The sequence below is a fragment of the Qipengyuania oceanensis genome, assembly GCF_009827535.1.
Taxonomy (GTDB): Bacteria; Pseudomonadota; Alphaproteobacteria; order Sphingomonadales; family Sphingomonadaceae; genus Qipengyuania_C; species Qipengyuania_C oceanensis.
In genome coordinates this window covers 1-56,503 of record NZ_WTYN01000006.1, presented here as the reverse complement: position 1 = coordinate 56,503, position 56,503 = coordinate 1, and the positions used below count along the sequence as shown (strand labels likewise).

The window sequence follows — 56,503 nt, the reverse complement described above, 5'->3', positions numbered from 1 at the left end:
CCCAGGCGAAGACGCCTTCGGCTGGTGCCGGACGCAGCTGGTCCCGCAGCATTTCCGCGGTTTCGACCATGGCGCCCAGATAGGCCGGGTAGGCTTCACCCGTGAGCGTCTCGAAGGCTGGCGAAACTTCGGCTGCCGTCAGCAGGAGCGCCTCGTTGTAGAGTACGCTGCCCACCGCCAGGTCCTCGATCAGGCCACCCACCGCCGACTGGTTGCCGGTCGCGCCGAAATCCGAGAAGGCGATATCGTTGCGGCGCAGGACCAGCGAGACTTCCGTCGCATCGTAGGCGAACTGCGGCGTCAGGAACGCGTAGTTCGTCGTGATGTCGCCGAAGGTACCCACCACGCTTCCCGCGGTCAGCACCGTGTATTCGGTGAACGGCGCGTAAGCGCCCTCTTCCGCCAGGATCGAAGCGGTGGCTCCGCCCAGCGTGGCGGTCCCTGTGACATTCACGAGGTCCGCTTCGCCCGCCGCGTTGACTTCGATCTCGAAGATCGAGGCCGCAGAGAGCGTAAGGTCGCCGACGACGGTCAGCGTGCCGATCGAATTGCCGGCACCGATCGTGCCGCCATCGACCACCACCGGTCCGACTTCGCCGTTCCCGCCGAGCGTACCGCCGGTGTTCACGAAGAAGTCGGCTTCGGTCATCGAGCCGTTCACCGACAGGGTGCCGCCGTTGATGATCGCATCGCCGGTGAAGGAGATGTCTCCTTCGAGCTTCAGGTCGCCCGTACCCTCGACGATGAACTCGCCCGAGCCGGTAATATCACCGAAGTAGCTGGTCGTGCCGGTCTGATCGACCGTCAGGCTGATGTCGCCCAGGATCAGCGTGCCACCCGTGCCGCTGAGCGAGGCAATCGTCTGCGCTCCGCCCTGGACCGAGGACAGGTCGAACACACCGCCCGAAACCTGCAGCTGCGTGTCCGCTGCGAGCGCGCCGGACAGCGCGACCGAGCCTGCATAGATCGTGGTCAGGCCGTCGAAGGCATACAGACCGTCGAACAGTATCCGGCCCTCGCCCAGCTTCTCGAACGAACCCGTCCCGCTGAAATCGCCGCTGAAGGTATAGTCGTCGCTGCGAGCGAAGACGAAGGTTCCGTCGTTGACGAGCGAGCCGGTGAAGTCGCCGGCCGTGTCGCCGTCGCCCAGCTGGAAGGTACCGTCGCCCGACGTGTACACATTGTAGCCGTACTCGTCGGTCAGAAGCAGCGTGCCGTTCTCGACATAGGTGCCACCGGTGTAGGTGAGGCCGGAAGTGTCGTCGAACAAGATTGTCGCCGTGCCGGTCACGTGGACCGAGCCGTCGCCTTCGATCGAGATTCCGGTAAGGTCGCCAGCCTCGGTATCGGTGTTGAAGTTGAGCGCCAGCTCACCATCAACGACGACGTTAGGCGCTACGACCGCGGCGTATCCGTCGACCTGCTGGATCTCGAGCCCTGCCCCTTGGTCAATGGCAATCCGCTGGTAGACCGAGTTGCCGGTGTTTGCGATCCAATAGCCGTCGTTGACCGAGAGGTACTCGGTATTGATCGTCTGCGCGACGCTGCCGATGGCATCCGCCGCCGCGCCGTCGGTGAAGCCGACTGAGAGAATGTCAGCATCGCCGCCACCCAGGTCCACGATGCCGTTGACGATCGCATTCTCGGTCAGTTCTAGGGAGTCGTCGGCGTTGCCGGTGATGACGGCGAACCCGGTCGTCGTACCGGTGATCGTGCCGTCGTTGTAGATGTAGACGCTGGGCGAGATGCCCTGGCCATTCGGGTTCACGTAGACGCCAACGCTGCCGCTGATCGTGCCGTGGTTGTCGAGATACATGATCCCGGCATCGACTGGCGATAGGTTGGTGAACACCACGGCCGCGCGTGCAGCCTCGATGCTCGCGCCGTCCGCTACGTTGACCTCACCATACTGCGCGAACGTGCTGACGCCGATATCGAGGGCCGATACGACTGACCCGTTGACGTTCACGACCGACGTTCCGCCGAAGCTCTGCGAGTTGACCGCCATGCCTCCCGAGACGAGCTCGCCGTTGACGTCGATGCTGGTCGAAGCGCCGCGAGCGAACAAACCGTATGCGGTATTGCTCTCCACGTTCGAGGTGACATCACCCACGGTGACATCGACATTGCCACCGTTGCTAGAAGCGTAAAGGGCTCGCTGACCGGTTCCGCTTGCGACGATTGTGTCCGCATTGATCGACACCGATCCGCCAGCCATTTGCGCGGCGCCATAAACGGCGATGCCGCCATCGCCCGCAGTCTCCGCCATGATCGAATCGATACTAACGTTCGCCCCAATGCCGACGACCGCGGAGCCGCCGTATGCGGCTGAGTAGGCGTTGTCGCTGGTGATTGTGACTGATCCGCTGTCCGACGAACCGACTACCGCATCGCCAGTGAAGTCGCCCTGCAGTCCCTCGTTTTCGACCCGGGTCGTACCCGCGTCGATCGTGACGTTGCCCGACGTCGCATTGCCAAACACTCCGACGCCGCTGGCGCCCGTGGTGGTCACGGATCCGGTAGTGATAGAGACATCTCCGACCCCGCCGCGCCCTACGACTGCAACGCTGTCTGCACTGGCGAGGGTGACCGTATTCGCGGTGATCGAGATCGGACCATTTCCGCGCGCCGAGATACCATATCGGTACTCGCCTGCGACATCAACCGTACCGCTGTCGATCATTATAGGGCCCTCTGCACCCTCGACGATGATGCCGCCTTGCTCGATGCGATAAGTATCGTTGGGACGAACTCCCGGATCGGCGCCGGCGCCCGTGACGACCGCCGTATCGGACGTGACCGATAGAGCACCGTTACCGGTCACCCGGATGGCACTGCCCAGATCGCCGGTCGCGAGCGCGGTTCCGCCGTTGACGACGGTGGCGGTGTCGGCCGCCTGGGCCCAGATGCCGTCGGTGCCGCCCTGGGTCAGCGTGTCAGCAGCCGTCGTGATGTTTACGTCGGCACCAATACCCCGAATACTCCATCGCAGATCGGCAGTGGTGTCGCCGGTAGTGGACACGGTTGCCGCGCCGTTGTCGGCAATTGCTACGATCCCGTAGTTTTGGACGGCGACGCTTCCACTATTGATTGTCGCGTTGTTGAGCGCATAAGCATATGCCCCGTTCGCGAGTGTGCCTTCACTGTTGATCTGTCCGATCGAGAGCATGGCATTGCCCCCGTCGGCGATGACGTTGACAGCGCCTTGCCTGTCGCCGGTAAGCGTGACTGATCCGACGTTCGCTGAGGCATCGCCATTGTTGCTTTGCGCGTAGGCTGCGGCGGAATACTGGCCCGCGACTGTCAGATTGCCAGCGGTCAAGGTCGCACCGGCTCCACCGATCGCGATCGCGCCGCTCGAGGCGTAGCCGCCGATCGTCGCCTCGTTCACGGCGACGCTGGCAAAACCGTTGTCCGACTGCGCGAACGCGCCTTCCGCCGCTTCGCCAGTGTTGAAATCGATCCCGCCCTCTGTGCTGACCAAGTCGACCGAAACGCTCACATTGCCGTCGACGCTGTGGCCATAAGCACCCATCGCACCATCGGCGGTCGTCGAGACGGTGTCGGCGGCGATGGTCACATCGCCCGTCTGCGCATCGCCGCGAATGCCCTTCAGGGTGGCCCCAGTCATGCTCACGACACCAGCCGTAATGCTCACATCGCCGTCACCGCTCGCAACGCTGTTGATGCCATATCGACCCGGCGCGTCGACCGTGACCGATTGAGCGGCGATGTCGACGCTGCCGCCGGTCGATTCGGCATTGATGGCCGAAGCCGTAAACGGGGAATTCGGCGCCTGATCGGTGGATACGACAACGGTATTACTGTCGATGGCGATGTTGCCGCTCGTCGAGACGCCGATGCCGCTGGCGGCCGCATCGTAGGCGGCGATCGTCCCAGCGTTGGCGATCGAAATGTTCCCGTCCCGTCCGCCTATGGCAACGGAGGCGTTGCCTGCGTGCGAAATCACTTCGGCGCCTTCTGTGATGGCAAGGATCACGCCATTACCAACGAGGCTCACGGCGTTGCTACCACTCGATTCCACCGTGCCGTTCACGGTCACATTCACCGGGCCAGCCGCCAGTGTCGTTGCGCGGATCGCTTGGCCGACCGAGGCGATGTCCTGAGCGACCACAGTGGCGGCGGTCTGCCCGTTGGCCGTGACGCCGGAGCCTTCTGCAGTAATGCTGGAATCCGCGCTCATTATTACGGTGACGGTTTCGCCCAGCGCGACGACGCCATATCCGTTGGTCGTGGTGACGGCGCCTTCGACGCTCACGCTCGTTTCGGCCGTCGTGCCGCCATCGGCCAGGATGCCGCGCGCCGCGTCCAACGTTCCCGAGGTAACCGCAATACTCTCGCCGCCTTGGGCCAGAATGCCCAGCCCCCCCGAAGAGACAGTATCGGCGGAAATCGTGACGCTGCCGTCCGACGCGCCTTCGATCGCGTTCCCGTCACCCGTCATCGTCACGGTTCCGGCCGTGATCGTGGTGGAATCGCCCCCTCGGGCAGAGACTGCGACGGCGCCGTCCGAATGAGCGGTAGCGGAATCGACCTGGATCGTCGCGTCGGTACCGGCGAGCGCGATCACGGCCGAACCAAACAGGCCGAACGTTTCTGCATGGCCAACGATTACAGTGGCCGAACCTTCGCCAGATTGGGCGAAAACAGCCTCGGGGAAGACTTCGTAATTGGGATCGATGCCCGTTCCCAGCACGCGCACGTCCTGCGCGTTGATCGTCACGTCTCCGCTGGCGCTCAGGGCATGCACACCGGCATTGGCCTCGCCGTCCATGGTCACCGACCCGACCGTCACGTCAATCGCGCCTGATTCGGTTTCGATCAGGGCAGCCCGCAGATTGCCGCCGGTCGCGGTGATCGAGCCGAAGTTGGCAGTCACGGTACCCGAGCCGCCGGCCCCGACGTAAACGACGTCTGCACGTGCATCGTCGGGTGCGGTCGCAGTGACCGTATCGACGGAAATATCGACCGAGCCACCGCTCGAATAGACATCGACGGCAGTCGGATCGCCGCTCGCGCTGGCTTCATCGACGACGATGTCGCCATCGTCAAACACGATGATCGGGGTCGCGTGCACCGCGGTCGCCATGAGCAACGGCATGGCGGTTCCGGCCTGCAGCAACAACGCGGCGCGGCGCAGGTTACGTGAAGTCTTGATCATCTCGATTTTGCCTCCTGATGCATTCGAGGCGACAGGCGGCAGGACCACGTTCAGACGATCCTGCGCCAACCGCCGAAAATTCGCGAAAACCAGATGAGACCGCCGCTAAGCGAAGAAATATCTGGAAATCGCCGATAATCTTGGCAATATCTGGGCCGTCTCGAAGGGCGCTACTACAAGATTGCACATACCCGAAGATAATCCGGAGATCTCAACTTCGGTCGAGTAAGTGCACCGGATTGGGGCAGTGGTCGTTGTATCTCACAGATGGTTCCGTGCTGGCGGCGGCTGGGAATTTCAATCGCGCAGCAATAGGGGAAATCGGGTGGTCGGATGCCCTGAACGGCATGACTGATCTTCTTGGTATGCGTTCAGGGCAGCTTGTCGCTTTTGGCCGAGATTCGCTTGTTCCGCTCAACATGATGACTCGCGTCGGAGAGGACGCCGCAGCCGAGTTTGTTGCCATCGACGGAGGGAATCCGGCGGTCAATTCCAAGGTCCATGTCGGTTTGCAGCGACCGGAACTCATGACCTTGGATGAGGCGGACTTCGATACCGCCGGCGATCGTCGCCGGTCCCCGGAATTCGCGGGATGGATGGATCGTCACGATATCGGTTATTGCTGCGTCAGCACGTTGATCCGCACTGATGCCACCCTCGTCGGACTGGCCGCCATCCAATCAGCGAACGGGCCCGGTCTGAACGACGAGGGCAAGAGGGCGTTCGAGCATATTGCCGGTGCAGCCCGTTCGGCCGTTCTCCTGCGCGAGGCTATAGAAGGACAGGGCCTCAAGCTACTGACCCCAGCGCTCGACAGCGTGGGATTGGCAGTTGCGATCTGCGACATTACTGGGCGTATTCGCGCGATGACGCCGTCTGCCGAGAATCTGGTGGCGAGCCAAAGTTTCGGGCGGATGGTCGATGGACGTTTCGCTCCTCATGATCGGATTGCTCGCACCGCTTTCGAAAACGGGTTGTCGCGGACGATCCAATCCTGGGCGATTCCCTTTCCGGCCGGATTGGAACGATGTGTCTTGAAATCTCCCGACTTGAACTCGGTTGCCGTCGAATTTTTGCGCATGCCCGCGGAGCACGCTTTCAGTTTCTCTGCAGCCGCCATGGTAGTCTTTAAATTGCCCGACAAGAACCGAGCCCGCCGCAAAGCGGAACTTGCGACGGTGCTGCTGGGCCTGACGAAAACCGAGCGCGAAGTCGCGGAAAAGTTGTTGTGTGGTTGGTCGCCCGGAAAAATATCCACCGCGATGGGCACCTCGGTCGGCACGGTAAGAAATCATGTTCACCGAATACTTCAAAAAGCGGACTGTCGCAGCCAAGTCGAGCTCCTCGCCCTCATGAGTACCATGGACTGATCAGACTGGGGTGTGGCAGCTTGGCCATTCTTACTAAGCGAATGGCGGTTTTCGGGAAAAGCTCGCGACCACTTGAATAACCGGGATTGGGGCGCAAAGCAGTCATTCGCCGCTGTAGGCCCACCAGTCTGGCCAGTTCACTTGATGCGGCGCACGAGTGGCATTCCACACTTCGCTCTGCTCGTCGAGCGAGAGCTGCGTGTCGCCGAACCGTTGGAGAGCAGCTTCAACGATCCATGGATTGAGCTCCCAACGCACACGCGCTTTGTCTGTCGGGAACTTGAGCCGGGCGATCCCGAGCTTGCCGATGATCGCGTCTGCCCCGCTCCCTACCGAAGAGATCACGATCTTTGAGACCCCCGAAGTCACTTCATTGCGCGCGGTACGCGCTGTCTCGATCGCATCGAGCGAAGCGCGGGCTGCGGCGCTGTCACCAGCGAGGCCCTTCTGGGTGAGCTGAAGCAGGAACGCCTCGGCAGCCGTGACCCGGCGCTCTCGCCCGTCCTCGCGGATCGTCACCATCTGCCCGAGCACGGCATCGTAGGGTATCTCGCGGCGACGGTTCTTCGGTCGCCCCCTCGGGTTGCCTGAGCGGCCCTTCTGGAACCGGCTAGCGACCGGCGGCCTCGCGTAACCAACCTGTTCGGCGCTGCTCATTCGATGCGTCCCCGCGGCCAGCGCAACGTGTCGGCATCGAAGGTGAAGAACCTGATGCTCTCGACATCCCTTGGCGCGAACTTTCTGCGACCCGGCCGGCTAAGGGCTGCCTGCGTGGCCCAGGCCTGGACCTTCCACCGCATTGGGTGGTTGAGGTCCGGCCTGGCGATATCCAGGATGCGCATGGCCTCATTGGCATTCTCCGCGCAGTGATGACTTTCGATCGGGATATGGCGCGGCGCCGGCCTGCTCTTCTTCGCCAGTGCCGCCTCGCGCTTCTCGATCATCTTCATCACCTTGCGGATCGCCATGCGGTTGCCCTTGAGTGCGTCCTGGTAGGTTTGCAGCTGCAGGGCCTCGTCGACGGTCAGATCGCGGGTCTTGTCGCCCTGGGTAACGGCGAGAGTCTGGTCGATGATGATGTCGAACGCAGAGTTGTTGGGTCGGCGCGCCTTCGGCCTGCCCTTCGGATTGCCGGACTGGCCGGGCTGGAAGCGGGTGCTGGTCATGCCGCCGCCTCCTTATGGTCATCGCGATGGACAAGCTCCGGCTCCTTGCCGGTGAGCTCGCTCCAGCGGGTCATGGCCAGATCGACATAGGCGGGATCGATATCGAGCCCGCGGAACCTCCTTCCGACCCGTTCGGCAGCAATCAGACTGGTGCCTGAGCCAAGGAAGATATCGAGCACCAGCTCGCCCTGCCGGGTGACGTCGCAGATCGCGTCGGCAACCATGGCCACCGGCTTGACCGTGGGATGCAGCGCCAGGTCTTCACGCCTGCTCCCGCGCATCGAGTTGACGCTGGCATATTCCCACACATTGGTCCGGTTGCGACCGTGCTTGCCGAGCTCGACCGCATTGGTGTGCGAGGCACTGCCTACCCGGTAGACGAACACCATCTCGTGCTTGGAGCGATAGAGCGATCCCATCCCGGCATTGCTCTTGTTCCACACGCAGATGTTGAGCAGCTCGTCGTAGATGCCGGTGACCGACGCGGTCACATCGTCCATGTGCCGCCAGTCCATGCACACGAAGTGCACCGCCCCATCGCGCGATACTGCCGCACAGGCGCCCAGCGTATCGGCAAGGAAGGTGCGGAACTCGTTCTCGCTCATCTCGCCCGAGGCCATGGCGAACTCGCGGTGACGCCCCTTGGCGTTGGCATGGCCGTTGATCTTCACATTGTAGGGCGGATCGAGGAAGGCGCAGTCGATCGCCGCACCCTCGCCAACCAGGCGCTGGAGGAAGGCCACATCGCGCCCGTCGCCGCAGGCGATCCGGTGCTCGCCCAGCTGCCAGATATCACCTGGGCGCACGCGGGGGGATTGCGGCACTTCCGGGATCACCTCGTCATCAGGGTCGGGGCTCTCGCCCAGCACCACGTCGATCTCGCCCGGACTGAACCCGGTGAGGCCAAGATCGATGTCGAACTCGGGCAGCGACAGGTCAGTCAGTTCAAGCTTGAGGATCTCGACATCCCACCCGGCATTGAGCGCGATCTTGTTGTCGGCAAGGCGCAGAACTTTCTTCTGCGCATCCGAGAGACCGGCGAGTGTAATCACCGGCACCTCGTCCAGGCCCATCTCCCTTGCCGCACGCAACCGGCCGTGGCCAGCGATGAGGTTTCCTTGCGGGTCGGCAAGGATCGGGTTGGTGAACCCGAAGGCGCGGATCGACTGAACGATCTGTGCCACCTGCTTCTTCGAGTGGGTCCTCGCATTGCGCGGATCGGGGGTTAGGCTCTCAAGCGGACGATACACCACTTCAAGCGGGCGGTCGGCAGTCGGGGCTGCTCTCTTGCTGGGCGTGCTCATATCATGAACATATCATGACCACCTGTTCTTCGCGAGTCTGGCAACCGCTTATCCCCTGTGGATAGCAGGGACGATATTTACGACTGGACTGTGCTGCCCAACCGAGCATTGCTGTCGTCACGCCCGGCGGTCCCGGGCTTGCTCCGGTAGCGGCGGCCATTTCCGGCCCCGCCATGAACCGGAACAACACACATGACCACAACGACCACCCAACCTCTCAGCAAGCTCGACCAGCTGCAGAAGCTCCTCCTACGCAAGAACGGCGCCAGCATCGCCGAGATGATGCACGCAAGCGGATGGCAGCAGCACTCGGTGCGCGGCGCCATGGCCGGATCGCTGAAGAAGCGCGGCCTCGTCATCATTTCCACCAAGCTCGACGGCACGCGCCGCTACCATGCCGAGAAGCCGGCATGATCAGCGCGGATATCGATGTCGAAGTCGGCGCACTCGAGGCGATGAGCCTTGAGGCCCTGCGCGAGACCTGGAGGCGGCGCTACGGCGCTCCTCCCCAGCTTCGCTCCGCCCCGATCATGCGCATGCTGATCGCCTGGCGCATCCAGGCACAGGCGTTCGGCGGGCTCGACGAGGCGACCAGACGGCTTCTACAGCGCAGCGGGCCTGTCAAACCGGAAGGTCGTAACCTTGGCATCGGTGCCGCGCTCACCCGTAACTGGAAGGGCCGTGCGGTTACGGTCATGGTCGAGGAGGACGGGTTTCGGTGGGAGGGTCAGCTCTTCCCCAGCCTGTCGGCTGCTGCCAGCGCGATCGCCGGATCGCGCTGGAACGGACCACGATTTTTCGGCCTCAGGAACAGTTGATGGCAGACAAGATCATGCGCTGCGCGATCTATACCCGCAAGAGTTCCGAAGAAGGGCTCGAGCAGTCGTTCAACAGCCTCAATGCCCAGCGCGAGGCCTGCGCCGCCTATATCCTCAGCCAGGCCAGCGAAGGCTGGGTGACGCTGCCGACCTTTTACGACGACGGAGGCTATTCAGGGGGCAGCATGGAGCGCCCCGGCCTAAAGCATCTGCTTGTCGATATTGCGGCCCGCCGCGTCGACATCGTGGTGGTCTACAAGATCGACCGTCTCACCCGCTCCCTCGCCGACTTCGCCCGCATCGTCGAGGTGTTCGAGCAGGCCGATGTCAGTTTCGTCTCTGTCACTCAGTCGTTCAACACCACCAGCTCGATGGGCCGGCTGATGCTCAACGTGCTGCTGTCGTTCGCCCAGTTCGAGCGCGAGGTGACCGGTGAGCGCATTCGCGACAAGATTGCCGCGTCCAAGGCGAAGGGCCTGTGGATGGGCGGCAACCTGTCATTGGGCTACGACCTGCCGAAGTCCGGCTCGCGCGTGCTCGAAGTCAACGAGGGCGAAGCCGCAACCGTGCGCCACATCTTTGTCCGCTATCTCGAGCTTGGTTCGGTCCATGCCCTCGAACGCGACCTTGCACGCGAGAAGATATGTTCGAAGCGCTGGACGACAGCGAAGGGCAAGGAAGTCGGCGGCGCGCCGTTCAGCCGCGGGGCCCTGTTCCACCTGCTGCGTAACCATGTCTATCTCGGCAAGATCCGCCACAAGGATGAGATCCATGAGGGCGAGCATCAGCCGATCGTCGACCAAGACCTGTTCGACCAGGTCCAGCGCCATCTCGATGGCAATGCCCGCCGGCACCGCAGCCGCGCCAGCACCCGCACCGCCAGGGCGCCGCTGACCGGCAAGCTTTTCGATGCAGCAGGCGATCCCATGAGCCCGACCACATCGCGCGGCAAGTCGGGTCGTGCCTATCGTTACTATGTCTCGGCCTCGCTGCAGCAGGGTCGTCGTCCGAATGACGATCGCATCCGCCGGCTTGCTGCTCCTGCTATCGAGCGTGTGATCACCGAGGCACTGGTGCGCTGGTTGCCACAACCCGACGCCCGCCTCGATCATCTGGTCGCCGTTCGACTGCGCGACGATGGTCTCCTTCTAGAACTGACCGGCGTCCGGCCTGCCACGATCGCTACCCATCTCTGCGAAGGTGAGATGATCATGCATGAGACACGCGATGCGGCCACCATCCAGCTGCCGCTTGCCCTTCCCTTGCGCGGCGGCAAGCAATTGGTGGCACGCGGAGCCAGGCGCAGTAACCGACCCGATCCGGTGCTGATCGCGGCCCTGCGCAGGGCGCATGCCATGCTGGATTGGGAGCGCGGCCTGCCGGTGATGCGAGCCGCGCCCACCTCACCTTACGACCGCCTGATCCTGCGCCTCGCCCTCCTCGCGCCTGACATGCAGGCCGACATCTTGCGCGGGGCGCAGCCAGCCGGGTTCAACCTGGAGGCGCTGAAGGCGATCGACATTCCGCTGGCCTGGTCGCAGCAGCGCAAGGCCCTTGGCTGGCACCAATGATGCGCGCCCAGTTATGGGCGAAAAACACGCCTGTTCGGCGCGATAACAGTCCCTGTTCTGTCGATTGAATACCCTGTTCCGTCGAATAACAGGGAAACGGCGATTTCTGCCGCATAAGTAGCAGAAATATCGCGCTATTGTGACACACGATTCCGCGTCCGGTGGCGATTTCGGTCTGTTTTCGCACCCGAACGAAGGTTTTTCCCTGTTAATTCCCTGCTGAACAGGGAAACCGAACCGATCTACACCTCGCCAGAGACAGAGCCGAAAATGCGGCCCTGATAACGCGGAAGAGACGCGCCTTATGATGGCGCCGTTACGGAAGTGCCCTCGCAAGGCCGCCTGTTCCGCCGGCTTGCACCAGTTCCCTGCAACCAGAGACGAGTGCTGGGGGTGGGTGGCGGAGCGGGTGGGATTCGAACCCACGATACGGGGTTACCGTATACACACTTTCCAGGCGTGCGCCTTCGACCACTCGGCCACCGCTCCGCGTACTTGCCTGCACTACCGCTCAGTGGCTTGAGTGCAATGGACCCTGGTGATCCGTCCTCGGCCTCAAGTAGCGCATAGCGCGGTAGGCCAACCAAGAACGCGCGCCTCTAGCGGGCGTTGTCAGGTCGCGCAAGCCGTGGCAGACCTCGTGGCCATGAACAGATCATCGATGGCGGCACTGGCCGCGACCGCGCTCGCAGCCATGCTCCTGCCCTCGCCCCTCATCGCGCAGGAAAAGGCGGAAAAGCCGACACCTGCATCCATCGTACAAGGAGCACCGAAAACGGACTGGGTGGCGATCGATCCGGCGGACCTGCTGGTGATGACCCTGGCCCCGGATGCCGATGGCAAGGACCGCGAAGTCATCATCCAGCTGATGCCCGCGCCGTTCAGCAAGGGATGGGTCGAGAACATCCAGACGCTCGCCAAGGCGCACTGGTGGGACGGGCTTTCGGTCTACCGCTCGGTCGACAACTGGGTCGTCCAGTGGGGCGACGGCGAGGAGGAAGGCGGTACGCCCAAACCTCTGCCAACGGGGCTGAATGTCGTGCCGGAGAGCCAATATGTCGACGAGACGGTCGCCGCAAAGCCGGAAGAGGACGTGATCGTCCTCTGGCATCCTCGGCCAGAACTGGTCGATGCCTACGCCGAAAGCGCGACCTTCAACGATGGCTGGCCCATCGGATTGCAGATTGCAGACGGAACCCGGGTGTTACGCCGCTGGCCCGTCCACTGCTACGGCTCGGTCGGGGTCGCGCGCGACCTCTCGCCCGACACCGGCACCGGGGCCGAACTCTATGCCGTGATCGGCCACGCGCCCCGGCAGCTAGACCGCAACATCGCGGTGGTCGGTCGGGTCATCATGGGCATGCAGCACCTATCCACCCTGCCCCGCGGCACCGGCGATGCAGGAGTCTACGAGACGCTGGCGGAACATACGCCGATAGTGTCGGTGCGGCTGGGCAACGAATTGGCCGAGGCGCCCCGTTTCGAGTATCTGTCGACTTCCAGCGACAGCTTCGCAGCCTATGCCGAGGTCTCGGCCAATCGCGACGATTCATTCTACAAGGTCGGCGCCGGCGGCATCGACGTGTGCAATCTGCGCGTCCCGATCCGCCCGGTGAAGGATGACTGAGCAGGTTCGCGCCCGCGTCCCGCTGAGCTGCTGGCGAGGCGAACGCGGAACGTATCACCTCGTCACGCTGACCGGCAGTCCGGCGAAAGCGATCGCCATGCACGAACGGCTGCGCCGCCTGGAATTCGGCGGCCGGCGTGGCTTCGGATCGGTCAAGGTCATCGCAAGGATCGGCGATACCGGCTGGAAGACGTCGGTGTTTCCGCAGACCCCCTCGCCATCGAGCGGACAAGCAATCGCGCAACAGGAACGCGAGTGGATCCTCCTCGTCTCGAAGAAGGTGATGCGTGCGGAAGATCTGGCCGAGGGCGACGAGGTCGCGGTCGAGCTGAAGCTGCTCTAGGCCTTCTGCATCAGTTCGATGCGGTTACCGAACGGATCCTCGGTGAAGAAGCGGCGATAGCCTGCGACCGGCTTGTCGTCCTTCGTCACGCAGCCGGCGTCCTCGAGCCGGATGCGCAGCCCGTCGAGATCATCGACCAGCAGCGCGGGATGCGCCTTTCTTGCCGGCCGAAAATCAGGATCGACGCCGAGATGCAGGCTCATCGTTCCGCCGGTGAACCAGCACCCGCTAGGCGACAGGTTGGCCGGCTTGGGCACTTCGTTCATGCCCAGCAGGTCGACGAAGAAACGCCGTGCCTCGTCCTCGCCGCCTTCCGGAATTGCCAGCTGGACGTGATCCAGGCCGACGATAGCCATCAGCCGCGTTCTGCCTGGGCAACCGCATCGCTGGCGCGCAGCGCGCTGAGAATCCGGGTCAGATGCGCCAGGTCCTTTACGTCCAGATCGACGCTCCAGACGGCGAACGGCGGATCCTGCTCGGCCTGTTCTAGCGTTTTTACATTGGCGTGGTTCTGCGCGAAGATCGTCGCCATCTCGGCGAGCGTTCCCGGACGATCGTAGAGCGTCACGCGCAGCCTCCCGATCGCGCCGGACGATCGCTTGTCCCAGGAAAGGTCGAGCCAGTCGGTGTCGATCCCGCTGGCAAGTTCGAGGCAATCGATGGTGTGCACCTCGACTCCCTCGCTCGGGCGGCGAAGTCCGACGATCCGGTCGCCCGGTACCGGGTGGCAGCATTCGGCGAGCTTGAAACCGACCCCGGCGGTGAGCCCGCGGATCGAGATCGCGCGTTCCTGGCGGCCCCAGTCCGCATCGTCGCCCAGATCGGCCGTGCTGCCGGGAAGCAGGGCTTCCATCACCTCGCGATCGTCCAGCTTGTGCGCGCCGATTGCGTAGAGGAAGTCCTCCTCGTCCTCCATCTCGAGCCGCTGCACCGCCTCGCGCACGGCCTTCTTGCCGATCTTCGCCGGCAGCCGCCCGGAAATCTCGTCGAGCAGCTTGCGCCCGAGAGAGGCGACCTCGGCGCGTTCCTTCAGGCGCACCGCCCGGCGGATGGCGGCGCGCGCCTTGCCGGTGACGACGAAGCTGAGCCACGAGAGTTGCGGCTCGGCGTTCTTGCCCTTGATGATGTCGACCACGTCGCCGTTGTTGAGCGCTGTGCGCAGCGGCATGTGCCGACCGTTGATCTTCGCGCCGACCGCCTGCGCACCGAGATCGGTGTGGACGGCAAAGGCAAAATCGACCGGTGTCGCGCCCTTTGGCAGCTGGAACAGCGCGCCCTTGGGCGTGAAGGCGAAGATGCGGTCCTGGTAGACCGCCAGCCGCGTGTGCTCGAGCAGTTCTTCCGCGTCGTGGCTGGCATCCACGATCTCGATCAGGTCGCGCAGCCAGCTCACCTGACCGTCCGGGCGATCGCCCTGCTTGTAGGCCCAGTGCGCGGCGAGACCGAACTCGTTGGTCCGGTGCATTTCGCGGGTGCGGATCTGCACCTCCACCCGCATCGAGTTTTCGTAGATCAACGAGGTATGCAACGAACGGTAGCCGTTGTTCTTCGGCGTCGAGATGTAATCCTTGAAGCGGCCGGGAATGAATTGCCAGGTGCGATGGAGCACGCCCATCGCGCGATAGCAGTCCTCCTCGCTTTCGGTGATGACGCGAAAGGCCATGATATCGGTGATCTGTTCGAAGGAAACGTGGCGTTCGGCCATCTTCTTCCAGATCGAATAGGGGTGTTTTTCACGGCCGGAAACCTCGACCTTGAGCCCCGCCTCGGCCAGCGCCTGCTTGATTGCAAGGGCGATCGCATCGACCTGCCCGCCATCGGAATTGCGGATTTGTTCGAGCCGACCGGTGATCGTCTGGTAGGCGTCGGGCTCGATCTGTTCGAAAGCCAGCGCCTGCATCTCGCGCATGTATTCGTACATGCCGACCCGCTCGGCCAGCGGCGCGTAGATATCCATGGTCTCGCGGGAGATCCGCTGGCGCTTTTCGGGCGACTTGATGAAATGCAGCGTGCGCATGTTGTGCAGCCGATCGGCAAGCTTGACCAGCAGGACGCGGATGTCCTCGCTCATCGCGAGCAGGAACTTGCGCAGGTTCTCAGCCGCCCGCTCGTCTTCGGGCATGGCTTCGATCTTGGACAGCTTGGTCACGCCGTCGACCAGCCGCGCGACCTCGCTGCCGAACTTGTCCTCGACGTCCTCGATCGTCGCCAGCGTATCCTCGACCGTGTCGTGGAGCAGCGCGGTGATGATCGTTTCCTGGTCGAGTTTCAGGTCGGTCATCAGGCCGGCAACCTCGACCGGATGGCTGAAGTAGGGATCGCCGCTCGCGCGCTTCTGCGTGCCGTGTTTCTGAACCGTATAGACATAGGCGCGGTTGAGCAGCGCCTCGTCGGCGTTCGGGTCGTATTCCTTGACCCGCTCTACGAGTTCGTACTGGCGCAGCATGGCTCAGTGAGGATGTGGACAATCCGCGCTGCATTGCAACGCAAAAAGCACGGTTGCCACAATCCGTCCTGCCCGCTCGGGCGCGCGCCAGCCTAGCTGACGATCGCGTCCACCTTGCCGCGCGTGTAGGCATGGTAGCCGCCCCGCGTCCCGGCATAGATGCGGCGAGCGATCGGCTGCCCCCACTCGCCCGTGTTCCACAGGGCCTGAAACAGCGGACTGACGAACTTGTTGCGGCCGACCCGCGCGAGGAACTCCTCGGCCTGCGGGACCGCGGGCTGGTAACGATTGCGCAGGGCCGCCTCGAGCCACAGGAAGCGGACCTCGTTGTTGCCCGACGCCGACACGCCGAGCCGCTTGTCGAGCGCGGCAAGATCGCTGGCGCTCAGCGCCTCGGGCAATTCCTCGAGGAACCGGCGCTGTTCCGCGGCGGTCCAGGCGCGCCAGGCGGCAGCTGTCGGCAGGCTCCGGTTGGCAGCATAGGCGGTGACGGCAGCGTCGACGGCGGCAAAGGCCTGCGCATCGGGCTTCAGCGCATTGGCGGGCAGACCGGTGCCGTAGACCCACTGGTCGAGCAACAGGCGCTGCTCGAGCTGCCGGTCCCCGCGCACGAGCTTTTCGCGCAGGTCGGCAAGAAACATCGCCGATGTCGCTGGCTGGAAAGCGTGATTGTCGAACCATTGCGTCAGCCACGCGTCGAAGCGCTGGCGCCCGATGATGTTCTCCACCGTGCGCAGGAATACCGTACCCTTGTCGTAGATCGCCTCGCCGTCGGTATCGAACGGGCTGGTCCCTGCAGGTGTCCGCATGGCGGTGACCGGATTGGTCGCGCCTTGCTGGGCCACCATGGCTTCCAGCGCGGCATAGCTCAGCGCGTATTCCTGCTCGGCCCGCGCCTTGCCGTAGACTTCCTCGCTGATCCGGTTCTCGATGTAGGAGGTCACGCCTTCGTTCAGCCAGCCGTCGCGCCAGCTTGCATAGGTCACGAGATTGCCGGACCAGCTGTGCGCCAGCTCGTGCGCGACCAGGCCGTTGTTCGAACGGTCGCCCGCGATGAAGGTCGGCGTGAGGAAGGTCATCACCGGGTTTTCCATGCCGCCATAGGGGAAGGACGGCGGCAGCACGATCATGTCGTAGCGGCCCCAGCGATATTCGCCGAACAGGCTTTCGGCAGCTTCGACCAGTTGTTCGGTATCGCCGACTTCGGCAGCGGCGCGCGGCAGCACTGACGGTTCCGCCCAGACGCCGGTGCGCGGCCCGGTCGCGGCAAAGTCGATGTCGCCGGCTGCGATCGCGATGAGGTAGGGCGGCACTGGCTTGTCCATGACGAAACGGAAGGCACGGCGGCCATTGCCCAAGTCCTCCGGCTTGCCCTGGCGCACGCCGCTCATGACGACGTCGAGCGGCTTGGGCGCGGTGATGCGCGCTTCCCAAGTCTGGCGGATACCGGGGCTGTCCTGCGTCGGGATCCAGGTGCGGTTGAGTATCGCCTGGCCCTGGCTGAACAGGAACGGGTGCTGACCGCCGGCGGTCTGTTCGGGATCGAGCCATTGCAGCGCGTCGGCCTTGCTTGCCGCGTAGCTGATCTGCACCTTCCTGGCGCCATCTAACCCGATGGTCAGTGGCGCGCCCTTCTCCCCTTCGGCAGCTGCGCCGACGGACCATTCGAGCATCCGCCCAGCGCCATCGGTGATGGAGGAAATCTGCAGGCCCCTGTCGTCGAGCACGATCTCGGACACGCCGGGCTTCGCCATCACGTCGAGCGTGGCGGTTCCCGCCACGCGCTGCCGGGCGAAATCGAGATCGAGGTCGAGGGCAACATGAGTGACCCGCGCCTTTTGCGGCTCGGCCCAGCTCTCCTCGTCGATCGCCTGCGCGCTCGTCAGGATCGGCGCAATGGGGGCTGCCGAACTCGCGAGGTCGCTGCCGTCCGCGACCCGCTGGGTCGTCGTGCAGGCAGTCGTGGCGAGCAGCATGGCGATCGGGACGGCAAAACGCTTCATCGAGATATCTCCGGCAATGTCTGTGCCGGATGCGCGACCCGGCCATTATCTTTCGTGAACGGCCTATCGCGCAATATGGTCCCCGAGACCAGTGCGGGCTTTCAAAGCGTTGCAATCGCTGTATTGATAACGTTATCAGAGATCGGACATCAGGGTTGGGAGACGCCGATGAAAACTGTTTTGACAATCATGGCGGCATCGCTTGCATCGAGCGCCTGCGTTACGGCTCCGGATGGTGCCACGGACATTGCGCAGGCGAACGAGCGGCGGATCATCTTCGCCGACGAATTCTCCGGCACGGCGCTCGACTGCACGAAATGGAACTTCGAAGGCCGCGAGTTCTGGGTCAACGACGAACAGCAGGTCTATGTCGATTCGCCGGACACCATCTTCATCGCGGACGGGCTTCCCGGCGCCGATGGCGGGGCGCTCGTCCTCAAGCCGCTCTATCGGCCCGGCGAAGACCCCCGTTCCGACCGCAAGGCCGACTTCATCTCGGGCCGCATCAATTCCCAGGGCAAGTTCGACTTCACGCACGGCCGCGCCGAAGCACGGATCAAAATGACCGATCACGTCGGCGTCTGGCCCGCATTCTGGCTGCTGGGCAACGACAAGTGGCCGGACACCGGCGAGATCGACATCATGGAATATGTGGGCGAGAAAGACTGGGTCGGCGTGGCCCTTCACGGCCCAGGCTATTCGGGCGAGACGCCGCTGGTCGACAAGTACATCTTCCCCGCCGGAACCGATGTCACCCAGTGGCACGACTATGCCGTGGAATGGACCAGGGACGCGATCGTGTTCGAGATCGACGGACGGCCGACCTATCGGGTCACGCGGCCGATGGTCGAACATTACGGCCGCTGGAGCTTCGACAATCCCAAGTATGTCATCCTGAATTACGCGCTCGGCGGAGCCTATCCGGTCAAGACCAACGGGATCAGGAAACCTTACGCGGGGATGCCGCAAGGCACCGTCGACGCGATCAAGCGCGGCGAAGCAGCCATGTACGTCGACTGGGTCCGCGTCAGCGCACCTCCAGCCGCAAGCGACTGATCCTCAACCGACCGGCTGGACGACCGGACGCGATTCGTAGCGGATGACGATCTGCGGTTCGGGAGCAGGCACAGGTGCCTCGTCGATCGCCGTTTCCTCGCCGACCGCCGTTTCAGTGGTGGTCGCCTCTTCCGGCTTGACCTCGTTGCCGAGGAGGCTGGTGTTGTTCTTGACGAAGTCGTCGCGATCGTCGGGCGTCATTACGCCGGCGGTCAGGATGTCGATGTCGCAATTGAACTCCAGCCGGTCGACCAGTTCGTCGAGCGCCTTCGAGGTCTTCTTGCGCAGTGCATCGATCTCGAGCTGGCGCTGGATGAGATAGATGTCGCGCGTTGCACCGTAGGCATCGCCGCAGCGTTCGCGGATCGCCTCGATCTGGTCGTCGACCAGGATGCGCGATTCGAGCGAATTGAGCGCCCCGACCGGGATCGCATAATACGGCTTGTTGAACGGAGGGCCCGCCAGCGTCGGGATGATCGACAGATCGACGAAGCGTCCGAACAGGTCGCGCACCGTGGTCGAGCCGATGAAGGGCAGGTACAGGTACGGACCCGGACCTATCCCGTAAAAGCCGAGCGTGTTGGCCAGGCCATTGCTGCGATGCTCGATGTTGAACTTGCGCGTGGCCGGGTCGAACAGGCCGCCGACGCCCACGGTCGTGTTGATGAAGAAACGGCCTGCGCTGCGCAGCGCGCTCTTCGGCTTGAACTGCAGGAGGAAGTTCAGGAAGTTGATCGGCTCCCCGAGATTGCGCAGGAAATTGCGCAAACCCGTGCGGATCGGCTTGGGTATGCCCTGGTCGTAGACCTCTGCGACCGGCGCGACGATCGCGTCGTCGATCTTCTGGACGACCTCGTAGGTCGCGGCGTTGAGCTTCTCGGCAGGGTCGCCCTGCGGCGGCCCGATTTCGCCTTCGACCACGATGATGGAAGGATCGTCGACCGGCTGTTCGGCCTGCGGATCGCTCTCTTCAGTGGCGGGCGGAGTCTCGACGACCGGCGGTTCTTCGCCGGCCACGGCGGTCTGCTGCGCCATCGCTCCGGCTGTTTCGGGCAGGCACACCTCGTCGGCTTCGCACACCGGCTGCGCGCCGGCGAGTGCCACCACCATCGCGAGATTGGAAACCATCATATTCCCCGAATTCCTGCGCCTTCGACCGGAGAACCCGGGCGATGCGAATAGCCTATAACAACATGCGGCTGGCTCTAAAGGCTTTTTGCTACCGACGGGCTAACGCGAGCCCGTCATGTGCCCTTTGTGCAAAGGGTCCCTTACGTCCAGACCGCTTCGGGCGGAAGGCTCATGAGGATAGCATCGATGTTTCCGCCGGTCTTGAGGCCGAACAGCGTGCCCCGGTCGTAAACGAGGTTGAATTCGGCGTAGCGCCCGCGCCATTCGAGTTGCCGCAACTTGTCCTCCGGCGTGAAATCGCTGTCCATCCGCCTGCGGACGAGTTGCGGGAATATATCGAGAAACGCTTCGCCCACGTCGCGGGTGAAGGCGAGATTGCGCTCGAAGGCCTGCGCATCGTCGCATTCGAGGTGATCGTAGAATATCCCGCCGACGCCCCGATGGACGCCGCGATGGGGAATGTAGAAATATTCGTCGGCCCACTTGCTGAACCGGTCGTAATAGGTCGGGTTATGCGCCGAACACGCAGCCCGGAAACGAGCGTGGAAATCGCTCGTGTCCTCATCGTAGGGAATCGGCGGATTGAGATCGGCCCCGCCCCCGAACCAGGCCTTGCCGGTGGTCAGGAAACGCGTGTTCATGTGCACTGCCGGGACATGCGGGTTGGCCATGTGCGCCACCAGGCTGATCCCGGTAGCGGTGAAGCCGGGATTGTCCGCGTCCGCTCCGTTGATGCTGGCTGCGAACTCGGGCGCGAAATTGCCGCGCACGGTCGAAACGTTCACGCCGACTTTCTCGAACACCTTGCCCTTCATCAGGCCGCGAGTGCCGCCCCCGGGGTCCGGATTGCCTTCTTCCTCGCGGTCCCACCTCGCGTAATCGAACCGTGCGTCCGATCCCGCCTCGCGCTCGATCGCCTCGAACTCGGCACAGATCCGGTCACGCAGGGTCTCGAACCAGCCGCGCGCCCGATCGCTCTCGTCTTTCCAGTCACTCATCAGGCCCCCTTGCCAAGCGGAATCCGGCAGGGCAATAGCGGCGCATGGTTCCCCTTTCGTTCGCAGGAGACGAATTCGCGCTGACCCGGTCCGGCGCGCTGTACTGGCCGCGCGAGAACGCGCTGCTGGTTGCCGACCTGCATCTTGAAAAGGCGAGTTTCTTCGCGCGCCACGGGCAGATGCTGCCCCCTTACGACAGCCGCGAGACGCTGGAGCGCGTGGCGCTCGCGATCCGCGAAACGGGCGCACGGCGGGTCATCACGCTGGGCGACAATTTCCACGATTCGGATGGTTCGACCCGGCTGGAGCCGCATGCTTGCGGTATGCTGGAGGCGCTCACGCGCGCGGTCGACTGGGTGTGGATCACGGGCAATCACGACCCTTCCATGGAGGCACGCTGCGGCGGCACGCTGGTCGAGGAAATGCAACTCGGCGGGATCGTCCTGCGCCACCAGGCCAGGCGCGGCGAATCCCTGCCCGAGATGTCGGGCCACTATCACCCGCGTCTGCAGCTCAAGCTGCGCCAGCGGCACGTGCGCAGGCCCTGCGCGGTGGTCAGCACCGACGCGACCGGAGGCGGACGGATCATCCTGCCGGCTTTCGGTGCGCTTACCGGGGGAATGAACGCGGCCGATCCCGCCATTCTCAAGGCCTTGCAGCCGGCACAGACGATCGATGCCGTATTGCCCGCCAGCGGAAGGCTGGCGCGAATACCGCTCTGGCGGGCGGCTGCGTGAATTCCTTCTGGCGAATCCGGCGCGTTCACCCTACATAGCGCCGCATACAGAACGGCAATTTCAGGAGAACGCCCCATAGCCCGTCCACCCCGGCGCACATTGCAGCCGCCCGTAAAAAGCGGCCCGCGCTACGATAACATGATCCAGAGCGACAAGGTTCGCGTCATCGACGAGAACGGTGAGAACCTTGGCGTGATGTACACCAATGAAGCAATCGATCAGGCAAACGGGGTCGGTCTGAACCTCGTCGAGGTATCGCCCAACGCCGATCCGCCGGTGTGCAAGTTCCTCGATGTCGGCAAGTTCCGCTACGAAGCGCAGAAGAAGGCGAATGCCGCGCGCAAGACGCAGAAGACGCAGGACATCAAGGAAGTGAAGATGCGTCCCAACATCGACACGCACGATTACGACGTGAAGATGCGCAACGTTAACAAGTTCATCGACAACGGCGACAAGGTCAAGATCACGCTGCGGTTCCGCGGGCGGGAAATGGCCCACCAGGAACTGGGCATGGACTTGCTCAACCGCGTGCGCGACGATGTCGAGGAGACGGCCAAGGTCGAGGCATTCCCGCGGCTCGAAGGCCGCCAGATGCTGATGGTACTCGCGCCGAAGTAATTCGGTCCGACCAAGCCAAGCCGGAATGATGATTGGCCGGGGAACGCCATGTGCGCTTCCCCGGTTTTTCATGCATGAGCCAGCCAAGACCCGATCGCTTTCTCGCCATCACTGTCGCCCTATCGCTGTTGCTCGCAGGCTGCGGCCAGCGCGCCCCGAGCGAAACGCAAGCGCCCGACACGCTACCGGAAGCGCCCGCTCCCGACGACGCGGATCGAGCCACTCCTTCAACCGTTGGCAGCGGCACTGTCGCCGAACAGGGCGCAGAGGTGCCCGACCTTTCGCCGCCGGTGCTGACGCCCGAGGCCGAGCGCGGCAAGAAGGGCGCGCGCAACGTGCTGCTCTCCCTTGCCCGCATGATCGAACTCAAAGCTTACGACCAGGCGTGGGACTTGCTCGCTCGCGTCGACGACAAGCAGCGCAGCGAAAGCGAGTTTGCCGCACTCTTCGCAAGTCTGCAGGATATCTCTGTGCAAATCGGCGACGGCGTCCTCGAGGGGGCGGCCGGTTCGAGCTATTACAACACGCTGGTCGTCGTGACCGCGCGCGATGGCGAAGGTCGCCCGGTGAAGATCGAAGGCCCGGTCGTGCTGCGTCGGGTAAACGATGTACCGGGCGCAAATGCCGAAGACCTGCGCTGGCACATTACCAGCCTGGCGCTCGACAAATCCCCCAGCGTCTGAGGCGGCAACCGCCCCTGCCCTGCCCCGCGAAACGCTACTCGATCTCGAAATCCAGTATCGTGAACCGCGCCGGAGCCGTGGCGTAGACACCGTGACCTCGGCCGCTGCCGGAGCCGAGCACGAAACCGACCCTCTGCGTATCCCGCAACGCGGCGGCGAAACCCTGCTGCTGGGACTGCGGCGTGTGCCCGCCGAGAACCGAAGTCCAGGGCTCGTCGAGCGCGATGCTGACACGATGCGTGCCCGGTCGCAGCGTCATTTGCCGATTGGCAGGCGCATACCACCTGTGGAGCGGGTATTTGCGCGTCCATCGATCCCCGGCTCGCTGGAAGTAGAGGGACAGCGTCGCGGTCTCTGCGGGGTTCTCCTGCGGGATGAAGTGGGTGCCGCGCTCGGCATCGATGCGATAGGTCAGAATGATCTTGCGTGCGCCTTCCAGCGAACGGACGGGCACGGTTACGTAATGGACGTGGCCCGCCCGCGCTGTCGGATAGGGAAAGTCAAAATACGGTCCATCGCGCGAAGGCGTCATCGAAGTCGGCATGCCGACGGACTTGTTCTGGCCCTGCACGAACGGCCCGATCTCCCACATCTGCGCGGCTGGCTGGGCGGCAGTGACGGCGGCGAAACCGGCGAAGGCGAGCGCTGCGGCGCCGGCGATTGAGACGATCCTGTTCATGGCCGCACCATACCACCGGCCGCTGATGCGGGCCTGAACCTGCCTTTCACCAACCAGCAAGGTGTCGCTTGTCGCCCGCGCGGCGGTCGTTATGGTGCGCATGACGGGAGGGGCCATGACTGCGCAACGGATCGGATTCTGGGCCGGGCTGATCGCCTTTGCGCTGACGATCGTCCTGCCGCCACCTGCCGAAATGACCCGCGAGGCGTTCCTGGCCGGCGGGCTCGTGGTGTGGATGGCAGCCTGGTGGATGACGGAGGCGCTTCCGCTTACCGTCACCGCGCTGCTGCCGTTCCTCGTGCTGCCGATGTCCGGTATCCTCGATGCAAAGGATACTGCGGCGAGCTATTATTCGCCGATCCTGTTCCTCATCCTCGGCGGTGCCTTCATCGCGCTGGCAATCGAGCGGACCGGCCTCCACCGCCGCCTGTCGCTCGGCATTTTGCGGACCATCGGCACCAATGGCGGACAATCGCGGCTGCTGCTTGCCTTCATGGTGAGTGCGGCGATCCTCTCCATGCTGATTTCCAACACCTCGACTGCGCTGATCATGATGCCGATGGCGCTGGCAGTGCTGGCTGGCGGCGGCATCGCCGAAGACGAGAAGCTGGGCCTCGCCGGGGCGCTGCCGATCGGGATCGCCTTTGCCGCATCCATCGGCGGGCTCGGCACGATCGTCGGCTCGCCCACCAACGCCATCGCGGTCGGCCTGCTCGACCGGATGATCGGGGTGAAGATCAGCTTCCTCGACTGGATGATGTTCGGTATTCCGATCGTGATCGTGGGCGTGCCGCTTGCCGCATGGATCGTGGCGCGGGTGCAAAAGGTCGCCGATTACCCATTCGACGTGGCAAAGGCTCGCGCCGCGATCGATACCCATGCCAGCTGGAGCACGGCGGAAAAGCGCCTCGTGCCGCTGGTCGGCATCACCTTTCTCCTGTGGCTGGGACAGGCGTGGCTCGAACCGCTCTTGCCGGAAGGTGCGCTGACGGACGGCACGATCGCCATTTTCATGAGCCTGTTCCTTTTTCTGGTACCGGACGGAACCGGCCGTCCGTTGCTGGTCTGGGAAGAAGCCGACCGGGCACCCTGGGGCGTCATCATGATGTTCGGCGGTGGGCTGGCACTGGCTGCGGGCATGCAGGAATCCGGCCTCGCGACATGGCTCGGCAATGCACTGCTGCCCCTCGCCAGCGTGCCCGTCTTCGTCATTGCGCTCGCCATCGTCGCGATGGTCGTGGTGGTGACCGAATTCGCGAGCAACGTGGCGACCGCCAGCGCCATCATCCCGGTGGTCGCCAGCCTCGTCGTCGCGCTCGGCATCGACCCGCTGCTGCTCGCCATGCCCGCCGCCCTCGCGGCGAGTTGGGGCTTCATGCTGCCGGCAGGCACCGGGCCGAACGCGATCGGCTGGGCGACCGGCCGCATCGCGCTGCCCCGCATGGTCGGCGCGGGTTTCGTGCTCGACATCGCCGGCATCTTCCTGATCGTCGGCATGTGCTTCGCGATTGCGGCGATCATCTGAGCGACGACGGTTGAAAGCGGTCTGCGGCCACGATAATTGCAGTTGAAACTATCGCGTGTCGGCAGATGCGTTCCTGCGGAGGTTAGGAACGGGCGGCCGGACAGGCACCACCGGCTCCCGCCTTCCTGGGAGCGTGACTGCCATGGAAGGACCGCCCGATGACCGACGCCGTCGATGCCGAAACCACCCCCACCCCGCGCCGCAAGCCCAAGCCCGAAGTCACCACGCTCAACGGGCGCACCATGAAGCCCTCGACGCTGATGATGGGCCATGGCTACGACCCCACGCTGTCCGAAGGATCGCTCAAGCCGCCGATCTTCCTGACCTCGACCTTCGCCTTCGAAAGCGCGGCAGCGGGCAAACGGCATTTCGAAGGAATCACCGGCCAGCGGCCGGGCGGCGCGGAAGGCCTGGTCTATTCCCGCTTCAACGGCCCGAACCAGGAAATCCTTGAGGACCGGCTCGCGATCTGGGACGGGGCCGAGGATGCGCTGTGCTTCTCCAGCGGGATGACCGCGATCTGCGTTCTTATGATGACCTACTGCAGCGCGGGCGACGTGATCGTCCATTCCGGACCACTCTATGCGGCGTCGGAAGGCTTCGTCGCCAAGGTGCTGTCGCGCTTCGGCGTGACCTATGTCGATTTCCCTGCCGGAGCGACGCGGGACGAGCTTGACGCGGTACTCGCAAAGGCAAAGGCGCAGGCCGCAGAAAGCGGCGGCAAGGTCGCGATGATCTACCTCGAGAGTCCCGGCAATCCGACCAATGCGCTGGTCGATGTCGAGGCGGTGCGCGATGCGCGCGACGCTGCACTCGATCCGGAAACGACGCCGATCGCGATCGACAACACGTTCCTGGGTCCGCTGTGGCAGCGCCCGCTCGACAATGGCGCGGACATCGTTGCCTATTCGCTGACCAAGTACGTCGGCGGCCACTCGGACCTCGTCGCGGGCAGCATCGCCGGCGACAAGAAGTGGATGGACCCTGTGCGCATGCTCCGCAACACGATGGGCGGCATCGCCGATCCGAACACTGCCTGGATGCTGCTGCGCAGCCTTGAGACGGTCGAGCTGCGGATGCAGCGCGCGGGCGAGAACGCGGCGAAAGTCTGCGAATTCCTGCGCAACCACCCCAAAGTCACCGGCCTCGGCTACCTCGGCTTCATCGAGGATGCGCGCCAGCAGGACATCTACGACCGGCATTGCAGCGGAGCGGGCTCGACCTTTTCGGTCTTCATCGAGGGCGGCGAGGAAGCCTGCTTCCGTTTCCTCGATGCGCTCAGGGTCGCGAAACTCGCGGTCAGCCTCGGCGGGACAGAGACGCTCGCCAGCCACCCTGCCAGCATGACGCACCTGTCCGTCCCCCACGGGCGCCGCCAGGAACTCGGCATCACCGACAGCCTCGTGCGGATCAGCATCGGGATCGAGGATGCGGACGACCTGATCGCGGATTTCGAACAGGCGCTGGCCAAGGTCTGAGCACGCGCGTAGCCTCGCTCCGGTCAGGCAAATGGAGGCGGCGATGGCGAGCGACAACAAAGCGATGGTGGTGATCGGCGCAGGCGCCGGGATCGGCGGCCATGCCGCCGCGCGCTTTGCCGCCGGTGGCTATCACGCGGTCTTGTGTCGCCGCTCCGACGAAGCGGGCCTGCAGCGCCTCGTCGGGCAGATCCGCGACGAAGGCGGATCGGCGAGTGGGTATCTGCTCAACGCGGCGGAGGACGGTGCGATCGAGGACGTCCTGGCCGAAGTCGAACGCGACATCGGCCCTGTCGAAGTCGTGCTGTACAATCTCGGCGCACAGATCGGAGATCGCAGCCTGTTCGATACAACGCACAAGACGTTCGAACTCGGCTGGCGCCTTGCCACTTTCGGGCTGTTCCGGGTCGCGAAGGCGCTCGCCCCGGGTATGGTCGATCGCGGCAGCGGGACAATCCTTGTGACCAGCGCGACGGCAGCGATGCGCGGCAACGCCGGGCAGCACAGCCATGCCGCGGCGATGGGCGGGCGCAGGCTGCTATGCCAGACGCTCAATGCCGAACTCGCCCCCAAGGGCGTGCACGTCGCGCATGTAGTGGTGGATGGCGCAGTCAATTCGCCCGACACGCTGGGCAAGATGGTCGGCGGGAAATGGCAGGAATTTCTCGACGCCAAAGGCGAGGACGGGATCATCCATCCGGCCGATCTCGCCGAAGTGTACTGGACCCTCGCGCACCAGCCGAAGAATTGCTGGACCCACGAGATGGACGTACGACCGCACAGCGACCGGCCTTGGTTCAACGGGGCCGGCCTGACACTCTAGGCCGCGCCCGTCTTCGCATATGCCCGGTCGGTCAGACGACCGGCTGGAACATTGCGCGCGAGGTGGTCGCCCGCGAAGTCATGCAATGTTCGATCGCGGCGATTTCCGCCAGCTTGCGCTTGATCGAACGATGCTGTTGCCAGACCCGAATCGGCTTGAGCAGCGCATAAGTCGTCACGTTTCGTCTCCCGCGAATGGGTGCCTCACCGCCCGGCTGATTACCGTGGTTCGGCCTTGCACCCCGTGATCGCGGAAGATGGTTAATAATTATTAAACGCGGCGCAACCTTGTGAGGCCGGCTCTGTGGACAAAACGGTGGAGATCGGGCGGACGATCAGCCCTTCCAGCTTCGTCTTTCCTCCGCCTGACGCAGCACTTCATAGGCCAGCTGGATCGCCTGGAATTGCTGGGCGGCATCGGCATCGCCCGGCGCGACATCGGGATGAACCTTCTTCGCCTTTTCGCGCCACGCCTTCTTGATCGCGTCGAACTCGGCGTCGGGCTCGAGCTCCAGAAGGTCGAGCGCGCGCATCTCGTCGGCACTGCGCGAACCATCGCCGCTCCCGCCCCAGCCGTAGTGCTGGGCTTCGGCATAACCGGCGTTCTCGCTTCGCTCGGTCTTGGCGCGATCTTCCTTCTCGGCTTTGTCCAGGCCTTCGAAATAGTCCCATTTCGAATTGTATTCCGCCGCGTGGCGCTGGCAGAAATACCACCGCTCGGGGCTGTTGGGGGACTTGGGGGCGGGACAATCGCCCTTTTCGTCGCAACCATGGCGATCGCACAGCCGGACCGTCGTCGCCTCGCGCGAGTTGCCGTATTCGCGCCAGCGCGGGAAGCCCCAGTCGAGAGAGCGGCGCGAGCCGCTCATCTCTCGGTTTCCGAAGTCGTTTGTCTGGCTTGCATGGCGGTTAATCTAGTGACGCTGGCTTTTTGCGCAATGGACGGGAACCAGGTTGCATATTGAAATGTTGCATTGCAGCGCGTTAATACCATTTCAACCATCGAATCCTAACAGCCATGCGCACGAGACCGAACATGAGCAGACAACTGAAGATTTCCTCGATGCTTGCCGTCGCAGCGATGGCCGCCACCGCGCTTCTGACCAGCCTCGGGCATTCCGATCGCACCGTGCATGTCGCGGAGCAGGCTGCGCATCAGCAGCCGATGGCGCAGAGCGTCCCGCTTTCCTGACATTGGCCGCTTGATCCGGTAAAAAGGGCGCCGCGAGCTTCGCAGCGCCCTTTTTCGTGCGTAAACCAGACCCTCAGTTGATTATGACGGTCACCGCGCGGCGGTTTTGCGCCCATGCCGCTTCGGTCGAACCCAGCGCAACCGGGCGTTCCTTGCCGTAGCTGACGGTGCTGATACGGTTAGCGCCGATGCCGATGCCGACGAGATAGTTCTTCGCCGCATTGGCGCGCCGTTCACCCAGCGCAAGGTTGTATTCGCGCGTTCCGCGCTCGTCCGCATGGCCTTCGACCGTGACCCGCACATCGGGATACTGCATCAGATACTGCGCCTGCGTCTGCAGAGCCGCGGCGTCGGCGCTGTCGATGTTGTAACGATCGGTTTCGAAATAGATCACGTTCTGGCCGTTGACCTGTTGCACGAAATGATCGTGCGATCCTTCGACCGCGCCGGCGGGGATGCGATCGGGCAACTGCGTTACCGTGCCGTCCTGCTCTGGAGCAGGGGGCAGTTGCTCCGGTGCTTTCTTGGAGCAGCCGCCGATGGCTGCAGTACCTACGAGAAGCGCGATTGCCGCGAAACGAGTTTTCATTGCATTTTCCCCTTGGAATGGACCGGTGCCCCGGTGTTGAAACGATTTACTGAAGGATCGGTCCCCACGCCGGGTCGGACGCATCGACCGGTGTGGGAAGCTTGCGCTCGTTCTTGCCCGTCAGATCGACCTGGTAGAGACCCGTGCGCCCCGAACCGCGCTCGGTCCGGAAGAACTGGATGATGCGGCCATTGGGCGCCCAGGTGGGGGCTTCATCCTGCCAGCCGCGCGTCAGCGTGCGCACGCCATTGCCGGTCGGCGACATCACGCCGATGTTGAAGCTGCTGGCGTTGGTGAAGGCGATCTGGTCGCCACGCGGGCTCCATTCGGGTGTCGCGCAGCGGCCACCGAAGAAGGATATCCGTCGCTGGTTCTGGCCGTTGGCGTCCATCACGTAGCACTGCTGGCTGCCGGATCGATCGCTTTCGAACACGATCTTCCTACCATCCGGCGAATAGCTTCCGCCGATATCGATGCCCGGCGTGTCGGTCAGCCGTACCGAACTGCCCCCGGTGGCCGGGACCCGGTAGATGTCGGTATTGCCGTTGACGGCCATCGAATAGAGGATGCTCCTCCCGTCGGGCGACCAGCGCGGCGCGAAGGTGGGGCTGGCGTTCTGGCTGACCAGCGTCTGCTTGCCGGTCCCGATATCGTAGACGTAGATCCGCGGATTGCCGTCGACATAGCTCAGATACATCAGCTTGCGATAATCGGGCGAATAGCGCGGCGTCAGGGCGGTGGCACGGCCGGTGGTGATGAAGCGATGGTTGGCCCCGTCGCTGTCCATGATCGCGAGCCGCTTGACCCGGTTGTCCTTGGGGCCCGTCTCCGCGATATAGGCGATCCGGCTGTCGAAGAACGGGCTTTCGCCGGTCAGCCGCGAATAGACGAGATCGGCGCATTTGTGCGCGGCGCGGCGCCAGTCGGCTGGATCGACGACCCAGCCTTCGCGCACCAGTTCGTTCTGCAGCGCGACATCGTAGAGATAGCAGCCGACGACCAACCGGTTGTCCGACCGTGCCCGCACGTAGCCCTGGACCAGCATCTCGGCGCTGCGGCCGCTCCACACGCCCCAACTGGGCGCGGTGATCTCGGGATAGCGGGGCTGCGGCAGCGCGTCGGGCCCGGTCGGCTTGAACAGGCCGTTGTTCCTGAGGTCGGAGGTGATGACCCGGGCGAGTTCCATGCCCAGCGCCGCGGTGCCGCGCGTGTTGGCAGGCGTGGGGGCATCACGATCGGTCGCGAAGGAGGGGATGGCGATACCCAGATCTTCCAACCGCCCCTCGTAGCTGACATTGACGTCCAGCCCCTCGCCCTCGTCGATCGTCTCGACCTGCCCGGCGGCAGGCGGCGGCGCGCCGAGGTCCTGTGCCATGGCTGGCATGGCTACGCAGGCGAACAGCAGGGCGGCGAATGTCTTCATTGGGCGAGCTTCCAGTCGAGGTTGGCTGTGACGGTTTTCCAAGCATTGTAGTATTCGCCCGGCAAGTCGAACGGGGCGGCGAGTTGCACGGCACGGATGGCCTGTTCGGCATGGCGACCGGCCTGCGCGCGATTGACGTCGTTGACGCCCGTCTGGCGCACCATCTCGGGACGGCCGGCGAGACTGCCGTTCTCGTTCAGCCGGAAACGCACGTAGGTCGTGATCTTCTCCACCTCCGGGCCATCCGGCGGCGACCAGTGCGGCTTGATCTGGCGGGCCACCGCCTGACTCAGCGATGCCTTGGCGCTCGCGCCGATCTCCGATGCGGGCACGCGGGTCTCGGTGGTGTTCTCGCTCGAACCTGCGCCCGCGAATGCCTGATCGAAGCGCTTCGATCCGCCCGCGTCGGCCTTGGGCTTGGGCCTGGGAGCCTCGCGCCGCGTTTCGCGGGCAGTTTCGCGCGGGGTTTCCTTGCGCGGTGTCGGTTTGGCCCTCGGCTTCGCGGTGGCGACAGGCGCGGGTTCGGGGCGGGTTTCGACCGGGCGTTCGACCACTTCGGGCAGTGGCGGCTCGGGGCTGATCGTATCGGTCAGTTCGGGCGAGGTCGAAGCGCGGCTCTCGAGCACCGGCACCGGCGCCTGCGCTTCCAGTCCGACGTCTTCCGCCAGATTGACCGTCATGCGCTCCGGCACGGGCGCAGGCGGCGCTTCGGGCTGGAACAGCAGCGCGGCGACCAGCGCGACGTGCAGGACCACCGCGACCGCGAGGCCGGCCCGTTCCTCTTTACGGAACCCTTCTGTGCGGGGTGAGGCGAGCGCCATCGGTTCGGGCTATGGCTCGCCGGCTGAACCGCCGCTGACCGCTTCGCCAGCTTCGGAACCATTCGTAGTCGTAGCCGGGCCCGGCGAGCCAGCGGCATTGGTCACCAGCGAAATCGAGTTGAAACCGGCGCGGTTCAATTCGCCCATGACGCCCATCACCCGGCCGTAATCGAGCGCCTTGTCGGCGCGCAGGGTGACGATCGGCGGCTCGCCGTCCGGACCGCGCTGCATCGCTGCCAGCGCGGCTGGAAATTCGTCATAGGCGACGGCGGATTCGTCGATGAACAGCATTCCGTCGCCCGTCATCGAGACGGTGACCTGCTGCTGCTCCGTCGGCAGGGCGTTCGCCCGGCTGTCGGGCAGGTCGAGCGGGACGCCTGCGGTCAGCAGCGGCGCGGTGACCATGAAGATGATCAGCAGCACCAGCATCACGTCGACGAAGGGCGTGACGTTGATTTCCGCCATCGGCGCCCTGCGCGAACCGCCTCCTCGCCGCGAGGAGCTGTGTAGGCCCATCGCCATTTAACCCGCGACCTCCAGCTGTCGGCTGAGGCTGGCATGGAGCCGGTCGGCGAAGCGCTGCATACGTGCTTCGAGGCGGTTCACCTTGTGACTGAACCGGTTGTAGGCGATCACCGCCGGGATGGCCGCGAACAGGCCGATCGCCGTAGCGAACAGCGCTTCGGAAATGCCGGGCGCGACGACGGCCAGCGAGCTCGACTCCTGCAGACCGATCGAGAAGAAGCTGTTCATGATGCCCCAGACCGTGCCGAACAGGCCCACGAACGGGGCGACCGAGCCCACGGTGGCGAGGAAATTGAGCCGTTCGGCAAGTTCGTCCGCTTCCGCCGCGACCTGGCTTTCCATTGCCGAGGCGATCCGCTGGCGCGTGCCCTCGCGATCGACCGGCTTGTTGGCGGTCGAGCGGCGCCATTCGGCCATGCCCGCGTTGGCGACGCGCGCGGCAGGCAGGTCCTTGCGCCGCTTTTCCTTCACGAAATTGTCGAAGTCCTCGGTGTCCCAGAAGTCTTCCTCGAAATGCACCGTACGGCTGCGCAGCCGCCCGATCCTGAGCGAGAAGGAGACGATGATCATCCAGACCCAGATGCTTGCCAGCACCAGGCCGATGATGACCGCCTGCACCACCAGGTCGGCATCGAGGAACAGCTGCATCGGATCGATCCGCTCGGGAGCGGCAGCAAGGGCGAGATAGGGAAGATTATCCATCATTCGGTTTCCGCATTCATGAATTCGGTAAAGGCCGCGCGCCATTCGCCGGGCTGGCGCGTGGGGCGTCCGCTGGGTGCGACGAAACCGACCCGCAGGTCCGCTTCGGCGAGCAGGGTATCGCCGCGGGTCGCACGCTGCGCCATCCGGCAACTTGCCGCACCCATTTCGGTGCAGCGCGTTTCTATCATCACGTCATCGTCGAGCTTCGCCGGGCTCTTGTAGCCAAGTTGCAGGTCGGCGACGGCATAAGCGCCCTGCCCGGCTTCGATTGCCGCCCTCTGATCGATACCCAGCCGTCGCAACAGATCCGATCGGGCACGCTCGAACCAGCGCAGATAATTGGCGTGGTAGGTGATGCCGGAAAGGTCGGTATCCTCGTAATAGACGCGCACGGCGTAAAGATGTCGGTCGCCGTCGATGATGCCGTCAGGGGGGTTGGGAAGATTGGCCATGGTCCGCCTAGGCCCTTAGCGGAGCGGCGAGTCCAGCGGCAAGCACGGGTTTTTTACACACAGGCAGTTGTCGCCGGATCGTTCCTAGCGCGCGATCATCGGCCCCAGACGTTGCCCGCCGAAGAGGTGGACGTGCAGGTGCGGAACCTCCTGCCCGCCGTCGTGGCCGACATTGGCGAGCAGGCGATAGCCCGGCTGGACCAGGTCATGCTCGCGCGCAACATTGGCGACCGCGCGGATGAAACCGCCGATTTCCTCATCGTTCGCCTTGGCTGCGAAATCGTCCCAGCTCACGTACTTGCCGCGCGGGATCACGAGGATGTGCAGCCGGGCCTGCGGATTGATGTCGTGGAAGGCGATCGCCCACTCGTCCTCGTAAACCCGTTTCGACGGTATCTCGTCGCGCAAAATCCTCGCAAAGATGTTGTCGTCGTCATAGGGCCGCGTCGGGTCGATCGGCATTACGTATCCTTCCTGCTCGCCTTTTCATCCAGACCGGACACGCCTTCGCGCCGGTCGAGCTCGGTCATCACTGCCGAGAGCGCTATGCCCTTGGCCTGCAACAGGACGGTGAGGTGAAACAGAAGGTCGGCCGCTTCGCCGACCAGTTCCTCGTCGCTGCCGGACAGGGCGGCGATGACCGTCTCGGTCGCTTCCTCCCCCACCTTCTGCGCGATCTTGCCCACGCCGCCGGCATTGAGCCGTGCGACATAGCTGGTGTCCGGATCGGCGGAGAGCCGTTCGCCGATCGTGTTCTCGAGACGGGTGAGCGTGTCCATGCGCGTCTTGTCGATCAAACGCCGCGCGCGGGCAAGCCTGCACGGCGCAAGGCATCGTGCGCCTCTGCGATCGTGTGCTGGCCGAAGTGGAAGATGCTGGCCGCGAGGACCGCGCTGGCGTGGCCCTCGGTCACCCCTTCGACGAGGTGGTCGAGCGTGCCGACCCCGCCGCTGGCAATGACAGGGACCGAGACGCTGTCGGCGATGGCGCGCGTGAGTTCGAGGTCGTAGCCCGCCTTTGTCCCGTCGCCGTCCATGCTGGTGACGAGCAGTTCGCCCGCGCCGAGGTCCGCCAGCCGCCTGGCATGTGCCAGCGCATCGATCCCGGTTTCGCGTCTGCCGCCATGGGTGAAGATCTCCCATCTGCCTTCGCCCACGCGCCGCGCATCCACCGATGCGACGATGCACTGGCTGCCCATTTTCTCCGCGATATCGGCGACGACTTCGGGACGCGAGACGGCGGCGGAATTGACCGCGACCTTGTCCGCCCCAGCGAGCAGCAGCTCGCGAGCATCCTCCACCGTGCGGACCCCGCCCCCGACGGTCAGCGGCATGAAGCAGACTTTCGCCGTGCGCCGGACCATGTCGAGCAGCGTCCCTCGCCCTTCGTGGCTGGCGGAAATGTCGAGAAAGCACAGCTCGTCCGCCCCCGCCGCGTCATAGGCCTGCGCCTGTTCTACCGGATCGCCCGCGTCCTTGAGATCGACGAAATTGACACCCTTGACCACGCGGCCATCGGCCACATCGAGACAGGGGATGACGCGGATACGGACTGTCATGCGCGGTCTGCCATCTGGATCGCCGCAGCGAGGTCCAGCCGCCCTTCGTACAGCGCGCGGCCGGTGATCACGCCCTCGATCCCGTCATCGACGTGGACCGCCAGCATGCGAATATCGTCGAGACCCTTCACGCCGCCCGAAGCGATCACCGGGATATCGACGGTGCGCGCCAGCTCGACGGTGGCGTCGATATTGCACCCCTTCAACAGTCCGTCGCGCCCGATATCGGTGAACAGCAGCGAGGCCACACCCGCATCCTCGAACCGGCGGGCGAGGTCGACCACCGGAACATCGGAGACTTCCGCCCAGCCCTCTGTCGCGACCATGCCCTCGCGTGCGTCGACCGCGACGACGATGCCGTTCTCCCATTCCTTCGCCATCTGCTTGACGAACTCGGGGTCCTTCAAAGCTGCCGAGCCCATCACCACACGACTGATGCCAAGGTCGAACCAACCCTCGACCGCCGCCGCATCGCGGATGCCGCCGCCGAGCTGAACATGCCCGGGAAACGCCGCGACAATCGCCTCGACTGCCTCGCGGTTTTCCGCCCGACCCGCGAAGGAACCGTCGAGATCGACCACGTGGAGGTACTCGGCACCAGCGTCCGCGAAGATCATCGCCTGTGCTGCCGGGTCGTCGCCGTAAACGGTGGCGCGGTCCATGTCGCCTTCGGCAAGGCGCACGACTTCGCCGCCCTTGAGGTCGATGGCCGGGAAAACGATCATATCCTGTATCCAGTTGCGCTAGGGGCCCGCTCCGCCATGGTCGTCAAGACGGTTTCCAGTCGAGGAATCGTTCGAGCAGGGCCAGCCCGTACCCCTGGCTCTTTTCCGGGTGGAACTGCACGCCGAGCATATTGTCGCGCGCAACCGCCGCGACGAGACCGCCGCCGTGATCGGTCATCGCCGCGACGTGATGGCCGTCGTCAGGCTGGAAATGATAGGAGTGGAGGAAATAGGCCTCGCCTTCCTCGATCAGCTCCGACCCATCGTGGTGCCGGGCCTGGAGTACATCGTTCCAGCCCATGTGCGGGACCTTGATCGCCGGATCGGTCCGCTCGATCGGCTTTACCTCGCCCGGGATCCAGTCGAGCCCTTCGGTGATGCCGTGTTCGACCCCGCGGGTGGCGAGCAATTGCATCCCGACGCAGATGCCGAGGAACGGCACCCCGTCATCGAGCACGCGCTCTTCGAGTGCTTCGATCAGGCCGTCGGGAGCGGACAGCCCCTCCATGCAGGCCTTGTACGAACCGACGCCCGGCAGCACGATCCGCTGCGCGCCGCGCACGATACCCGGTTCGGCGGTAACGGTCACGTGATGCGCGCCGGCGGCCATCAGCGCGTTGTAGACCGAGTGAAGATTGCCCGCGCCGTAATCGATCAGCGCCAGCGCCTCAGCCACCGAGCTGGCCCTTGGTCGACGGGATCGCCCCGCCCTTGCGCGGATCGAGTTCGACCGCCTGGCGTATCGCGCGCGCGAACCCCTTGTAGATCGCCTCGCAGATGTGGTGGTTGTTGCTGCCATACAGCAGCTCGATGTGCAGCGTGATGCCCGCCGTCTGCGCGACCGAGTGGAACCAGTGCTCGATCAGCTCGGTATCCCATTCGCCCAGCTTTTCCTGCGTGAAGCCGGCTTTCCAGACGAGATAGGGCCGCCCGGAAATGTCGAGCGCGACCCGCGCCAGCGTCTCGTCCATCGGCGAATAGGCCGTGCCGTAACGCCCGATACCGCCCTTGTCGCCCATCGCCTGCGCCAGCGCCTGGCCCAGCGCCAGCGCGCTGTCCTCGGTCGTGTGGTGCTGGTCGACGTGGAGGTCGCCGTCGATCTTCATCGTGACGTCGATCAACGAGTGGCGGCTGAACTGTTCGACCATGTGGTCGAGGAACCCGATGCCAGTCGAAATGTCGTAGGCGCCGGTCCCATCGAGGTTGACCTCGATATCGATTCCGGTCTCGGCAGTGTTGCGGCTGATCTTGGCGGTGCGCATGGGGCACGGGCCTATACGGGCAATCGGGGATGGCGCAAGCGATTGCGCTTGACCGAATGGGCGCGCGCAGCCAGATTCCGCGCGAAATGAGCGACAGTCCACCCGATAGCCTGATCCCCTATGACGAGATCGTGCAGGAAGCCTTGCGCGCAGTCGTCGGCCGCGTCCTGAGCGAAGTCGAGGGATCGGGCGGCACGCTGCCCGGGATGCATCACTTCTACATCACCTTCAAGACGAACGCGCCGGGCGTGTCGGTACCGCGGCACCTGCGCGAACAATTCCCCGACGAGATGACCATCGTCCTGCAGAACAAGTTCTGGGACCTGGCCGTCGACGAACGCGGTTTCAGCGTCGGCCTCAGCTTCAACCAGATCCCGGCCAAGCTCGACGTGCCCTTCGCCGCGATCACGGATTTCGTCGATCCGGCGGTCGATTTCGGGCTGAAGTTCCAGGCGACCGTTTCGGACATGGCGCCCCCGCTGCACGACGATGCGGAAAATGATTCTCCGGAACGGGGCGGCGACGGCACCGTTGGTTCCAGTGACGACGGCAGCAATGTCGTGACGGTCGATTTCGGCCGCAAGAAATAAACCGGGTCCAGCGGCCCGCGCAAAGGGGCAGGTCCATGGCAAAACCCAATCACGTGACGGATTACATCGGCGACAAGACCGAGGACGCGCTCGACTCGATGCCAAGTCGCAAGGATCCGGTCCCCGGACCGAGCACCAATCCCTCCACCAACATCATCATCCACGACATCCTGCTGCGCAGCGTCGGGCGGCTGTCCCGCATGACGGTCGAGAAAGCCCTGCTCGGGCGGCAATACGGCAAGCAATTCGCGAAGGACGCGGTCGAGAACCGTTCGATCGTGCAGACGCTGGCCGCCTACGGGGTGACCAAGGTCGCCACCAAGTCGATACCCGGCGCGGCCATCGTCACCACCGGCCTTGCGCTAAAGGTGCTGTTCGATCGCAGCCAGTCGCGCCGCCAGTCCCGCGTAAAGGGGGACAAGGCGCTCAAGAAGAACGCCGACGGCAAGACCGCGATCTGACGACAGCGGGCCGCCGGCCCTTGATTTCCCTGCCCTCCATACGGCAACAGCGCGCATGGCCGATTCCGCAACCGACACCGACAAGCTTCATCGCCGCGGGCTGATGTTCATCCTCTCCTCGCCCTCGGGCGCAGGCAAGACGACCATCTCGCGCATGTTGCTCGATGTCGAGGATGAGATCATGCTCTCGGTTTCGGCGACGACCCGCCCGCCGCGCGCGGGCGAGATCGACGGGGTGCATTATCATTTCGTGTCCGATGCCGAGTTCGACCGGATGGTCGAAGAGGACGATTTCTACGAGTGGGCACACGTTTTCGGTTATCGCTACGGCACGCCCAAGGGCCGCATCCGTAACGCGCTGAAGGACGGGCAGGACTTCCTGTTCGATATCGACTGGCAGGGCACCCAGCAGCTCAAGCAGAAGGACGAGCAGGACGTCGTCACCGTCTTCATCCTGCCCCCGAGCCTCGATGAACTGCGGCGCAGGCTCGAGAGCCGCGCCCAGGACAGCGCGGAGGTCATCGACAGCCGAATGGAGCGCGCCCGAGGCGAGATCAGCCACTGGGCGGAATACGAGTATGTCGTGGTCAACGACGACGTCGACCAATGCTTCGAGAAGGTGCGCCGTATCCTCGACGCCGAACGCATGCGCCGGACCCGCCAGACCGGCCTCATTCCCTTCGTGCGCGAACTGATGGCGTAGCCGCATGGCGAAGGGGATCGACGAACTGACCGATCGCGAGCGGGATGTCCTGCGCCTGCTGCTGGCAGGCCACACAGCCAAGTCGGCCGCCCGCGATCTCAATCTGTCGGTCCACACCGTCAACGATTACCTGCGCGATGCCCGCAAGAAACTGGGGGTGAGCAGCAGCCGCGAGGCCGCAAGAATCTTGGGGGAGCAGGAGGAAGCGCCCCCTCAAAACATTGCGCCCGAGCAAATCGGGATCGCGTTGCCCGGGGCCCATGCGCACAATGCATCCATCGACAACATGCAGACGGGCGGTTCTCGCCGCGTCGTCTGGATCATCGGAGGAACTGTCATGATTGCCCTTGCTATCGCCCTTGCCCTTGCCGCCACCTCGTCGGGTACGGCCAGCCACCCCACCCCGGAAGCACCCGCCGTCGCCCAGGCGCAGGACAAGGCGGCCAGCGACGCAGCACTTGCCTGGGTCGCGCATGTCGACAAGGGCGACTGGAACGCCAGCTGGGAAGCGGCCGGAACCGCCTTCCGCGGCGCAGTTACCGCAAAGACCTGGGCCGCCCAGGTCCAACCGGTTCGCGCACCGCTCGGCACGGTGATGACGCGCTCGCTGAAGGGCGTGACGGCTTACGACAAGCTGCCCGGCGCGCCTGCCGGCGAATATCGCATTGTCGAGTTCGACACGAAGTTCTCGGACGCGCCGACCGACGCCGTCGAGACGGCTGTCATGGTTCGCGAAGGCACCGGATGGTCGGTCGTCGGCTACTTCATCAAGCCGGCCGATCCGCTGGGCAAATAGTCCCCGCCGCCATCCGCAACGAACAATAAAAAAGGCCCCGGATGTTCTCCGGGGCCTTTCAGTTGGAGGAGCCTGCTGCGATCAGGCCCTTCGGGTCGCATCGTGTTCCGGCGGACCGCGAGATGATCCCGCTGCCCGCCGGACGCTGTTCAAGCTTCAGAAGCCGATCGACAGGCTCAGACGGCCACCATGGCTGTCGTAGCTGTCGGAGAAAGTGCCAGCATAGCCCGCCTCGAGTGCAAGGCGGCCCGAACGGTAACCGATGCTCGCACCCAGTTCCCATGCGCTCTTGTCGATCGGCAGGGCACCGATCAGCACGTCGCTGCCATTGTCGGCAAAGGCGATGCTCGCGGCGTTCTCCCGGTCGCCCCAGGCACGGCGGTAAGCAGCGTTGCCGCCCAGCGTCAGGCCACCGGCCATCCGGGCGTCGAACTTGCCGCCGATCCGGCCGAAGGTGACCGTGCGGTCGAGATCGGAGATGTCGAGCGCGGTGACGCCGCCGGTTTCGGTCAGGTCGTCCGCATCGAGGTTCACCGTGCTCAGGCCGACATAGGGACCGAAGGCCGCGGTCTCGCTACCGAACAGGTAACCGGCCTCGCCGAACACCTGCAGATAGTCGCCGTCGATTTCGCCAGCCAGGTTCTCGGAAATGGAGCCGAGCGAGGTGGTGCGAGCGATATTCGCATCGCTCCACCCCTTCTGGATACCGACTTCGCCGGAGAAACCGAGCGCCTGGCCGTAGCCGACGCGGGCCGACAGGACGGTGGTTTGCGCGTCCGAGACGCCCAGGTCGTCGGCATCGTGCCAGACCTTGCCGAGCCCGATCGAAGCCTGAAGCGGGCCATTTCCGTAGCCGAGGCCGCCTGCGACACCCTTCGACGACAATTCCGCATCGCGGTAGCCGCTGCCGGAACCGTCGACCTTGCCGAGCAGACCGTTGCCCCAGGCGAAGACGCCTTCGGCTGGTGCCGGACGCAGCTGGTCCCGCAGCATTTCCGCGGTTTCGACCATGGCGCCCAGATAGGCCGGGTAGGCTTCACCCGTGAGCGTCTCGAAGGCTGGCGAAACTTCGGCTGCCGTCAGCAGGAGCGCCTCGTTGTAGAGTACGCTGCCCACCGCCAGGTCCTCGATCAGGCCACCCACCGCCGACTGGTTGCCGGTCGCGCCGAAATCCGAGAAGGCGATATCGTTGCGGCGCAGGACCAGCGAGACTTCCGTCGCATCGTAGGCGAACTGCGGCGTCAGGAACGCGTAGTTCGTCGTGATGTCGCCGAAGGTACCCACCACGCTTCCCGCGGTCAGCACCGTGTATTCGGTGAACGGCGCGTAAGCGCCCTCTTCCGCCAGGATCGAAGCGGTGGCTCCGCCCAGCGTGGCGGTCCCTGTGACATTCACGAGGTCCGCTTCGCCCGCCGCGTTGACTTCGATCTCGAAGATCGAGGCCGCAGAGAGCGTAAGGTCGCCGACGACGGTCAGCGTGCCGATCGAATTGCCGGCACCGATCGTGCCGCCATCGACCACCACCGGTCCGACTTCGCCGTTCCCGCCGAGCGTACCGCCGGTGTTCACGAAGAAGTCGGCTTCGGTCATCGAGCCGTTCACCGACAGGGTGCCGCCGTTGATGATCGCATCGCCGGTGAAGGAGATGTCTCCTTCGAGCTTCAGGTCGCCCGTACCCTCGACGATGAACTCGCCCGAGCCGGTAATATCACCGAAGTAGCTGGTCGTGCCGGTCTGATCGACCGTCAGGCTGATGTCGCCCAGGATCAGCGTGCCACCCGTGCCGCTGAGCGAGGCAATCGTCTGCGCTCCGCCCTGGACCGAGGACAGGTCGAACACACCGCCCGAAACCTGCAGCTGCGTGTCCGCTGCGAGCGCGCCGGACAGCGCGACCGAGCCTGCATAGATCGTGGTCAGGCCGTCGAAGGCATACAGACCGTCGAACAGTATCCGGCCCTCGCCCAGCTTCTCGAACGAACCCGTCCCGCTGAAATCGCCGCTGAAGGTATAGTCGTCGCTGCGAGCGAAGACGAAGGTTCCGTCGTTGACGAGCGAGCCGGTGAAGTCGCCGGCCGTGTCGCCGTCGCCCAGCTGGAAGGTACCGTCGCCCGACGTGTACACGTTGTAGCCGTACTCGTCGGTCAGCAGCAGCGTGCCGTTCTCGACATAGGTGCCACCGGTGTAGGTGAGGCCGGAAGTGTCGTCGAACAGCACGATGGCCTCGCCCGACAGGACGACAGCGCCGGCCCCTTCGATCGACAGGCCGGTCAGTTCGCCCGGATCGGTGTCGGTGTCGAAATCGAGTTCGAGCGTGCCGTCGACCAGCACGTTCGGGGTCTCGATCGCGGTGTAGCCATCGACCTGGCGAACGACCAGGCGCGAGCCATCGTCGATCAGGACGTTGTCGTAGGCCGAGTTTCCGGTCTGCGCGATCCAGGTGCCGCTCGACAGGTTCAGCCGCTCGACATTGACCGTCTGCGCGACCTCGCCGACGCCTTCCGTGACGTCGTCGTTGAAGCCCAGTTCGAGCGAGTCGTATCCGTCGCCAAGGTCGATGAGACCTTCGACCACGGAGTTCTCCGTCAGTTCGACGATATCGCTGCCGCCCCGGGTGTAGATCGCCAGCCCGTCGGTGCCGATGATCGTCCCGTTGTTGAAGATGTAGGCATCGGGCGCCGGGGCGATAGCTCCGTCCGGATTTTCGAGAGTTTCGCCCAGCGCAGTCACTGCGACGCCGGCGAGGCCGCCGGTGATCGTACCGGAGTTCAGAACCCAGGCGCTGCCGCCCTGCGTCCAGCCCGTCTGCACGACGCCGGTGAGCGCGCCCGTCAGTTCGGCGCCCTCTGCCACGGTGGTCTGCGACACGGCGCCGACCTGGAGGATGGCCGAGGAATTCGCCGACGAGACACTTCCCGTCACCGTGGCCTCGCTCATCCCCTCGCCGGAGAAGAGGTACAGGCCGCGCGACTGGGTATCGATCGCGCCGTCCACGTCGACCGAAATGCCGCCCTGCGTGTTCACATAGACGCCGATCGCATCGGTACCGGTAGCCGTGATCGAGCCGGTGGTGATCGATGCCGTGCCGAACTGCCCGAAGGAAGACAGGACGTAACCGGCCTGCTGCGCGCTCGTGATGCTGTTGCTCGCGATCGAGACGCTGCCGTTGCTGTTCGAGCGCCCCCTGATGGCGAAGATGCCGGCTGGATCGGTGATTTCCACCGTGTCGCTGACGATCGAGACATTGTTTCCGCCCGTCGAGCTCGCGAAGATCCCGTATTCGTCGAGCGATACGGATCCGGAAGTGACCGACACATCTCCGGCACCGACCGCGTAGATGCCGCTCGCCCGGACGCCGTTTTCATCCAGAGCGATCGTGCCGGAAACCACGTCGACATTGCCGGTCTCGCTGATCGCATTGATCGCGGCTGCATCCGCTCCGCCCAGCAGGGTCGATCCCACGTCGACCGACACGTCGCCCGAGCTGTAGGCGTATACCGTGGCGCCGTAATCACCTGTATTCACCACGCTATCGGCAACTACCGACGCGCCCGCTCCGCCCAGCGCGACGATCGCGCTCGCGGCGTAGCCCGCGACGCTCGCGGTACCGACGGTGACATCGGCGAAACCGTTGACCGCATTTGCGAATACGCCGTCGGCCGTGTGGCCGTTGACGTAGCCGGTTCCGGTCGAAGTGACCGTATCGACCGCGATGGTGACGTTGCCGTTCTGGCTTATGCCATATGCACCGACGCCGGCATTGCCGCTCGCCGAGACATCGGTCCCGGTGAGGGTGACGTTGCCGTTTTCGGCTGCCCCGCGGAGCGAGACGCGATCGTCGCCCGAGTTGGAGACGGTGCCGACCGTGATATCGATGTTGCCATCACCGACCGCCGTGGCCGCGACGCCGTCACGGTCGGGAGCCGTGACCAGCGTTTCGGCAGCATTGATCGTGACGTTGCCGCCGCCGATCGACTGCGCGCTGATGCCCGCGGTAGGGTAGATGGAGCCCTGGAATTCATCGGATTCCAGCACGACCAGCGCACTGTCGATGACGATATCGCCGGTCGCCTGCACCTGGATACCGCTGGCGGTCGTACCCGAAGCGTTGATCTGGCCCGCGTTGGTGACGGTCGCAGTGCCGTTCACCGCGTTAGCCAGGATCGTGGCCGGGCCGCCTGACGAAGAAACGACAGCACCCTCGGCGACTTCGACCGCAACCGATCCGCCATTTGCATCTACCGAAGAGAGGCTCGTGTTGACAGCGCCGGTGAGTGAGACTGCCGTTTCGGCGTCATAGCCACCGCTTGCGAGGATGCCCTGCACGGCCTCCATGTCGCCGACTTCGATCGCGATCGAACCCGCCGAGTCGGCGTAGATACCCCGCCCGCCGGAAATAACCTCATCGACGTTCACGCTCGCAGATTCACCGGCCAAAATATACGCAGCGTAGCCACCGGGTCCGGAAGTAATGGTATTCGCGTCCAGGGTCGCGGTCGTCCCCGCGTTGATGTAGAGCATTGTGGTCTGACCGGAGGTGCCTGTGGCGGTATCGACGGTCACCGAGGTGGACGTACCCGACACGGCAATTATCGCCGATCCGTACTGCCCCGTGGTGCTGGCATTACCGGCTTCGATGGTCACGCTGCCCTGATTGGATACCGCGACGATGCCTTCGGGAAATATCTCCCCGGAGTCGATCCAGGTTTGCGAGTTGACCTCGACGTTGTCCGCTGTGATCGAGACATCGCCGGTGTCCGTAGTGGCGAAGACGCCGGCACCGCCGGGTGTGTCGACCGTGACCGTGCCGACGGAAATCGAGATGTCGCCTTCCACGCTGTCGATGTTCAGCGCTCGCACTTCCCCGTCGCCCGAAACCGTCACCGTATCGAACGCCACGTCGACCGGTCCGGAAGTGGAGGAAACGACGATCGCGTCTCCGATCTGACCGGCCGTCGACGTGCTGGTCACCGTACCGACGGATACCGACACGGCACCGGTCTGCGATTCGACCACGACGGCCGTCGGATCGCCGCTCGCGCTCGCCTCATCGACGACGATATCGCCATCGTCGAACACGACGATCGGCGCTGCAAGCACGGCTGGCGCAGCAAGGACCGACATCGCGGTGCCGGTAAGGAAACGCGCCGAACGCTTGCCGATGGAAAAGCTGGAAAACTGCATGAGACCCCCTGAGTACAAGAAATTCAAGACGGCCCGTCGGGACCGGCTCGTGACACTGCTTGACTGACAGCATCCGGGATCGAATTGCGGCATCCCCATTTGTGAAGATTTTTCGGTTTTTCATTAAGTTTCGGGGTTTTCTTCTCAATTGAGGCGGAATAGGTCATGGCATGGTCGCGAACAATCGAGACGCCTTGCCGGCGCAGGATGACGAGGAACGCCTGCGCGAATGGCTGATCGATTACGACCGCATCCTCGCCGAGCTTGACCGCGATCCCGACGGATTCGCCGCACGTTTCCACGACGAGGTCCTGCAGCACGATTTCACCCCGTCCGCGATCGTCGACCGGGTCGCGATGGCGATCGCGGTGCTGGACGTCGGCAAGCGGGGGACTCGGTTCGAGAGCGAAGGAGTCACCCAGGCCTTGCGAGAGGCGATCGACTGGGAACTGGCGGAATACGTGGCCCTGACCGGCAAGTCGCGCCTCCATGCAACCGAAGCTGATCGTTGGCCGGCGGTTGTCGCCTATGTCGCCCTGGCCGATGCCGAAGGGTGGGACCTGCCGGGCATACCTGCGGACGTTCTCGACGAACCACAAGGCGAACGGGTGATCTTCGTCGCGCAATCGGAAGCTGATTCAAACGCGATCGTATGGGCGTGCCAAGCCTACGCCATGACGGCGCTCGAAACCCGCGCGGTCGTCTCGGCACTGATGGTGCCGACCATGAAGGAGGCTGCCGAGCACGCCGGGATCTCGCACGACACGATGCGGCAGGCCATTTCCTCGGCCACTGCAAAGGCCGGCGCACGCAACTTCCCCGGGCTGGTGCAGACCATTTCGCTGCTTTCCATGGGGATCGATCCGGCCAGTCGCGACCGGGAAGCCGTCCTGATGGACCTCTGGGGCCTCACTCCCCGCCAGGCGGCAGTCGCGGCGCTGCTGGCCCAGGGGCTGAGCCGCCGCACCACCGCGCATGCACTCAGCATTTCCGAAGCGACGGTGAAGAAGGAAACGGAAATCGTCTTCGCGAACACGGCGGCGGAATCCGCAGCCGACCTGTCGCGACGTATCTCCGCCGCCTACGGAATGCATGTCATGGCCGGCGCGAGCGGCGGAAGAGTGAGCTGGGCCGACCGGACGATCGATCCGCTACGATTCATTTCGCGGCGCGACGGCTCGCGCATCGCCATCTCCGATTACGGCCCGCGCGGTGGCCGGCCCGTCCTCATCGTGCATTCGTCGATGACTGCACGCCATCCGCCGCGCGGCCTGGTGAGGGAACTGGCCGAGCGCGGTTACCGGCCGATCACGATCGACCGGCCGGGATATGGGCTGACCGAGATCGAAGCGGTGTCCGATCCGGCGCTGTCGCAAGATCCCTTCGGCCCGGCTGCGCGTGACATGGCGACCGTCATGGACGCGCTGCGGATCGACAGGCTCGACATCATTGCTCGCGGCGGCGCACAGGCGGTACTCGCGTTCGGGGCGCTGTTTCCGGAGCGTGTCGGCTCGGTGGTGCTGGTCAATCCCGACGCGCCGAGCAAGCGCGACGACCACCGGGTCGGACCGATCGGGGCGTTCAAGGAATTCTACCTCAGGAATCCGTGGCTGATCGCGACGGCGGGCCATTTCCTCGCGCGCCAGCTAAACCGCAGGACTGCCGAGAACATGATGCGCCGGTCGATGCAGCAAAGTCCGCCCGACCTGGCGCTGCTCGACAACCCCGAAGTCGTCGACGATTACTATCGCGCATTGCGGCCGTTCGGCGCGGGCAAGCTGCAGGGTTACGTGCGCGAGCAGACCTATTTCGCGACCCGGCCCACCGATGCCTACCGACCCGACAGCCACGGCTGGAAGGTGCTGATCAGCGGTCACGACACTTTCAGCGATCCGCAGGACATGCTCGACTACTGGAGCGCGCTTTTGCCCGATGCCTCGGTCGATATGGTGCCGCACGGCGGGCGACTGCTCGCCTATGCCGAACCCGGGCTGATCGTCGAAGCACTCGAGGCCTGTCGGCGCGACGATTGATCGGCGCGACCGCTCAGGTGGCCTCGTCCCGCCGATGTACTGCGACGACGGCCCCGCCAAATCCCGCGCCGGTCATGCGCGCCCCGCCACCTTCGCCGATTTCCTTTTGCAGTCGTTCGACGATCGCGTCGACCACCGGGTGACTCACTTCGAAGTCGTCCCGCAGCGAAGCATGGCTTGCATTCAGCAATGCTCCGAAGCTGGCGATGTCACCGCGATCGAGCGCCTCGGCAGCCTGGCGCGTGCGTTCGATCTCGCTCACGACGTGGCGGGCGCGCGATGCCGCCGGTTCCGGCAGGCTGGCCGCGGAAAACTGCTCCGGGTTCACGTCGCGCAGGCTCGCCACACCCAGCTTCTCGCAAGCCTGTTCGCACTGCTGGCGGCGGGCGTTGTATTCGCCGTCAACAAGACCGCGCGTCACGCCGGACTGGACGATCCGAAACGTCCAAGCATCGGGAAAGCGGATGTGGCGATAGCCGAGATCCCGGCAATCGAGGAACAGCGCGTGATCGGGCTTGCCCGCCGCGATTGCCATCTGGTCCATGATTCCGCAGGCGACACCGGCAAACTCGTGCTCCACGCGCTGCGCGAGGCGCGCCATGGTTTCGGCATCGAGCCTTGTGCCGCTGGCGCTTTCGAGCGCCCTGCCCACCGCGATGCACAGCGATGCGGAAGATGAAAGGCCACATCCGCGCGGCAGATCCCCCGCGATCGCCAGCCGAAGCGGTGCGGTCGATGACGGCCACAGCTCGATCATGCCGCGCACGTAGGACTGCCAGCTCCCGGCAATACCGGGGCCTGCATCTGCGAGAAGGGAGCTGTCGGTTTCATCGAGATCGGCGGCATGAACCTCCACGCCGTTGCCCACCGCGCCCGGCCCCCAGGCAACCCATGTGCCCTGCGTCAGCGGCATCGGGAGCACCAGCCCGTCATTGTAGTCGACGTGTTCGCCGATCAAATTGACCCGCCCGGGTGCGAAGACCAGGCCTTCGGCTTCGGCACCGAATTGAGCCCGGAACGCTTCCCGCGCCCGGTCGGAAGCAAGCATCACATCAATCTCCGCAAGCGCTCGGCGGCCGCCTCGGGCGTCAGGTCGCGCTGGGTTTCCGCCAGCAGTTCGAAGCCCACCATGTGCTTGCGGATTTCGGCCGATCGCAGCAGCGGCGGGTAGAAATGGGCGTGCAACCGCCAGTGTGCGCAGTCTTCGCCGAGCGCATGGGGCGCCCCGTGCCAGCCCATCGAATAGGGAAAGTCGGTGAGGAACAGCCTGTCATAGGCGGTCAGCACGCGGCCCAGGATGGCGGCAAGGGCATCGCGCGCATCGTAGGTAAGCTCTTCGAGACGGCGTACATCATCCCGCGCGATCAGCAGCACTTCGAAGGGCCAGGCCGCCCAGTGCGGGACCACTGCCTGCCAGTGAGCATTGCTCGCGACGATGCGTTCGCTCGCCTCGTCCTCGGCCGCGATGACATTTGCGAGCAGCGAGCCGTCGGCCTTGCGCTGGCAGGCGTCCTCCCGCTCGACCAGCGTCGGCACGTAATCGCTCGCCCAGACCTGCCCGTGCGGATGCGGAGAGGAAGCGCCCATCATCGCGCCCTTGTTCTCGAAGATCTGCACGTGGTCCCAGCGCGCGCCGAGTTCAGCGGAGAGCCGACACCACTCCTCGATCACGGCACGGCGCTGGGGATCCTCCATCCCGGCAAGCGTCGCGGAATGGTCGGGCGAATAGCAGATCACCCGCGCCTCGCCCCGTGCGGGCATTTCCTGGAAGAACCCGCCGGGCTCGACCGGGGAAGTTTCACGCGCTTCCAGCGCCGGAAAGTCGTTCGCGAACGTGAAAACCGCGTCGTAGGCGGGATTGTGCTGTCCCCCGGACCGCAGATTTCCCGGACACAGGTAGCAATCCGGATCGTGCGATGCCCTTGCGGCCGCAGCCGTGCTCTTTCGCTCCCCCTGCCAGGGCCGGTTCATGCGCTGGGGGCTGACCAGCACCCATTCGCCGGTCAGCAGGTTCTTGCGGCGATGGGGCGGATCGAGACTCACGACGCTTTCTCCAGATGATAGATCAAGGCGCTTTCGGCGGAGAGCGAGGGCACCGGCAAGCCGTTGTGAGCCAGCCAGCTGCCGGTAAACACGGCTGGTTCCTCGCGCATGGCGGCGATTGCCGCGCCGGGCCGCGGCGTCATCATGGTCGTCGTCCCGGCATGGCGCAGAAGTCGCACCGACCAGTGACCACCGTCGGCGAAGGGCAGGCGAAGCGGTTGCGCGCGCCGATCTGACCCGTGATCGCGGCGCACGACCCACAAGAGCAATTCGCGTTCGTTGCCCTGGGCCTGCCACACGATTCCGTCGCCGCCCTCGCCCAGCCATGAGCGACCGCCATGGATCACCGGACGCCAGCGCTTGTAGAAGCCGACCCACCGGCGAAGCTCGTCGCGATCGCCCGTAGACAGGCTGCGCGGATCGAGCTCGATCCCGAAGTGACCCTGGCAGGCGATGGCAGCGCGGAAATTCAGCGGCTGCGATCGTCCGGTCGAGTGGGCGGGACGTGCACCGACGTGCGTGCCCATCAGTTCCGGCGGCATGAAGGCGAGAAACCCGCGCTGGATCGAAACGCGCGCCACGGCATCGAGATTGTCACTGGTCCAGAAGCGATGGACGTAGGCCGCGATTCCCGCATCGATCCTGCCGCCGCCCGCCGCGCAGCTTTCGATCTCGACCCCGGGATGCGCCAGCCTCAGCCGGTCGAGCAGTGCGTAAATTCCCCGGACCTGCTCCGCGCCGCCCGTGGGCATGTGCTCGCGGTTGTGGTCCCACTTGAGATATTCGATCGGTATTTCACGCAGCAACGCGTCGATCCGGTCGAACAGGTAGTCGCGCACTTCCGCTCGGCGCATGTCCAGCACCAGCTGGTTGCGCGCCGTGGGACTGGCCCTGCCCTCCAGCGAGAGAGCCCAGTCGGGTTGCGCGCGATGGAGATCGCTGTCCGGATTGACCATTTCCGGCTCGACCCACACGCCGAAGCCCAGGCCCATGGCCCGGATCTCCTCGGCCAGCGGTGCAAGGCCTTCGGGATATTTTTCCGGGTCCGCGTTCCAGTCGCCCAGGGCCGCCCGATCGTCGTTACGCCCCTTGAACCAGCCATCATCGAGCACGAAGCGTTCCGCGCCGATGTCGGCGGCGGCCTGCGCCAGTTCGACGATGCGCCTTCGGTCATGCGCGAAATAGCACGCTTCCCAGCTGTTGAGATGCACCGGGCGCGGATTTGCCGATCCCCCTGGCCAGTCGATCCGCTCTCGCACGGCACCGTGCATCTGGGCCATTGCTCCGTTACGACCGGCAGTGGAAAGGGCGAGAAGCACCGGCGGAGCGGCCAGGCTTGCGCCCGGTCCGAGCACCAGTTCGCCCGGCTGCATTGCGGCTTCTGCCGCACAGGTCCAGAACCCCTCGTCATCGCGCTCGATCGCCAGCCGCGCATCGCCCGACCAAGCGAGCTGTAACGCCACCGCGAAGCCCGAATGCCAGCCGGTGGCCTCTCCCATGACATAGCATCCGCATGGCCCGCCATGGCCGGGCAGGCCGCGCCGCGTCTCGCGTATCCAGGCGTGCTCCGGCATCGCCTCGCGGCACTCGGCGAACTCCGCGCCGTACACGCCGCGGAACGACACGATCTCGCGCATGCCGCTAGCGAGCGGAAAGACCAGGCTCGCGAGGCGGATCAGCGTCAGCGGCGCTCCGGACCGGTTCTCGATCCGGGTCTGCGCCTGCAGTCCGCCGCCACCGGTCGGACGAAAGGCGATGGCGACCGCGATCCCCGCAGACCCGTCAAGCAGCTCTATCTCGAGCGCGTTGCCGTCATGTGCAACTGCCGTTTCGTCGAAATCGAGGGTGATTGCCCGGCCGTCCTCGCCGACGGCCTCGAGCGCTGGCGGACCGAACCAGCCTTCTGCAGCCACCGGGAATAGTGGCATCGCGAAATCGCCCTGCAGCGAGAAATGTGCGGGCGCACGAAGGTCCTCGAGCCTGGGCAGATCTCCCGGATCGACCCGCGGTCCGAAATGCCGCCAGACGGGTTGTCGACCGTCGCGCCGTTCGAGGACGAGGCTCCATTCCTCGCCGTGCAACTGGATGAGCGGCGCAGCCTTCATGGGTCAGTCCGCTGCCGGCCGCATCGCCTCGTCGCCGCGAAACAGCGCAAGGCCGATGAACTCGGCCCGCCGGCCCAGCACCAGCCGGTTGAAGCCGAGCGCCGCCAGCACCGATGTCACCAGCGTTATGACCATGAAATCGATGTAATGCATCGCGATCAAGCCGGAGGGTTCGAACCAGAAGGTGTACGCACCGTAGAGCGCAACGCCCCACACCACTCCCACGATCGCAGAAGTGGCAGCGACGTTGCGGAACAGCAGCGCCGCAATGAACGCGGACAGGATCGGCATGGAGGACAGGCCATTCAACTGCTGCAGCAGGTTGATGATGCTCTCCGCATTCTGGAACACCGGCACCATCGCGATCGCGACGACCGTCACAAGTGCCGACATGACTGCCGCCAGCCGCCAGTGGTTGGTGACATGGCCGACATAGCGTTCGTGGAAATCGACGGAATAGAGCGCGATCGTGGAATTGAGCACGGCGCTGAATGTGGTGATGACGGCGGCAGCCACCATCGCTGCGAAGGCCCCCGAGAGCCAACCGGGCAACACCTCTGCGACGAGCCTGCCATAGGCCACGTCGCCGATGTCGCCGAACAGCTTGTAGGCGACTACGCCCGGTATCACGACGATCGGCGGGACGATCAGGATGCGGACTGCGGCTGCGGCGAAGACGCCCTTCTGTGCCTCGCGCACGGTCGGCGCGGCCATCGCCTTTTGCGTGATGTTCTGGTTGGTCGACCAGTAAAAGATCTGGATGAAGGCCATGCCCGTGAACAGCGTGTGGAACGGGATCGGGCTGTCCGCCGCGCCGACCATGCTCAGCCGTTCGGGCGGCACGCCGGTCACGATGTCGAAGTCGACCGCCGCGAGCGCGAGGAAGACGATCACCAGCGCGAGGAACAGGATTCCGATCCCGGCGAAGGTGTCCATTACCGCGACGGCCCGCAGGCCGCCGAAGATGGTGTAGGCCGCGCCGATCAGCGCCAGCGTAATGGCGAAGACCATCAGCGGAACGGCGTCACCGAACAGCGACTGCAGGAACAGTCCCCCCGAATAAAGCGCCGCCGGCAGGTAGATCAGCAAATTGCCGGCAATGAAAATGGCCGAGATCAGCGTGCGGATCGAACGTCCGTCATAGCGCCGCTCGAGCAACTCGGTCACCGTCGTGCAATTGTAGCGATAGTAGACCGGCACGAAAACGAACGCGATTGCCATCAGTCCCACGAACCCGGCAATCTCCCACCATGCGAGCAACAGCATCTGGTTGCCGTTCATGCCGACCAGCTGATCGGTCGAGAGGTTGGTGAGCGTGATCGCCCCGGCCACAAATAGCCAGCTGAGGCCCTTCCCCGCGAGATAGACGTCCTGCTCGCTACCGTCGTGCTTTGCCTTGCGGACTTTCCACCAGGTCAGCAGGCCGACCAGCGCGGTCAGCCCGGCGAAGACCCCGATCTGCAACGCACTCCCGATGGCGCCGGTATTCTCCATCGCAGCTCCCCTCTCTCCGCAAGCGCCATATCGCCGCCAAACGGGCTTGGCGAGTGTGCCGCGCGTTCCGCCTTGTCGATAGTTGCGATTGACGGGCAAAGGTTTTGCAAGGATTGCGGCGCTTCGAGAGGGAGGATCTTCGACGATGCGGCTTGGGGTCTGTTATTATCCGGAGCACTGGCCGCAGCACATGTGGCCCCGCGATGCCAAGCGGATGGCCGAGCTCGGTCTCTCGCGCGTGCGGATCGGCGAATTCGCCTGGAGCAGGATCGAGCCGGAACCCGGCAGGTTCGACTGGGACTGGCTCGACCAAGCGATCGATAAGCTGCACGAGGCAGGCCTCGGCATCATTCTCGGCACACCTACCGCCACACCGCCCAAGTGGCTCGTCGACCGGATGCCGGACATGATCGCGCTCGATGCGCAGGGCAGGCCGCGCGGCTTCGGTTCGCGGCGGCATTATTGCTTCAGTCACGACGGCTATCGCGAGGAAGCGGCGCGGATCACCCGCGCCGTGGCCGATCGCTATGGCAGGCACAAAGGCGTGGTCGGCTGGCAGACCGACAACGAATACGGCTGCCACGACACGGTCCAGAGTTTCTCGACCGCGGCGCGCGATGCGTTCCGGTCGTGGCTCGCCGAGCGCTACGGCTCGATCGATGCGCTTAACGAAGCATGGGGCAATGTCTTCTGGTCGATGGAGGCGCGCTCGTTCGAAGAGATCGAGTTGCCGAACCTGACCGTGACCGAAGCGAACCCGGCGCATTGGCTCGCCTTCCGGCGTTTCTCCTCCGACCAGGTGGTGCGATTCAACAGGGTGCAAGTGGACATACTGCGCGCGCTGTCGCCGGGACGCGACATCATGCACAATGCAATGGGGTTCTACACCGGCTACGACCATCACGACCTTGCCGCAGATCTCGACGTGCTGGGGTGGGACAGCTATCCGCTCGGCTTCCTCGAGATGTTCCGCTTCTCGGACGAGGAAAAACTCGCCTTTGCGCGTAGCGGGCACCCGGACATCGCCGCTTTCCACCACGACCTTTATCGCGGCTGCGCGGCCGGACGCGGCGCGGAAGGTCGCTGGTCGGTCCTCGAACAGCAGCCGGGTCCGGTGAACTGGGCGCGGCACAACCCGGCCCCCCTGCCCGGGATGGTCCGCTTGTGGACGCTCGAGGCATTGGCTCATGGCGCGGAGTTGGTCAGCTACTTCCGCTGGCGCCAGTTTCCCAAGGCACAGGAACAGATGCATGCCGGCCTGCTGCGCCCGGACGACGCGTCTGCACCGGCGTTCGCCGAGGTCGAGCAGGTCGCCACGGAACTCGATGCATGGGCCGAACCGGGTCCGGGCGTGAAGCACGCGGCCATCGTCTTTTCCTATCCGGCCGAATGGATGACGCAGATCCAGCCGCAGGGCGAAGGCTGCTCGGCCCTGTGGGCGGCATTCCGCAGTTATGAGGCGCTGCGCAGACAGGGCCTCAATGTCGACATCCTCGCGCCCGACGCGCCGCTCGACGGCTATCGCCTGATCGTGGTCCCGTGCCTGCCGATCGTGCCTGACGATCTGGCCGATCGCCTGGCAAGCTCGGCCTCGCAGGTCATCATCGGCCCGCGCTCGGGCAGCCGCGACGCGGATTTCGCCATACCGGAGGGCCTGCCACCCGGCCCCTTGGCCGATCTGGTCGGCGGGCGCGTGGTCTTGAGCGAGACGCTCCGGCCCGGCCTTTTTCACAACGGCGCAGGTTGGAACGTGACGCGCTGGCTCGAACGGCTGGAAGGCGATGCGGAGGCCGAACTGGTTTGCGACGACGGCACGATTGCCTGCTGGCGCAACGGGCGGGTGCGCTATTGCGCCGCCTGGCCGGAAGGTCAGCTCATCCAAACGATCGTCGGCCGCGCCGCTGCTGACGCGGGCTTGCCCGTCGACCTGCTGCCCGAAGGACGTCGCCGCAGAACCTGCGAGCGTCTCACTTTCGAATTCGAATACCTGGCCGGCGGGGTGTCGGTCAGCGCAACGGCCTGACGTGGCTGTTCAGGGGCAATCGGTCTTGTGGATCCAGTCGTGCCCGCGGTTTATATTCCAGCCCTTCCCGCCAAGTTTCTCGCTCGCGCCGTCGAGTTGCGCAACCGAGAGCGTCGGTCCGCCGCTACCCGTTTCGAGGTAGAGCACTGCGTCGCTGCTGCAGTTGAAGCGATATCCGTAGCCGACGCCGGAAAAGCTCCGGAATTGCTCGCTGCCATCCTCGAGGCTGAAGAACCGTGGCACACCGGCGGTATTTGTTACCAGCAGGGGCGGGCTGCTTCCGTGCGACGGGCCGACATCGTCGAAGCCCGTGACCTCGTGATTGAGGGGGCCGGATGGGGCAGAACCGCTCCCCAATTCATGCACGTAGACCCGGTCGTCCACGACGCCGATTTCCTTCGCCGAGATGACCACGTGGTTGTTGCTGTCGGGATGGAAGTGAACGTAGTTGAGCTTCCATTGCGTGAAGACGCTATCGGAGGAGACGGTCGCGCAATCGCGATCGACCGGGTTGATCTCGCAAACCGACACGACCACCTTGTTGTTCTCGGCAATTTCCAGGAAGGCCATGCGCTTGCCATCGGGCGAGAACGAAGGCGGACCCAGCCCCCTGGGATTGGCATAGGCGAGATCGACGCTCGACACCGTGAATGTGGGGTCGGCCGACCACGATTGCAGGTAGATCGCGTTGTCGTTGAAGTAGGCGATCAGGGCGGCAGAGTCCGGAGACAAGTCGATCGCCTGGATTGAAGGCGCTTCGTGCGCGACCACCTCGATTGATCCGTCGCGGTTCTTGAGAATGAACTGGTCGGTCTTGTTGCGTCCCCCGATCCTGACGCCTCCGAATTCCGGCTGGAATGTCGCAGTCGGATCGGTTCCGCCGTTTCCGCCACCCTTGCCCCCGCCGCCTTTGTCCGGCGGCGGCGCGGCCAGCGCCAAAGTCGATACGGTGACGCAAATCAATGCGCCCATTTTCTGAAGGTGTTTCATTGGATTGCCCCGCTGGCAGGATGCTGTCCATCCCGCTTCAGTCGCAACCCGGCACGAGAGGCATACCATAGATGCGTGGATGCAGCAAAACCGGGCCGGCACGTGGGAGCTTCGCAGGCCGGCGCGGAGGAAGTTTGTTCGGGGATGCAAGTGGCGGTGCTGTCAGTCTAACGCTAACTGCTCTCCACTTGGCAGAGCTTGCCCTTTCCACACGTTGGTTCAGGCCATGAGGTTTTGCCACTCAGCCAGGGCGGCTGAGCGGCTTGCTTTGTAAGTCTGTCTATCGGTGAGATGGCGGTCTTAGTTGAAGTGGTTGTGGACGTTGGCATGAACTGAGGCGAACTTCTGTAACGACTTCATCTGCCGAAATCGTTGCATGGCGCGCTCTCTTCGTCGGAACGGCAAGTGCGAATTCTCAACCCGATTGTTGAGCCAACGGCCCATCTTGCGGCGATCGTCAATTCCCAGATCGCGCATCGCTGCGGGGTATGATCTCAGGCCATCTGTGACGATCGCTTCGACCTTGCCGTGGCGTTTCAAGGTCTTCTTGAAGAACCGCAAGGTCGCAGATTTGTCGCGTTTCTTGGTGACATAGCTTTCCAAGATCTCACCTTCGTGATCGACCGCCCGCCAAAGGTAATGGGTTTCGCCGTTGATCTGCACGAAGACCTCATCGACATGCCAGCGCCAGTTTCGGAAACCGCGCATCCGACTGATGCGCTGGCGCTTGATGTCTGCTGCAAACATAGGGCCAAATCTGTTCCACCAGATCCGAACCGTCTCGTGACAGATGTCGATCCCGCGTTCGGCCAGCAGGTCTTTGACATTCCGCAGGCTCAGCGGAAAGCGCACGTACATCATCACAACCAAGCGAATAACCTCAGGCGATGAGTTGAAATAGCGAAAGGGACTAGCTTGTTTCTTGGGTCTGGGCATGTGCCCTGCCTACCCAATTGGCACTGGCTTTCAACTCGGTGAATTTAGTCTGACAACATCAAATTTGCCCTTCCGCAAATGACTGAGTAGTGGACTTACGCCGACGTATTTTTGCGAGGTGCGCAAACGTCGCGTGTTTAACGCATCCAATTTCAAGCGGGTTGGTATCAGGACAGGGATCAACTCAATGACCAAAGCGAAGAGTTCTGCGGATCGCAAAGCAACCAGCCCTGCAAAAGTTAGAGAGCCCTTGGCACGACGCTGACCTGCCCCATTAGGGTGGTCCACCGGTTAAGTTAGAGTTCCGGCGGTTGTTGTCGCCCTGCTGGGCGGCCTGAA

General features: G+C 64.3%; 50 protein-coding genes, 1 tRNA gene and 1 pseudogene (1 of these 52 cut by a window edge). 20 read left to right on the top strand and 32 right to left on the bottom strand.

From position 1 onward, the window contains the following. Nucleotides 1–5,182, bottom strand: partial view of a beta strand repeat-containing protein gene (locus tag GRI48_RS13810; RefSeq protein ID WP_160677550.1) — the 5' portion only. It extends 785 nt beyond the left edge of the window; the window shows 5,182 of its 5,967 coding nt (coding positions 1–5,182); the start codon lies at nt 5,180–5,182; its stop codon lies beyond the left edge, outside the window. Between the two features lie 347 nt (nt 5,183–5,529). Between GRI48_RS13810 and GRI48_RS13805 the strand changes: the two genes are divergently transcribed. Then, entirely contained in the window at nt 5,530–6,552 is a 1,023-nt protein-coding gene (locus tag GRI48_RS13805) for a helix-turn-helix transcriptional regulator (protein ID WP_160677547.1), read from the top strand. A 102-nt stretch (nt 6,553–6,654) separates the two neighbouring features. Here the strand turns inward: GRI48_RS13805 and GRI48_RS13800 are convergent, their stop codons facing one another. From GRI48_RS13800 to GRI48_RS13790, 3 genes are read right to left on the bottom strand one after another with little or no spacing between them, the layout of a single operon-like run. Beyond that, nucleotides 6,655–7,209 (bottom strand): DUF5681 domain-containing protein, encoded by a 555-nt coding sequence (locus tag GRI48_RS13800; RefSeq protein WP_160677544.1) that lies wholly within the window; start codon nt 7,207–7,209, stop codon nt 6,655–6,657. Further along, nucleotides 7,206–7,718 (bottom strand): DUF5681 domain-containing protein, encoded by a 513-nt coding sequence (locus tag GRI48_RS13795; protein ID WP_160677541.1) that lies wholly within the window; start codon nt 7,716–7,718, stop codon nt 7,206–7,208. The genes GRI48_RS13800 and GRI48_RS13795 overlap by 4 nt, the downstream gene beginning before the upstream one ends. Further along, a complete protein-coding gene (locus GRI48_RS13790) occupies nt 7,715–9,022 on the bottom strand; it encodes a site-specific DNA-methyltransferase (protein ID WP_160677538.1) in 1,308 nt (435 codons plus the stop codon). The genes GRI48_RS13795 and GRI48_RS13790 overlap by 4 nt, the downstream gene beginning before the upstream one ends. Before the next feature lie 192 nt (nt 9,023–9,214). On the opposite strand from GRI48_RS13790, the gene GRI48_RS13785 reads away from it, so the two are divergent. The 3 genes from GRI48_RS13785 to GRI48_RS13775 are packed head-to-tail and all read left to right on the top strand — an operon-like array spanning nt 9,215 to nt 11,411. Further along, nucleotides 9,215–9,436: a DUF3489 domain-containing protein gene (locus tag GRI48_RS13785; RefSeq protein WP_160677535.1), complete on the top strand. Its 222-nt coding sequence runs from the start codon at nt 9,215–9,217 to the stop codon at nt 9,434–9,436. After that, complete coding sequence (locus tag GRI48_RS13780; protein ID WP_160677532.1) at nt 9,433–9,840, top strand: DUF2924 domain-containing protein; 408 nt, start codon at nt 9,433–9,435, stop codon at nt 9,838–9,840. The genes GRI48_RS13785 and GRI48_RS13780 overlap by 4 nt, the downstream gene beginning before the upstream one ends. Beyond that, nucleotides 9,840–11,411: a recombinase family protein gene (locus tag GRI48_RS13775; RefSeq protein ID WP_160677529.1), complete on the top strand. Its 1,572-nt coding sequence runs from the start codon at nt 9,840–9,842 to the stop codon at nt 11,409–11,411. Before GRI48_RS13780 ends, GRI48_RS13775 begins: the two co-directional genes overlap by 1 nt. Nucleotides 11,412–11,809: 398 nt before the next feature. Here the strand turns inward: GRI48_RS13775 and GRI48_RS13770 are convergent. Further along, nucleotides 11,810–11,900, bottom strand: a tRNA-Ser gene (locus GRI48_RS13770). Nucleotides 11,901–12,057: 157 nt separating this feature from the next. Between GRI48_RS13770 and GRI48_RS13765 the strand changes: the two genes are divergently transcribed. Together GRI48_RS13765 and GRI48_RS13760 are read left to right on the top strand one after the other, a co-directional pair. Continuing rightward, nucleotides 12,058–13,038: a peptidylprolyl isomerase gene (locus tag GRI48_RS13765; protein ID WP_237451979.1), complete on the top strand. Its 981-nt coding sequence runs from the start codon at nt 12,058–12,060 to the stop codon at nt 13,036–13,038. Continuing rightward, entirely contained in the window at nt 13,031–13,381 is a 351-nt protein-coding gene (locus GRI48_RS13760; RefSeq protein ID WP_160677527.1) for a DUF1905 domain-containing protein, read from the top strand. Before GRI48_RS13765 ends, GRI48_RS13760 begins: the two co-directional genes overlap by 8 nt. Here the strand turns inward: GRI48_RS13760 and GRI48_RS13755 are convergent. The 3 genes from GRI48_RS13755 to GRI48_RS13745 form a co-directional block, all read right to left on the bottom strand. Then, nucleotides 13,378–13,737 carry a VOC family protein gene (locus GRI48_RS13755; protein ID WP_160677524.1) on the bottom strand — a complete coding sequence of 120 codons (360 nt, stop codon included), beginning with the start codon at nt 13,735–13,737 and terminating at the stop codon, nt 13,378–13,380. The genes GRI48_RS13760 and GRI48_RS13755 overlap by 4 nt on opposite strands. Further along, nucleotides 13,737–15,827, bottom strand: coding sequence for a RelA/SpoT family protein (locus GRI48_RS13750; RefSeq protein ID WP_160677521.1), 2,091 nt, complete (start codon nt 15,825–15,827; stop codon nt 13,737–13,739). Before GRI48_RS13750 ends, GRI48_RS13755 begins: the two co-directional genes overlap by 1 nt. 92 nt (nt 15,828–15,919) lie before the next feature. Then, complete coding sequence (locus GRI48_RS13745) at nt 15,920–17,830, bottom strand: M1 family metallopeptidase (protein ID WP_160677518.1); 1,911 nt, start codon at nt 17,828–17,830, stop codon at nt 15,920–15,922. Between the two features lie 168 nt (nt 17,831–17,998). Here GRI48_RS13745 and GRI48_RS13740 point away from each other — a divergent pair, with 168 nt between their 5' ends. Continuing rightward, complete coding sequence (locus GRI48_RS13740) at nt 17,999–18,886, top strand: glycoside hydrolase family 16 protein (RefSeq protein WP_202389376.1); 888 nt, start codon at nt 17,999–18,001, stop codon at nt 18,884–18,886. A 3-nt stretch (nt 18,887–18,889) separates the two neighbouring features. On the opposite strand, the gene GRI48_RS13735 is transcribed toward GRI48_RS13740, so the two are convergent. Next, nucleotides 18,890–20,017 carry an MlaA family lipoprotein gene (locus GRI48_RS13735; protein WP_160677515.1) on the bottom strand — a complete coding sequence of 376 codons (1,128 nt, stop codon included), beginning with the start codon at nt 20,015–20,017 and terminating at the stop codon, nt 18,890–18,892. Between the two features lie 140 nt (nt 20,018–20,157). Further along, entirely contained in the window at nt 20,158–21,015 is an 858-nt protein-coding gene (hemF, locus tag GRI48_RS13730; RefSeq protein ID WP_160677512.1) for an oxygen-dependent coproporphyrinogen oxidase, read from the bottom strand. Nucleotides 21,016–21,059: 44 nt separating this feature from the next. Between hemF and pdeM the strand changes: the two genes are divergently transcribed. The 3 genes from pdeM (at nt 21,060) to GRI48_RS13715 (ending at nt 23,053) form a co-directional block, all read left to right on the top strand. Continuing rightward, nucleotides 21,060–21,752, top strand: coding sequence for a ligase-associated DNA damage response endonuclease PdeM (gene pdeM, locus GRI48_RS13725; RefSeq protein WP_160677509.1), 693 nt, complete (start codon nt 21,060–21,062; stop codon nt 21,750–21,752). Nucleotides 21,753–21,890: 138 nt separating this feature from the next. After that, nucleotides 21,891–22,370 (top strand): translation initiation factor IF-3, encoded by a 480-nt coding sequence (gene infC, locus GRI48_RS13720; protein WP_237451978.1) that lies wholly within the window; start codon nt 21,891–21,893, stop codon nt 22,368–22,370. Between the two features lie 74 nt (nt 22,371–22,444). Next, entirely contained in the window at nt 22,445–23,053 is a 609-nt protein-coding gene (locus GRI48_RS13715; RefSeq protein WP_160677503.1) for a hypothetical protein, read from the top strand. A 34-nt stretch (nt 23,054–23,087) separates the two neighbouring features. Here GRI48_RS13715 and GRI48_RS13710 read toward each other — a convergent pair whose 3' ends face one another. After that, nucleotides 23,088–23,732 carry a hypothetical protein gene (locus GRI48_RS13710; protein WP_160677500.1) on the bottom strand — a complete coding sequence of 215 codons (645 nt, stop codon included), beginning with the start codon at nt 23,730–23,732 and terminating at the stop codon, nt 23,088–23,090. 115 nt (nt 23,733–23,847) lie between these two features. Here GRI48_RS13710 and GRI48_RS13705 point away from each other — a divergent pair, with 115 nt between their 5' ends. The 3 genes from GRI48_RS13705 to GRI48_RS13695 all read left to right on the top strand — a co-directional run bounded on the left by GRI48_RS13705 (nt 23,848) and on the right by GRI48_RS13695 (nt 27,558). Further along, complete coding sequence (locus tag GRI48_RS13705; protein ID WP_160677497.1) at nt 23,848–25,257, top strand: SLC13 family permease; 1,410 nt, start codon at nt 23,848–23,850, stop codon at nt 25,255–25,257. Between the two features lie 158 nt (nt 25,258–25,415). Beyond that, on the top strand, nt 25,416–26,735 hold the full coding sequence (locus tag GRI48_RS13700) for a cystathionine gamma-synthase family protein (protein WP_160677494.1): 1,320 nt from the start codon (nt 25,416–25,418) through the stop codon (nt 26,733–26,735). Nucleotides 26,736–26,778: 43 nt separating this feature from the next. After that, on the top strand, nt 26,779–27,558 hold the full coding sequence (locus GRI48_RS13695; RefSeq protein ID WP_160677491.1) for an SDR family NAD(P)-dependent oxidoreductase: 780 nt from the start codon (nt 26,779–26,781) through the stop codon (nt 27,556–27,558). Between the two features lie 31 nt (nt 27,559–27,589). On the opposite strand, the gene GRI48_RS13690 is transcribed toward GRI48_RS13695, so the two are convergent. Next, a complete protein-coding gene (locus tag GRI48_RS13690) occupies nt 27,590–27,736 on the bottom strand; it encodes a hypothetical protein (protein WP_160677488.1) in 147 nt (48 codons plus the stop codon). A 156-nt stretch (nt 27,737–27,892) separates the two neighbouring features. Continuing rightward, nucleotides 27,893–28,426: a J domain-containing protein gene (locus tag GRI48_RS13685; RefSeq protein WP_160677485.1), complete on the bottom strand. Its 534-nt coding sequence runs from the start codon at nt 28,424–28,426 to the stop codon at nt 27,893–27,895. Nucleotides 28,427–28,593: 167 nt separating this feature from the next. Between GRI48_RS13685 and GRI48_RS13680 the strand changes: the two genes are divergently transcribed. After that, complete coding sequence (locus GRI48_RS13680) at nt 28,594–28,749, top strand: hypothetical protein (protein ID WP_160677482.1); 156 nt, start codon at nt 28,594–28,596, stop codon at nt 28,747–28,749. A gap of 73 nt (nt 28,750–28,822) precedes the next feature. Here GRI48_RS13680 and pal read toward each other — a convergent pair whose 3' ends face one another. The 12 genes from pal to hisB form a co-directional block, all read right to left on the bottom strand. Beyond that, the gene (gene pal, locus GRI48_RS13675) at nt 28,823–29,338 is read right to left on the bottom strand and encodes a peptidoglycan-associated lipoprotein Pal (protein ID WP_160677479.1); all 516 of its coding nucleotides are present in this window, start codon (nt 29,336–29,338) and stop codon (nt 28,823–28,825) included. A 46-nt stretch (nt 29,339–29,384) separates the two neighbouring features. Next, the gene (tolB, locus tag GRI48_RS13670; protein ID WP_160677476.1) at nt 29,385–30,761 is read right to left on the bottom strand and encodes a Tol-Pal system beta propeller repeat protein TolB; all 1,377 of its coding nucleotides are present in this window, start codon (nt 30,759–30,761) and stop codon (nt 29,385–29,387) included. Beyond that, nucleotides 30,758–31,582, bottom strand: coding sequence for an energy transducer TonB (locus GRI48_RS13665; RefSeq protein ID WP_160677473.1), 825 nt, complete (start codon nt 31,580–31,582; stop codon nt 30,758–30,760). The genes tolB and GRI48_RS13665 overlap by 4 nt, the downstream gene beginning before the upstream one ends. 9 nt (nt 31,583–31,591) lie before the next feature. Next, complete coding sequence (locus tag GRI48_RS13660; RefSeq protein WP_202389375.1) at nt 31,592–32,104, bottom strand: ExbD/TolR family protein; 513 nt, start codon at nt 32,102–32,104, stop codon at nt 31,592–31,594. Continuing rightward, the gene (gene tolQ, locus GRI48_RS13655) at nt 32,105–32,809 is read right to left on the bottom strand and encodes a protein TolQ (protein ID WP_160677597.1); all 705 of its coding nucleotides are present in this window, start codon (nt 32,807–32,809) and stop codon (nt 32,105–32,107) included. It lies immediately after the preceding gene. After that, nucleotides 32,809–33,264, bottom strand: coding sequence for a YbgC/FadM family acyl-CoA thioesterase (locus tag GRI48_RS13650; RefSeq protein WP_160677468.1), 456 nt, complete (start codon nt 33,262–33,264; stop codon nt 32,809–32,811). Before GRI48_RS13650 ends, tolQ begins: the two co-directional genes overlap by 1 nt. 84 nt (nt 33,265–33,348) lie before the next feature. Continuing rightward, nucleotides 33,349–33,726 (bottom strand): HIT domain-containing protein, encoded by a 378-nt coding sequence (locus GRI48_RS13645; RefSeq protein ID WP_160677465.1) that lies wholly within the window; start codon nt 33,724–33,726, stop codon nt 33,349–33,351. After that, the gene (locus tag GRI48_RS13640; protein WP_160677462.1) at nt 33,726–34,043 is read right to left on the bottom strand and encodes a phosphoribosyl-ATP diphosphatase; all 318 of its coding nucleotides are present in this window, start codon (nt 34,041–34,043) and stop codon (nt 33,726–33,728) included. Before GRI48_RS13640 ends, GRI48_RS13645 begins: the two co-directional genes overlap by 1 nt. Nucleotides 34,044–34,057: 14 nt before the next feature. Next, nucleotides 34,058–34,822, bottom strand: coding sequence for an imidazole glycerol phosphate synthase subunit HisF (gene hisF / locus GRI48_RS13635; protein ID WP_160677459.1), 765 nt, complete (start codon nt 34,820–34,822; stop codon nt 34,058–34,060). After that, nucleotides 34,819–35,547 (bottom strand): 1-(5-phosphoribosyl)-5-[(5-phosphoribosylamino)methylideneamino]imidazole-4-carboxamide isomerase, encoded by a 729-nt coding sequence (gene hisA, locus GRI48_RS13630; RefSeq protein WP_160677456.1) that lies wholly within the window; start codon nt 35,545–35,547, stop codon nt 34,819–34,821. Before hisA ends, hisF begins: the two co-directional genes overlap by 4 nt. Before the next feature lie 43 nt (nt 35,548–35,590). Then, the gene (gene hisH, locus GRI48_RS13625; RefSeq protein WP_337190842.1) at nt 35,591–36,223 is read right to left on the bottom strand and encodes an imidazole glycerol phosphate synthase subunit HisH; all 633 of its coding nucleotides are present in this window, start codon (nt 36,221–36,223) and stop codon (nt 35,591–35,593) included. Beyond that, nucleotides 36,216–36,809, bottom strand: coding sequence for an imidazoleglycerol-phosphate dehydratase HisB (gene hisB, locus GRI48_RS13620; RefSeq protein ID WP_237451977.1), 594 nt, complete (start codon nt 36,807–36,809; stop codon nt 36,216–36,218). The genes hisH and hisB overlap by 8 nt, the downstream gene beginning before the upstream one ends. Nucleotides 36,810–36,895: 86 nt before the next feature. Between hisB and GRI48_RS13615 the strand changes: the two genes are divergently transcribed. The 4 genes from GRI48_RS13615 to GRI48_RS13600 are packed head-to-tail and all read left to right on the top strand — an operon-like array spanning nt 36,896 to nt 39,359. Next, a complete protein-coding gene (locus GRI48_RS13615; RefSeq protein ID WP_160677450.1) occupies nt 36,896–37,399 on the top strand; it encodes an SspB family protein in 504 nt (167 codons plus the stop codon). A 35-nt stretch (nt 37,400–37,434) separates the two neighbouring features. Then, nucleotides 37,435–37,860 (top strand): hypothetical protein, encoded by a 426-nt coding sequence (locus GRI48_RS13610; RefSeq protein WP_160677447.1) that lies wholly within the window; start codon nt 37,435–37,437, stop codon nt 37,858–37,860. Nucleotides 37,861–37,915: 55 nt separating this feature from the next. Continuing rightward, complete coding sequence (gene gmk, locus GRI48_RS13605) at nt 37,916–38,563, top strand: guanylate kinase (protein ID WP_160677444.1); 648 nt, start codon at nt 37,916–37,918, stop codon at nt 38,561–38,563. Nucleotides 38,564–38,567: 4 nt separating this feature from the next. Then, entirely contained in the window at nt 38,568–39,359 is a 792-nt protein-coding gene (locus tag GRI48_RS13600) for a helix-turn-helix domain-containing protein (protein ID WP_160677441.1), read from the top strand. 156 nt (nt 39,360–39,515) lie between these two features. Here the strand turns inward: GRI48_RS13600 and GRI48_RS13595 are convergent, their stop codons facing one another. After that, a complete protein-coding gene (locus GRI48_RS13595) occupies nt 39,516–44,540 on the bottom strand; it encodes a beta strand repeat-containing protein (RefSeq protein WP_160677439.1) in 5,025 nt (1,674 codons plus the stop codon). A gap of 170 nt (nt 44,541–44,710) precedes the next feature. On the opposite strand from GRI48_RS13595, the gene GRI48_RS13590 reads away from it, so the two are divergent. Then, nucleotides 44,711–46,573, top strand: coding sequence for an alpha/beta fold hydrolase (locus GRI48_RS13590; protein WP_160677437.1), 1,863 nt, complete (start codon nt 44,711–44,713; stop codon nt 46,571–46,573). Nucleotides 46,574–46,586: 13 nt separating this feature from the next. On the opposite strand, the gene galK is transcribed toward GRI48_RS13590, so the two are convergent. Genes galK through GRI48_RS13570 form a run of 4 tightly spaced genes read right to left on the bottom strand, consistent with a single transcriptional unit; the run spans nt 46,587 to nt 52,215 of the window. After that, the gene (gene galK, locus GRI48_RS13585) at nt 46,587–47,621 is read right to left on the bottom strand and encodes a galactokinase (protein WP_160677434.1); all 1,035 of its coding nucleotides are present in this window, start codon (nt 47,619–47,621) and stop codon (nt 46,587–46,589) included. Further along, entirely contained in the window at nt 47,621–48,616 is a 996-nt protein-coding gene (locus GRI48_RS13580) for a UDP-glucose--hexose-1-phosphate uridylyltransferase (RefSeq protein ID WP_337190841.1), read from the bottom strand. The genes galK and GRI48_RS13580 overlap by 1 nt, the downstream gene beginning before the upstream one ends. Then, complete coding sequence (locus GRI48_RS13575) at nt 48,613–50,721, bottom strand: alpha-galactosidase (RefSeq protein ID WP_160677428.1); 2,109 nt, start codon at nt 50,719–50,721, stop codon at nt 48,613–48,615. Before GRI48_RS13575 ends, GRI48_RS13580 begins: the two co-directional genes overlap by 4 nt. Before the next feature lie 3 nt (nt 50,722–50,724). Beyond that, a complete protein-coding gene (locus tag GRI48_RS13570) occupies nt 50,725–52,215 on the bottom strand; it encodes a sodium:solute symporter family transporter (RefSeq protein ID WP_160677425.1) in 1,491 nt (496 codons plus the stop codon). 145 nt (nt 52,216–52,360) lie between these two features. Here GRI48_RS13570 and GRI48_RS13565 point away from each other — a divergent pair, with 145 nt between their 5' ends. After that, on the top strand, nt 52,361–54,238 hold the full coding sequence (locus GRI48_RS13565) for a beta-galactosidase (protein WP_160677422.1): 1,878 nt from the start codon (nt 52,361–52,363) through the stop codon (nt 54,236–54,238). 9 nt (nt 54,239–54,247) lie between these two features. Here the strand turns inward: GRI48_RS13565 and GRI48_RS13560 are convergent, their stop codons facing one another. Further along, nucleotides 54,248–55,210 carry a beta-propeller domain-containing protein gene (locus GRI48_RS13560; RefSeq protein ID WP_160677419.1) on the bottom strand — a complete coding sequence of 321 codons (963 nt, stop codon included), beginning with the start codon at nt 55,208–55,210 and terminating at the stop codon, nt 54,248–54,250. 237 nt (nt 55,211–55,447) lie between these two features. Next, nucleotides 55,448–56,164, bottom strand: a pseudogene (locus GRI48_RS13555) (IS6 family transposase). Nucleotides 56,165–56,503 lie beyond the last annotated feature (339 nt).

Bases quoted from the DNA above. Each gene is read 5' to 3' on its own strand.
- infC (WP_237451978.1), top strand. From the start codon at position 21,891: ATGATCCAGAGCGACAAGGTTCGCGTCATCGACGAGAACGGTGAGAAC.
- GRI48_RS13750 (WP_160677521.1), bottom strand. From the start codon at position 15,827: ATGCTGCGCCAGTACGAACTCGTAGAGCGGGTCAAGGAATACGACCCG.
- GRI48_RS13780 (WP_160677532.1), top strand. From the start codon at position 9,433: ATGATCAGCGCGGATATCGATGTCGAAGTCGGCGCACTCGAGGCGATG.
- GRI48_RS13755 (WP_160677524.1), bottom strand. From the start codon at position 13,737: ATGGCTATCGTCGGCCTGGATCACGTCCAGCTGGCAATTCCGGAAGGC.
- GRI48_RS13765 (WP_237451979.1), top strand. From the start codon at position 12,058: ATGAACAGATCATCGATGGCGGCACTGGCCGCGACCGCGCTCGCAGCC.
- GRI48_RS13710 (WP_160677500.1), bottom strand. From the start codon at position 23,732: ATGAACAGGATCGTCTCAATCGCCGGCGCCGCAGCGCTCGCCTTCGCC.
- GRI48_RS13705 (WP_160677497.1), top strand. From the start codon at position 23,848: ATGACTGCGCAACGGATCGGATTCTGGGCCGGGCTGATCGCCTTTGCG.
- GRI48_RS13735 (WP_160677515.1), bottom strand. From the start codon at position 20,017: ATGATGGTTTCCAATCTCGCGATGGTGGTGGCACTCGCCGGCGCGCAG.
- hemF (WP_160677512.1), bottom strand. From the start codon at position 21,015: ATGAGTGACTGGAAAGACGAGAGCGATCGGGCGCGCGGCTGGTTCGAG.
- GRI48_RS13795 (WP_160677541.1), bottom strand. From the start codon at position 7,718: ATGACCAGCACCCGCTTCCAGCCCGGCCAGTCCGGCAATCCGAAGGGC.
- GRI48_RS13785 (WP_160677535.1), top strand. From the start codon at position 9,215: ATGACCACAACGACCACCCAACCTCTCAGCAAGCTCGACCAGCTGCAG.
- GRI48_RS13570 (WP_160677425.1), bottom strand. From the start codon at position 52,215: ATGGAGAATACCGGCGCCATCGGGAGTGCGTTGCAGATCGGGGTCTTC.
- GRI48_RS13700 (WP_160677494.1), top strand. From the start codon at position 25,416: ATGACCGACGCCGTCGATGCCGAAACCACCCCCACCCCGCGCCGCAAG.
- GRI48_RS13680 (WP_160677482.1), top strand. From the start codon at position 28,594: ATGAGCAGACAACTGAAGATTTCCTCGATGCTTGCCGTCGCAGCGATG.
- GRI48_RS13645 (WP_160677465.1), bottom strand. From the start codon at position 33,726: ATGCCGATCGACCCGACGCGGCCCTATGACGACGACAACATCTTTGCG.
- hisF (WP_160677459.1), bottom strand. From the start codon at position 34,822: ATGACAGTCCGTATCCGCGTCATCCCCTGTCTCGATGTGGCCGATGGC.
- GRI48_RS13800 (WP_160677544.1), bottom strand. From the start codon at position 7,209: ATGAGCAGCGCCGAACAGGTTGGTTACGCGAGGCCGCCGGTCGCTAGC.
- GRI48_RS13595 (WP_160677439.1), bottom strand. From the start codon at position 44,540: ATGCAGTTTTCCAGCTTTTCCATCGGCAAGCGTTCGGCGCGTTTCCTT.
- GRI48_RS13615 (WP_160677450.1), top strand. From the start codon at position 36,896: ATGAGCGACAGTCCACCCGATAGCCTGATCCCCTATGACGAGATCGTG.
- tolQ (WP_160677597.1), bottom strand. From the start codon at position 32,809: ATGGATAATCTTCCCTATCTCGCCCTTGCTGCCGCTCCCGAGCGGATC.
- GRI48_RS13665 (WP_160677473.1), bottom strand. From the start codon at position 31,582: ATGGCGCTCGCCTCACCCCGCACAGAAGGGTTCCGTAAAGAGGAACGG.
- GRI48_RS13740 (WP_202389376.1), top strand. From the start codon at position 17,999: ATGAAAACTGTTTTGACAATCATGGCGGCATCGCTTGCATCGAGCGCC.
- hisB (WP_237451977.1), bottom strand. From the start codon at position 36,809: ATGCGCACCGCCAAGATCAGCCGCAACACTGCCGAGACCGGAATCGAT.
- GRI48_RS13560 (WP_160677419.1), bottom strand. From the start codon at position 55,210: ATGGGCGCATTGATTTGCGTCACCGTATCGACTTTGGCGCTGGCCGCG.
- GRI48_RS13745 (WP_160677518.1), bottom strand. From the start codon at position 17,830: ATGAAGCGTTTTGCCGTCCCGATCGCCATGCTGCTCGCCACGACTGCC.
- GRI48_RS13695 (WP_160677491.1), top strand. From the start codon at position 26,779: ATGGCGAGCGACAACAAAGCGATGGTGGTGATCGGCGCAGGCGCCGGG.
- GRI48_RS13760 (WP_160677527.1), top strand. From the start codon at position 13,031: ATGACTGAGCAGGTTCGCGCCCGCGTCCCGCTGAGCTGCTGGCGAGGC.
- GRI48_RS13805 (WP_160677547.1), top strand. From the start codon at position 5,530: ATGACTGATCTTCTTGGTATGCGTTCAGGGCAGCTTGTCGCTTTTGGC.
- GRI48_RS13640 (WP_160677462.1), bottom strand. From the start codon at position 34,043: ATGGACACGCTCACCCGTCTCGAGAACACGATCGGCGAACGGCTCTCC.
- GRI48_RS13590 (WP_160677437.1), top strand. From the start codon at position 44,711: ATGGTCGCGAACAATCGAGACGCCTTGCCGGCGCAGGATGACGAGGAA.
- gmk (WP_160677444.1), top strand. From the start codon at position 37,916: ATGGCCGATTCCGCAACCGACACCGACAAGCTTCATCGCCGCGGGCTG.
- GRI48_RS13715 (WP_160677503.1), top strand. From the start codon at position 22,445: ATGAGCCAGCCAAGACCCGATCGCTTTCTCGCCATCACTGTCGCCCTA.
- pal (WP_160677479.1), bottom strand. From the start codon at position 29,338: ATGAAAACTCGTTTCGCGGCAATCGCGCTTCTCGTAGGTACTGCAGCC.
- GRI48_RS13600 (WP_160677441.1), top strand. From the start codon at position 38,568: ATGGCGAAGGGGATCGACGAACTGACCGATCGCGAGCGGGATGTCCTG.
- GRI48_RS13565 (WP_160677422.1), top strand. From the start codon at position 52,361: ATGCGGCTTGGGGTCTGTTATTATCCGGAGCACTGGCCGCAGCACATG.
- GRI48_RS13660 (WP_202389375.1), bottom strand. From the start codon at position 32,104: ATGGCGATGGGCCTACACAGCTCCTCGCGGCGAGGAGGCGGTTCGCGC.
- GRI48_RS13575 (WP_160677428.1), bottom strand. From the start codon at position 50,721: ATGAAGGCTGCGCCGCTCATCCAGTTGCACGGCGAGGAATGGAGCCTC.
- GRI48_RS13610 (WP_160677447.1), top strand. From the start codon at position 37,435: ATGGCAAAACCCAATCACGTGACGGATTACATCGGCGACAAGACCGAG.
- galK (WP_160677434.1), bottom strand. From the start codon at position 47,621: ATGCTTGCTTCCGACCGGGCGCGGGAAGCGTTCCGGGCTCAATTCGGT.
- hisA (WP_160677456.1), bottom strand. From the start codon at position 35,547: ATGATCGTTTTCCCGGCCATCGACCTCAAGGGCGGCGAAGTCGTGCGC.
- GRI48_RS13790 (WP_160677538.1), bottom strand. From the start codon at position 9,022: ATGAGCACGCCCAGCAAGAGAGCAGCCCCGACTGCCGACCGCCCGCTT.
- GRI48_RS13775 (WP_160677529.1), top strand. From the start codon at position 9,840: ATGGCAGACAAGATCATGCGCTGCGCGATCTATACCCGCAAGAGTTCC.
- pdeM (WP_160677509.1), top strand. From the start codon at position 21,060: ATGGTTCCCCTTTCGTTCGCAGGAGACGAATTCGCGCTGACCCGGTCC.
- tolB (WP_160677476.1), bottom strand. From the start codon at position 30,761: ATGAAGACATTCGCCGCCCTGCTGTTCGCCTGCGTAGCCATGCCAGCC.
- GRI48_RS13650 (WP_160677468.1), bottom strand. From the start codon at position 33,264: ATGGCCAATCTTCCCAACCCCCCTGACGGCATCATCGACGGCGACCGA.
- GRI48_RS13685 (WP_160677485.1), bottom strand. From the start codon at position 28,426: ATGAGCGGCTCGCGCCGCTCTCTCGACTGGGGCTTCCCGCGCTGGCGC.